This window comes from Micromonospora chaiyaphumensis, assembly GCF_900091435.1.
GTDB lineage: Bacteria > Actinomycetota > Actinomycetes > Mycobacteriales > Micromonosporaceae > Micromonospora > Micromonospora chaiyaphumensis.
The window spans coordinates 509841-565948 of sequence record NZ_FMCS01000004.1 but is presented as its reverse complement, the minus strand read 5'-3'; the positions used below and the strand labels follow the sequence as shown (position 1 = coordinate 565948).

The 56108-nt window shown below is 73.9% G+C and carries 53 protein-coding genes (2 of these 53 cut by a window edge); 29 read left to right on the top strand and 24 right to left on the bottom strand.

All coding sequences use genetic code 11. The features are described 5' to 3' along the window. On the bottom strand, positions 1-483 hold the 5' portion of the coding sequence (locus GA0070214_RS14680) for a DUF3109 family protein (protein ID WP_091263052.1). The gene continues 327 nt to the left of window position 1, outside the view; only the first 483 of its 810 coding nucleotides appear in the window; the start codon lies at positions 481-483; the stop codon falls past the left edge of the window. 74 nt (positions 484-557) lie between these two features. Between GA0070214_RS14680 and GA0070214_RS14675 the strand changes: the two genes are divergently transcribed. Next, positions 558-1502 (top strand): Ppx/GppA phosphatase family protein, encoded by a 945-nt coding sequence (locus GA0070214_RS14675; RefSeq protein WP_091263049.1) that lies wholly within the window; start codon positions 558-560, stop codon positions 1500-1502. A 75-nt stretch (positions 1503-1577) separates the two neighbouring features. Beyond that, positions 1578-2384: a sugar phosphate isomerase/epimerase family protein gene (locus GA0070214_RS14670; protein WP_208602759.1), complete on the top strand. Its 807-nt coding sequence runs from the start codon at positions 1578-1580 to the stop codon at positions 2382-2384. Between the two features lie 15 nt (positions 2385-2399). On the opposite strand, the gene GA0070214_RS14665 is transcribed toward GA0070214_RS14670, so the two are convergent. From GA0070214_RS14665 to GA0070214_RS14655, 3 genes are read right to left on the bottom strand one after another with little or no spacing between them, the layout of a single operon-like run. Then, a complete protein-coding gene (locus GA0070214_RS14665; protein WP_091263044.1) occupies positions 2400-2975 on the bottom strand; it encodes a CGNR zinc finger domain-containing protein in 576 nt (191 codons plus the stop codon). A gap of 19 nt (positions 2976-2994) precedes the next feature. Next, positions 2995-4161 carry a glutathionylspermidine synthase family protein gene (locus tag GA0070214_RS14660; protein WP_091263042.1) on the bottom strand — a complete coding sequence of 389 codons (1167 nt, stop codon included), beginning with the start codon at positions 4159-4161 and terminating at the stop codon, positions 2995-2997. Position 4162: 1 nt separating this feature from the next. After that, positions 4163-4438, bottom strand: coding sequence for a hypothetical protein (locus GA0070214_RS14655; RefSeq protein WP_189195312.1), 276 nt, complete (start codon positions 4436-4438; stop codon positions 4163-4165). Positions 4439-4556: 118 nt separating this feature from the next. On the opposite strand from GA0070214_RS14655, the gene GA0070214_RS14650 reads away from it, so the two are divergent. The 12 genes from GA0070214_RS14650 to GA0070214_RS14595 all read left to right on the top strand — a co-directional run bounded on the left by GA0070214_RS14650 (position 4557) and on the right by GA0070214_RS14595 (position 15751). Continuing rightward, positions 4557-5477 (top strand): proline dehydrogenase family protein, encoded by a 921-nt coding sequence (locus GA0070214_RS14650; RefSeq protein WP_091263147.1) that lies wholly within the window; start codon positions 4557-4559, stop codon positions 5475-5477. A gap of 47 nt (positions 5478-5524) precedes the next feature. Beyond that, positions 5525-6319 carry an alpha/beta fold hydrolase gene (locus GA0070214_RS14645; protein ID WP_091263040.1) on the top strand — a complete coding sequence of 265 codons (795 nt, stop codon included), beginning with the start codon at positions 5525-5527 and terminating at the stop codon, positions 6317-6319. Then, a complete protein-coding gene (locus tag GA0070214_RS14640) occupies positions 6312-6881 on the top strand; it encodes a TetR-like C-terminal domain-containing protein (RefSeq protein ID WP_091263037.1) in 570 nt (189 codons plus the stop codon). Before GA0070214_RS14645 ends, GA0070214_RS14640 begins: the two co-directional genes overlap by 8 nt. Next, entirely contained in the window at positions 6878-7213 is a 336-nt protein-coding gene (locus tag GA0070214_RS14635; RefSeq protein WP_091263035.1) for a YrdB family protein, read from the top strand. Before GA0070214_RS14640 ends, GA0070214_RS14635 begins: the two co-directional genes overlap by 4 nt. 370 nt (positions 7214-7583) lie before the next feature. Then, positions 7584-9164: a hypothetical protein gene (locus GA0070214_RS14630; RefSeq protein ID WP_091263033.1), complete on the top strand. Its 1581-nt coding sequence runs from the start codon at positions 7584-7586 to the stop codon at positions 9162-9164. A 29-nt stretch (positions 9165-9193) separates the two neighbouring features. Then, positions 9194-10588, top strand: coding sequence for an efflux RND transporter periplasmic adaptor subunit (locus tag GA0070214_RS14625; protein ID WP_091263022.1), 1395 nt, complete (start codon positions 9194-9196; stop codon positions 10586-10588). Next, a complete protein-coding gene (locus GA0070214_RS14620; RefSeq protein ID WP_091263021.1) occupies positions 10585-11454 on the top strand; it encodes an ABC transporter ATP-binding protein in 870 nt (289 codons plus the stop codon). The genes GA0070214_RS14625 and GA0070214_RS14620 overlap by 4 nt, the downstream gene beginning before the upstream one ends. Continuing rightward, on the top strand, positions 11451-12635 hold the full coding sequence (locus GA0070214_RS14615) for an ABC transporter permease (protein ID WP_091263018.1): 1185 nt from the start codon (positions 11451-11453) through the stop codon (positions 12633-12635). The genes GA0070214_RS14620 and GA0070214_RS14615 overlap by 4 nt, the downstream gene beginning before the upstream one ends. A 188-nt stretch (positions 12636-12823) precedes the next feature. Beyond that, on the top strand, positions 12824-13033 hold the full coding sequence (locus GA0070214_RS14610; protein WP_046564428.1) for a helix-turn-helix domain-containing protein: 210 nt from the start codon (positions 12824-12826) through the stop codon (positions 13031-13033). Between the two features lie 220 nt (positions 13034-13253). Further along, positions 13254-13355 (top strand): 30S ribosomal protein bS22, encoded by a 102-nt coding sequence (locus GA0070214_RS14605; RefSeq protein ID WP_007465623.1) that lies wholly within the window; start codon positions 13254-13256, stop codon positions 13353-13355. Positions 13356-13475: 120 nt separating this feature from the next. Then, positions 13476-14549: an NAD-dependent epimerase/dehydratase family protein gene (locus GA0070214_RS14600; protein ID WP_091263145.1), complete on the top strand. Its 1074-nt coding sequence runs from the start codon at positions 13476-13478 to the stop codon at positions 14547-14549. A 323-nt stretch (positions 14550-14872) separates the two neighbouring features. Next, positions 14873-15751 (top strand): lysophospholipid acyltransferase family protein, encoded by an 879-nt coding sequence (locus GA0070214_RS14595; protein WP_091263144.1) that lies wholly within the window; start codon positions 14873-14875, stop codon positions 15749-15751. 14 nt (positions 15752-15765) lie between these two features. On the opposite strand, the gene GA0070214_RS14590 is transcribed toward GA0070214_RS14595, so the two are convergent. The 3 genes from GA0070214_RS14590 to GA0070214_RS14580 all read right to left on the bottom strand — a co-directional run bounded on the left by GA0070214_RS14590 (position 15766) and on the right by GA0070214_RS14580 (position 18877). Next, positions 15766-16644 carry an HAD family hydrolase gene (locus GA0070214_RS14590; protein ID WP_091263017.1) on the bottom strand — a complete coding sequence of 293 codons (879 nt, stop codon included), beginning with the start codon at positions 16642-16644 and terminating at the stop codon, positions 15766-15768. 110 nt (positions 16645-16754) lie between these two features. Next, positions 16755-17603 carry a DUF5667 domain-containing protein gene (locus tag GA0070214_RS14585; RefSeq protein ID WP_091263015.1) on the bottom strand — a complete coding sequence of 283 codons (849 nt, stop codon included), beginning with the start codon at positions 17601-17603 and terminating at the stop codon, positions 16755-16757. 293 nt (positions 17604-17896) lie between these two features. Continuing rightward, a complete protein-coding gene (locus GA0070214_RS14580) occupies positions 17897-18877 on the bottom strand; it encodes an ECF subfamily RNA polymerase sigma factor, BldN family (RefSeq protein ID WP_091263143.1) in 981 nt (326 codons plus the stop codon). Between the two features lie 619 nt (positions 18878-19496). On the opposite strand from GA0070214_RS14580, the gene GA0070214_RS14575 reads away from it, so the two are divergent. Genes GA0070214_RS14575 through GA0070214_RS14565 form a run of 3 tightly spaced genes read left to right on the top strand, consistent with a single transcriptional unit; the run spans position 19497 to position 22041 of the window. Continuing rightward, complete coding sequence (locus GA0070214_RS14575; protein ID WP_208602758.1) at positions 19497-21128, top strand: AMP-binding protein; 1632 nt, start codon at positions 19497-19499, stop codon at positions 21126-21128. Further along, on the top strand, positions 21118-21372 hold the full coding sequence (locus GA0070214_RS14570) for a glutaredoxin family protein (protein ID WP_091263013.1): 255 nt from the start codon (positions 21118-21120) through the stop codon (positions 21370-21372). Before GA0070214_RS14575 ends, GA0070214_RS14570 begins: the two co-directional genes overlap by 11 nt. Before the next feature lie 21 nt (positions 21373-21393). Beyond that, on the top strand, positions 21394-22041 hold the full coding sequence (locus GA0070214_RS14565) for an HAD family hydrolase (RefSeq protein WP_091263011.1): 648 nt from the start codon (positions 21394-21396) through the stop codon (positions 22039-22041). Positions 22042-22056: 15 nt separating this feature from the next. On the opposite strand, the gene GA0070214_RS14560 is transcribed toward GA0070214_RS14565, so the two are convergent. Further along, positions 22057-22719: a response regulator gene (locus GA0070214_RS14560; protein ID WP_091263139.1), complete on the bottom strand. Its 663-nt coding sequence runs from the start codon at positions 22717-22719 to the stop codon at positions 22057-22059. Between the two features lie 98 nt (positions 22720-22817). After that, positions 22818-24122 carry a sensor histidine kinase gene (locus GA0070214_RS14555; RefSeq protein WP_091263009.1) on the bottom strand — a complete coding sequence of 435 codons (1305 nt, stop codon included), beginning with the start codon at positions 24120-24122 and terminating at the stop codon, positions 22818-22820. Positions 24123-24513: 391 nt separating this feature from the next. Between GA0070214_RS14555 and GA0070214_RS14550 the strand changes: the two genes are divergently transcribed. Genes GA0070214_RS14550 through hemB form a run of 5 tightly spaced genes read left to right on the top strand, consistent with a single transcriptional unit; the run spans position 24514 to position 30148 of the window. Next, positions 24514-25251, top strand: coding sequence for a redox-sensing transcriptional repressor Rex (locus tag GA0070214_RS14550; RefSeq protein ID WP_091263007.1), 738 nt, complete (start codon positions 24514-24516; stop codon positions 25249-25251). Continuing rightward, complete coding sequence (locus GA0070214_RS14545) at positions 25248-26609, top strand: glutamyl-tRNA reductase (RefSeq protein WP_091263005.1); 1362 nt, start codon at positions 25248-25250, stop codon at positions 26607-26609. Before GA0070214_RS14550 ends, GA0070214_RS14545 begins: the two co-directional genes overlap by 4 nt. Continuing rightward, positions 26606-27574: a hydroxymethylbilane synthase gene (gene hemC / locus GA0070214_RS14540; RefSeq protein ID WP_091263002.1), complete on the top strand. Its 969-nt coding sequence runs from the start codon at positions 26606-26608 to the stop codon at positions 27572-27574. The genes GA0070214_RS14545 and hemC overlap by 4 nt, the downstream gene beginning before the upstream one ends. After that, positions 27571-29151, top strand: coding sequence for a bifunctional uroporphyrinogen-III C-methyltransferase/uroporphyrinogen-III synthase (locus GA0070214_RS14535; RefSeq protein ID WP_091263000.1), 1581 nt, complete (start codon positions 27571-27573; stop codon positions 29149-29151). Before hemC ends, GA0070214_RS14535 begins: the two co-directional genes overlap by 4 nt. A gap of 13 nt (positions 29152-29164) precedes the next feature. Then, the gene (gene hemB / locus GA0070214_RS14530) at positions 29165-30148 is read left to right on the top strand and encodes a porphobilinogen synthase (RefSeq protein WP_091262998.1); all 984 of its coding nucleotides are present in this window, start codon (positions 29165-29167) and stop codon (positions 30146-30148) included. Here hemB and GA0070214_RS14525 read toward each other — a convergent pair. Both GA0070214_RS14525 and GA0070214_RS14520 read right to left on the bottom strand, forming a co-directional pair. Next, positions 30142-31302 (bottom strand): hypothetical protein, encoded by a 1161-nt coding sequence (locus tag GA0070214_RS14525; protein ID WP_091262995.1) that lies wholly within the window; start codon positions 31300-31302, stop codon positions 30142-30144. The genes hemB and GA0070214_RS14525 overlap by 7 nt on opposite strands. Before the next feature lie 2 nt (positions 31303-31304). Next, positions 31305-31838 (bottom strand): RNA polymerase sigma factor, encoded by a 534-nt coding sequence (locus GA0070214_RS14520; protein ID WP_091262993.1) that lies wholly within the window; start codon positions 31836-31838, stop codon positions 31305-31307. A 511-nt stretch (positions 31839-32349) separates the two neighbouring features. Here GA0070214_RS14520 and GA0070214_RS14515 point away from each other — a divergent pair. Beyond that, positions 32350-32922, top strand: coding sequence for a helix-turn-helix transcriptional regulator (locus GA0070214_RS14515; protein ID WP_091262991.1), 573 nt, complete (start codon positions 32350-32352; stop codon positions 32920-32922). 32 nt (positions 32923-32954) lie between these two features. Here the strand turns inward: GA0070214_RS14515 and GA0070214_RS14510 are convergent, their stop codons facing one another. The 3 genes from GA0070214_RS14510 to GA0070214_RS14500 all read right to left on the bottom strand — a co-directional run bounded on the left by GA0070214_RS14510 (position 32955) and on the right by GA0070214_RS14500 (position 38595). After that, entirely contained in the window at positions 32955-36227 is a 3273-nt protein-coding gene (locus tag GA0070214_RS14510; RefSeq protein ID WP_091262989.1) for a lamin tail domain-containing protein, read from the bottom strand. Positions 36228-36321: 94 nt separating this feature from the next. Next, positions 36322-37338 carry a GNAT family N-acetyltransferase gene (locus GA0070214_RS14505; protein ID WP_091262987.1) on the bottom strand — a complete coding sequence of 339 codons (1017 nt, stop codon included), beginning with the start codon at positions 37336-37338 and terminating at the stop codon, positions 36322-36324. A 72-nt stretch (positions 37339-37410) separates the two neighbouring features. Continuing rightward, entirely contained in the window at positions 37411-38595 is a 1185-nt protein-coding gene (locus tag GA0070214_RS14500) for a lytic transglycosylase domain-containing protein (RefSeq protein WP_091262985.1), read from the bottom strand. A 56-nt stretch (positions 38596-38651) separates the two neighbouring features. On the opposite strand from GA0070214_RS14500, the gene GA0070214_RS14495 reads away from it, so the two are divergent. Continuing rightward, positions 38652-38873 carry an FmdB family zinc ribbon protein gene (locus GA0070214_RS14495; RefSeq protein ID WP_091262983.1) on the top strand — a complete coding sequence of 74 codons (222 nt, stop codon included), beginning with the start codon at positions 38652-38654 and terminating at the stop codon, positions 38871-38873. A gap of 156 nt (positions 38874-39029) precedes the next feature. Then, the gene (locus GA0070214_RS14490) at positions 39030-41828 is read left to right on the top strand and encodes an ATP-binding protein (protein WP_091262981.1); all 2799 of its coding nucleotides are present in this window, start codon (positions 39030-39032) and stop codon (positions 41826-41828) included. Between the two features lie 68 nt (positions 41829-41896). Here GA0070214_RS14490 and GA0070214_RS14485 read toward each other — a convergent pair whose 3' ends face one another. Further along, positions 41897-42436 carry a phospholipase gene (locus tag GA0070214_RS14485; RefSeq protein WP_091262980.1) on the bottom strand — a complete coding sequence of 180 codons (540 nt, stop codon included), beginning with the start codon at positions 42434-42436 and terminating at the stop codon, positions 41897-41899. 175 nt (positions 42437-42611) lie between these two features. On the opposite strand from GA0070214_RS14485, the gene GA0070214_RS14480 reads away from it, so the two are divergent. Beyond that, a complete protein-coding gene (locus tag GA0070214_RS14480) occupies positions 42612-43343 on the top strand; it encodes a PadR family transcriptional regulator (RefSeq protein WP_091262977.1) in 732 nt (243 codons plus the stop codon). 164 nt (positions 43344-43507) lie between these two features. Continuing rightward, positions 43508-44194, top strand: coding sequence for a class I SAM-dependent methyltransferase (locus GA0070214_RS14475; protein WP_208602757.1), 687 nt, complete (start codon positions 43508-43510; stop codon positions 44192-44194). A 50-nt stretch (positions 44195-44244) separates the two neighbouring features. Here the strand turns inward: GA0070214_RS14475 and GA0070214_RS14470 are convergent, their stop codons facing one another. Then, positions 44245-45903 (bottom strand): glycoside hydrolase family 10-like protein, encoded by a 1659-nt coding sequence (locus GA0070214_RS14470; protein WP_091262974.1) that lies wholly within the window; start codon positions 45901-45903, stop codon positions 44245-44247. 305 nt (positions 45904-46208) lie between these two features. Between GA0070214_RS14470 and GA0070214_RS14465 the strand changes: the two genes are divergently transcribed. After that, a complete protein-coding gene (locus GA0070214_RS14465) occupies positions 46209-47702 on the top strand; it encodes an amino acid permease (RefSeq protein WP_091263136.1) in 1494 nt (497 codons plus the stop codon). Between the two features lie 44 nt (positions 47703-47746). Here the strand turns inward: GA0070214_RS14465 and GA0070214_RS14460 are convergent, their stop codons facing one another. From GA0070214_RS14460 to arfA, 5 genes are read right to left on the bottom strand one after another with little or no spacing between them, the layout of a single operon-like run. Next, entirely contained in the window at positions 47747-48760 is a 1014-nt protein-coding gene (locus GA0070214_RS14460) for a glycoside hydrolase family 43 protein (RefSeq protein WP_091262971.1), read from the bottom strand. Next, complete coding sequence (locus GA0070214_RS14455) at positions 48757-49581, bottom strand: carbohydrate ABC transporter permease (protein ID WP_091262970.1); 825 nt, start codon at positions 49579-49581, stop codon at positions 48757-48759. The genes GA0070214_RS14460 and GA0070214_RS14455 overlap by 4 nt, the downstream gene beginning before the upstream one ends. Positions 49582-49591: 10 nt before the next feature. Then, the gene (locus tag GA0070214_RS14450; protein WP_091262968.1) at positions 49592-50554 is read right to left on the bottom strand and encodes a carbohydrate ABC transporter permease; all 963 of its coding nucleotides are present in this window, start codon (positions 50552-50554) and stop codon (positions 49592-49594) included. 6 nt (positions 50555-50560) lie between these two features. Beyond that, a complete protein-coding gene (locus GA0070214_RS14445) occupies positions 50561-51892 on the bottom strand; it encodes an ABC transporter substrate-binding protein (RefSeq protein ID WP_091262966.1) in 1332 nt (443 codons plus the stop codon). A gap of 37 nt (positions 51893-51929) precedes the next feature. Beyond that, positions 51930-53441, bottom strand: a complete 1512-nt coding sequence (gene arfA / locus GA0070214_RS14440) for an arabinosylfuranosidase ArfA (RefSeq protein WP_091263134.1) — start codon at positions 53439-53441, stop codon at positions 51930-51932. Positions 53442-53591: 150 nt separating this feature from the next. On the opposite strand from arfA, the gene GA0070214_RS14435 reads away from it, so the two are divergent. Next, entirely contained in the window at positions 53592-54605 is a 1014-nt protein-coding gene (locus tag GA0070214_RS14435; RefSeq protein ID WP_091262964.1) for a LacI family DNA-binding transcriptional regulator, read from the top strand. Positions 54606-54672: 67 nt separating this feature from the next. On the opposite strand, the gene GA0070214_RS14430 is transcribed toward GA0070214_RS14435, so the two are convergent. The 3 genes from GA0070214_RS14430 to GA0070214_RS14420 all read right to left on the bottom strand — a co-directional run. Further along, complete coding sequence (locus GA0070214_RS14430; protein ID WP_091262962.1) at positions 54673-55398, bottom strand: methyltransferase domain-containing protein; 726 nt, start codon at positions 55396-55398, stop codon at positions 54673-54675. Between the two features lie 88 nt (positions 55399-55486). After that, positions 55487-55804, bottom strand: coding sequence for a hypothetical protein (locus GA0070214_RS14425; protein ID WP_091262960.1), 318 nt, complete (start codon positions 55802-55804; stop codon positions 55487-55489). Between the two features lie 38 nt (positions 55805-55842). Then, a protein-coding gene (locus GA0070214_RS14420; protein WP_091262958.1) for an ABC-F family ATP-binding cassette domain-containing protein crosses the window boundary here: on the bottom strand, positions 55843-56108 show its 3' portion. Its footprint extends 1372 nt past the window's final position; 266 of the gene's 1638 nt are visible here — the last part of the coding sequence; its start codon lies off the right edge, out of view; the stop codon is at positions 55843-55845.

The window sequence follows — 56108 nt, the reverse complement described above, 5'->3', positions numbered from 1 at the left end:
CACCCCGTCGCGCAGCGCCTGCGCGTGCAGCGCGCAGCCGCCCCCGCCCGGGAAATCGGCGTCGTTGAGGAAGACGCAGGGTGCGTCGGCGGCGCGGGTGGCCGTGCGCCGGGCCGGGTTCTTCCCGTCGATCGTGTCGTTCTCGGTCCAGTTCTTGAAGCCCCGGCGGAAGTGCTGCCAGGTCTCCGGGGTGAGCCGCTTGACCGCCGCCCGGACCCGCTTCTCGTCGTCGCCGTCGGTGAAGAACGCGCCGTGCGAGCAGCACCCGTCGGCGGCGCGGCCGGCGACGATGCCGTGGCAGCCCCGGCCGAAGATGCACGTCCAGCGGGAGAGCAGCCAGGTCAGGTCGGCCCGCACCACGTGCTTGGCGTCGGCCGGGTCGACGAACTCGATCCACTCCCGCGGGAAGTCCAGCCCGACCTCGCGGCTGCGCGGGTCGTCGGGGTCGTCCACCAGCACGTGAAGTTCGATCTGCCCTGTCACCCGGACCAGCGTACGCGGGGTGACCCCGCCCGGCCGGCGAGCCGGCGAAACGTGTTGGCCCTAGGGTCGTCAGCATGCGACTGGGTGTCCTCGACGTCGGTTCCAACACGGTGCACCTGCTGGTGGTCGACGCCCACCACGGCGCACACCCGTGGCCGGCGCACTCGGAGAAGGTGGTGCTCCGGCTGGCCGAGCAGATCGGCCCGGACGGCGCGCTCACCGACGTGGGCGCGGACGGGCTGGTCAAGGCCGTCAGCATGGCCCGCGCGGCGGCGGACGGGCTGGAGGCCGACGACCTCCTGGCCTTCGCCACCAGCGCGGTCCGCGACGCCACCAACGCCGGCGAGGTGCTGGCCCGGGTGCGCGACGAGACCGGCGTACGCCTGGAGGTGCTCTCCGGCGCGGACGAGGCGCGGATGACGTTCCTGGCGGTGCGGCGCTGGTTCGGGTGGTCCGCCGGCCGGCTGCTCGTGATGGACATCGGCGGCGGCTCGCTGGAGCTGGCCGCCGGCATCGACGAGGGCCCGGACGTGGCGGTCTCGCTGCCGCTGGGCGCGGGGCGGCTGAGCCGGGAGCGGCTGAAGGTCGACGCGTCCGGCACCGCGCCGCCCTCCACGGAGGCCGTCGAGGAGCTGCGGGAGTACGTCGACGCCCAGCTCGATCAGGTGGCCGAGCAGCTCACCGAGGTCGGCTGGGAGCGGCCGGTGGCCACCTCGAAGACGTTCCGGACGCTGGCCCGGCTGGCCGGCGCGGCTCCCTCCGGTGCGGGGCTGTGGGCCCGGCGCAGCCTGACCCGCACCGGGCTGCGGCAGGTGCTCGGCTTCATCCGGCACATCCCGCCGGCCCAGCTGCCCGAGCTGGAGGGGGTCAGCGCGCAGCGGGCCCACCAGCTCCTCGCCGGGGCCGTGGTGGCCGAGGCGGTGATGCGCCGGCTCGACGTGGACAGCCTGGACATCTGCCCCTGGGCGCTGCGGGAGGGGGTCATCCTGCGCCGGCTGGATCAGCTGGCACCGATGTGACCTGCGCGGCCGATCTACGTCTTTTGCGGCTGCTCGTCCCGATGCTCGGTGGCGGGTACGGCTACCCTGAGGGGTGTGACTTCCCGCGTTCCGGTGCTCCTGTCCACGTCCTCGGTCTTCCCTGAGCGGACCGCGGCGGCGTTCCAGCTGGCCTCGACGCTCGGATACGACGGCGTCGAGGTGATGGTCTGGACCGACCCGGTCAGCCAGGACGCGGGCGCCCTGCGGGGCCTCGCCGAGCACTACGGCGTCCCGGTCCTCTCGGTGCACGCGCCCTGCCTGCTGGTCACCCAGCGGGTGTGGAGCCCCGACCCGTGGGAGCGGCTGCGCCGGGCCGCCGAGCTGGCCGAGACGCTGGAGGCGCCCACCGTCGTGGTGCACCCGCCGTTCACCTGGCAGCGCGACTACGCCCGCAACTTCGCCGACGGCCTCGACAAGATCGCCGGCCGGTTCGGCGGGCTGCGCTTCGCCGTGGAGAACATGTACCCCGTGCGGATGGCCGGCCGGCAGTTCGTCCCGTACGTCCCGGGCTGGGACCCGACCGACACCGGCTACGCCGCGTACACGCTGGACCTGTCGCACTGCGCGGCCTCGCACACCGACGCCCTGGCCATGGCCGACCGGATGGGGTCCGAGCTGGCCCACGTGCACCTGGGCGACGGCACCGGCGAAGGGCGCGACGAGCACCTGGTGCCCGGGCGCGGCGGCCAGCCCTGCGCGGAACTGCTCCGCTCGCTGGCCGGCCGGGGCTTCACCGGCTCGGTCGCGGTCGAGGTGACCACCCGGGGCGCGAAGAGCCGCGCGGTCCGCGAGGCGGACCTGCGCGAGTCGCTCGAGTTCGCCCGGGCGAACCTGACCGCCCCCTCCCCGGTCGACGCCTGAGGCCGGGGGAACCGGTCAGCTGACCGGGGCGAGCGGTTCCGGCTGGGCCGGCACGGTCACCTGGTCGCCCACGGCGGCCCGCTTGCGGGCCCGGTGCGCGGCCACGTGCGAGCGGGTGGCGCAGCGCTCGGAGCAGAACCGCCGGCAGCAGTTCGACGAGGTGTCCAGGTAGACGTTGCCGCAGCGCTCGTCGGCGCAGACCCCGAACCGGGCGCTGCCGTACTCGCAGAGCCAGACCGACAGCCCCCAGACCGCGCCGGCCAGGTATTCGGAGCTGACCGAGGCGCCCCGGCTGGTCACGTGCATGTGCCAGTCGGAGGAGTCGTGCCCGGAGATGCGCGGCTGCACCGGGAACGCCTCCAGCAGCGTGTTCAGCTCCGTCACCGCCTCCGCGTCCCGGCCCGAGGTGCCGTACTCGAAGACGTCGCGCAGGCGCTTCTGCGCCCGCCGGAAGATCGCCAGGTCCCGATCGGCGACCTCGTCGCGCATCCACGCGTTGTCGTCCGGGAAGAGGGCCCGCAGGTCGTCGAGGTCGTCCAGGCGGGCGTTGACGAGATCAACACCGGTCCGGGCGTACGCGTCGAAGTTCACGACCCCAACGGTAGACGACTCACGGGGTACGCGGCGCGTCGATGTAGTGGGGCAGGAACCGCGCGTAACCGTCCGTGATGAGGCTCTCGCTCTCCCGGAGGCCCGCGCCGGCCGACTCGCCGTCCACGATCCAGCTCCCCAGCACCAGCCGGTTGCCCGCGAACTCGGGCAACGCCCGGAACTCCTGGTAGCAGAAGCCCTCGTCGCCGTAGCTCCCCGGATTGGTGATCTCGGTGCCGCCGGTGACGATGCGCACCGAGCCGCCCTCCCGGCCGAGCAGCGGCTTGGCCACGTACTCGGTCATCCCGCGCGGCGAGTCCAGGTACGCGGGGAGCAGGTACTCGTGGCCCGGGTAGAGCTCCCAGAGCACCGCCAGCAGCGCCTTGTTCGACAGCAGCAGCTTCCAGGCCGGTTCGATCCAGGTGGTCGGGGTGCCCGGCTCCAGCGCCGGCGGCCCGTACGGCTCGGCCAGCATCCACTCCCACGGGTAGAGCTTGAAGCAGGTGGTGACCGGCCGGTCGTCGGCGTCGACGAAGCGCCGCCCGTCCCAGCCGACCCGCTGGATCGGCAGCAGCGTGACGTCCAGCCCCGCCTGGCGGGCGGTCTCGGCCAGGTAGCCGGCGGTGATCTGGTCCTCGCCCGACTCCTCCTCCGCGGACCAGACCACGTGCACCCGCGGGTCGTGCAGGCCGGCGCCGATCTTGGCCCAGGCGCCGACCAGCCGCTCGTGCAGGCTGTTCCACTGGTCCGCGTCGGGCCGGGTGTGCTCGAGCCAGTACCACTGCACGATGCTCGCCTCGACCAGCGCCGTCGGGGTGTCGGCGTTGTACTCCAGCAGCTTCGGCGGCCAGGTGCCGTCGTACCAGAGGTCGAAGCGGCCGTAGAGGGTCGGCGGGGCCTCCCGCAGGGAGCGGGCGACCGCCTCGGCGGCCCACTGCGGGATGCCGAACTCGGCGTACCGGCGGCGGGCCACCACGTGCTCGGCGGCGGCCACCGACATCCGGTGCAGCTCCTCCGTCGCCTCCTCCAGCCGCAGCACCTCGTCCAGTTCGAAGGCGTACGCGGCGGTCTCGTCCCAGTACGACATGATCCCGCCGTCGGGCAGCTCGGTGTCGACGTACACCAGGCCCTGGGCCCGGATGGTCGCGTCCCAGTCGGGACGCGGGGTGCTGGCCTCGCGCCGCACCTCAGCCCCCGCAGGAGGCGAGGTGGGTGCCGAAGCCGCCACGCTCGGGCAGCGCCGCGGCGACCGGCGCCGGGGTGTCCCGGGCGGCGGCGGCCGGTGCGGGGACCCGCAGGGCAACGGCGACGGTGTCGCCGCCCCCGCCGGCCGGACCCAGCGCGCAGTCGTCATCGTCGTCGTCGTAGCCGTTGTTGCAGCCGGACAGGGCGAGGGCCAGGGCGGTCAGGGCGCCGAGTTGCACGGTGGCCGACCGGAGCCGGCGTCGGGGGCGTCGTTCCACGTGATCGTTGTAGCGGATCCCCGCCAGCCGGGCCGCCCCGCGGTACCCACCGGAACGCTGCGTGACGTTGCCCGCCGCCCCCCGGCGCGGGCCCACCGCCGGGCGTTACGCTCGGCTCATGCTCCGTTCCGTCATCCTCGCCGCCTCCCGGTCATCCCAGGTCGAGCGGCTCGTCGCGACGGCCCCCTTCACGCGGGACGTCGTCCGCCGGTTCGTCGCCGGCGCCGGCACCGACGACGCGCTGCGCGCGACCCGCGCACTCGTCGCCGACGGCCAAGCGGTCACCCTCGACAACCTCGGTGAGGACACCGTCACCCCGGAGCAGGCGAACGCCACCCGGGACGAGTACCTGAAGCTGCTGCGACTGCTGGGCGCAGCCGGGCTCACCCCGGCCGCCGAGGTCAGCGTCAAGCTCTCCGCGCTCGGGCAGATGTTCGACGAGCAGCTGGCGTACGACAACGCGCGGGCGATCTGCGCGGCGGCCGACGCGGCGGGCACCACGGTCACCCTGGACATGGAGGACCACACCACCACCGACTCGACCCTGGACATCCTGGCCAAGCTGCGCAAGGACTACCCGTCGACCGGTGCGGTGCTCCAGGCGTACCTGCGGCGGACCGAGTCGGACTGCCGCGAGCTGTCCGGCGCCGGCTCCCGGGTGCGGCTCTGCAAGGGCGCGTACAAGGAGCCCGAGTCGGTGGCCTACCAGTCCGCCCGCGAGGTCGACAAGTCGTACGTGCGCTGCCTGAACGTGCTGATGTCCGGTGACGGGTACCCGATGCTGGCCACCCACGACCCGCGCCTCATCGCCATCGGCGAGGACCGGGCCCGCTGGTTCGACCGCGGCCCGGAGCGGTTCGAGTTCCAGATGCTGTTCGGCATCCGCCCGGAGGAGCAGAAGCGCCTCGTCGGCGACGGCTACACGGTGCGCACCTACGTCCCCTACGGCGACCAGTGGTACGGCTACCTCATGCGCCGCCTGGCCGAGCGCCCGGCCAACATGATGTTCTTCGGCCGCGCCCTGATCTCGAAGAAGTGAGCGGACGGTCTTGACGCCATAAAGCTAATGGCATTAGCTTTATGGCTATGACGGTTAGCCAGGTGGCGCGGGACGGCGGAACGATCGCGTACGAGGTGCACGGTGAGGGGCCGCTCGTGGTCCTCGCGCACGGTATGGGGGAGAACCGGGCGACCTTCCGCCACCTGGTGCCCCGGCTGGTGGCGGCCGGCTACCGGGTCGCCTCGGTCGACGTGCGCGGCCACGGCGACTCCAGCCCGCGCTGGCCCGGCTACGCCCCCGCCGAGGTGGGCGGCGACCTGCTCGCCGTGGTCCGGGCGCTCGGCGGCGGACCGGCCACCCTGGTGGGCAGCTCGTCCAGCGCCGCCGCCGTGGTCTTCGCCGCCGCCGATGCCCCCGCGCTGGTCAGCGGCGTCGTGCAGGTCAGCCCGTTCGTCGCCCCGCCGAAGCCGAACCCCGCGCTGCGCGCGGTCCAGGCGCTCGTGCTGCGTAGCCCGCGGCTGTTCGGGATGTTCCACCGCACCCTCTTCCCGTGCGGGCGGCCGGCCGACGACGCCGCGTACCGGAAGGAGATGGTGGCGAAGCTGCGTGGCCGCATGGCCGCGGTGCGCGGCGTGGTGGCGCCCGTCGAGCCGCACTGGACCGCGCAGGCCCGCACGGTGCGGCAGCCGGTGCTGGTGCTGATGGGCACGAAGGACCCGGACTTCCCGGACCCGGGCGCCGAGGCGCGGGCCGCGCGCCGGCACTTCACCACCGCCGAGGCGCGCATGATCGCCGACTCCGGGCACTACCCGCACGCCGACCAGCCCGACGCCACCGCCGCCGACCTGATCGAGTTCCTGGCGGTGACCGCCCGTGCCTAGGGCCGGCCTGACCCCGCAGACCGTGGTCCGCGAGGCGGCCGTGCTCGCCGACGAGGTCGGCCACGACCGGCTCACCCTGGCCGCGCTGGCCGCCCGGCTCGGTGTCGCGCTGCCCAGCCTCTACAAGCACGTCCGGGGCGTGGACGCGCTGCACCAGAAGCTGTCCGTGCTGGCCACGACGGAGGTCGCCACCGAGCTGACCACCGCCGCCGCGGGCCGGGCCGGCGGCGACGCGCTGCGGGCCGCCGCCACCGCCTTGCGGGAGTACGCGCGCCGGCACCCCGGCCGCTACCCGGCCACCCAGCGGGCGCCGGACCCCGGCGACCCCGAGCACCTCGCCGCCGCCGAACGGGCCGTCGGCGCCGTCTACGCGATCCTGCGGGGGTACGACCTCGACGGCGACGCGGCGGTCGACGCCACCAGGATGTTCCGTGCCGCCGTGCACGGCTTCATCACGCTCGAGGCGGCCGGCGGATTCGGGCTGCCCCGGGACATCGACCGTTCCTTCGACGAGATGGTGGCCGCGCTGGACACCGCGTACCGCAACTGGAGGTCCCGGTGAAGGCTCTGCTGCTCACGCTCATCTTCCTGCTGGAGTTGGCCCTGCTCGCGGCGGCCGGGTGGTGGGGCTTCACCCTCGACGCCGGCTGGCCGGTGCGCCTGCTCGCCGGCCTCGGCGCACCACTGGTGATCGCCGTGGTCTGGGGGCTGTTCTGTTCGCCCCGGGCCAGCGTGACGCTGCCGGCGCCGGCCAAGCTGGGCGTGCAGGCCGCCTGCTTCGTCACCGGCGGGGTGCTGCTCGCCCTGGCCGGGCGGCCGGTGCCGGGCGCGGTGCTGGTGGCCCTGTGGGCGCTTGACAAGACCCTGCTCACCCTCTCCGGCGAGAAGATCTGACCCGAGTTGCCCCTGCCGCCCGGACACTCCTGCCGGCGGTAGCCCGGTGCCTGTGGTCGCCTGCCTGTCGAGCTGACGTCACGAACGACTCACGCCTCAACCCGCCGCACGTCGACATGCGCCCAAGTCGCGCGCCCAACGCGCCGGCCCTCCTGGATCTTGGACGATTCTGGCCCCTATCGGGGCCGTTTCCTACCAAGATCTCGGATGAGCGGTCAGCGCGGCGGGGAGGTCGCTGCAGGCCGCCGGGATCGTCGTTCGGCTGAGTCGTCTGTGACATCAGCTCGACAGGTGGCGTGGCAGGGGGAGTCCGCTTCGGCGACGCGCGGGGAGGCTTCCCGGAACGCCCGATTGGTCGTACCCTTCGCCGGTGACCGACGGTGACCAGCAGCCCGCCGGCGCGGCGTCGAGGGGCGACGAGCCGCCGGCCACCGCGCCACGGGACGGCGACGGTCCGCTCGGCCACCCGGCTCCCGCCGTCGACAGCGCCCAGGGCGGGACGGCCGCGCCGAACGGCACCTCGCCAGCCGACCTCACCGAGGGCAACAGACAAGCCGAGGGCAACAGACAAGCCGAGGGCAACAGACAAGCCGAGGGCAACAGACAAGCCGAGGGCGGCGACCGGGCCGAGGACGACGAGGGTGCTGGCGGCACTGTTCGAGCCGGTGACGCGCCGCCGTCCGGGGGCGTACCGCAGCTCCCCGCCCCGCGGCGGTGGCGGCTCTGGGGCGTGGTCGGGTTGGTGCTCGTGCTGGTGGCGTGCGGTGTTCCCGGCGTACTCCTGGTCGGGCTCGTGCGCGACGCGGCCGGACGGCCGGCGGTGGGCCGGGACGAGCGGGGCACCCCGGCCGAGCGGCAGCTGCGCGAGCGGATGGTGGCCCAGCTCGACCGGCAGGCCGCCGCGCTCCTCGACGGCGACCGGGCCGGCTTCCTCGCCGTCGCCGAACCCGCCGCGCGACCGGCGCTCACCCGGCGGTACGCCGCGCTGCGCGCGCTCCGGGTCACCGCGTGGCGGCCGGCGGCGGGCGGGCTGCCGGCAGCGGTCGGCGGGCAGCCGGGGGAGTGGCGGCTGACGGTGACGGTCGGCTACTGCTTCGTGGTGCCGGGCTGCACGCCGAGCAGCGTCGAGCTGGGCACCCGGTGGCGGGTGACGGGCGACGGGGATCCCCGGCTGGCCGCGGTCGAGGAGTCCCGGGCGACGCCGGCCGGCGCGCGGCCGTGGGAGGTCAGCGACCTGGCCGTGGCGGTCGGGACGCGGGCCGTGGTGGCCACCACGCCGGCGTTGCGGGGCAAGCTGCCCGGCCTGCTCGCCCAGGCCGAGGCCGCCGCCGGGGTCGCCGACCTGTACGCGGTGGGCGGCACGCCGCCGGACCGCTATCTCGTCTACTACGCGGGCCGGGCGGAGTGGCAGCGCTGGTACGGCGGCGGCCGGCCGAAGTGGACCGCCGGTTACGCGGTCGGCGTCGGCGGCGGGCACCACGACGTCGTGCTCAACGCGCAGAGCCTCACCCCGACGGGCGTCGACGACCTGCTCCGGCACGAGCTGACGCACGCGGCGTCGCTGCCCGACCGGGGCTACGCGGACCGGTCGAGCTGGTGGCTCGTGGAGGGCCTGGCCGAGTACGCGGGCGCGGACGGCCAGCCGGTGGACCGCTACGAGGGCCTCGCCGAGGTGCGCAAGCTCGTCCGCGGCGGATGGAACGGCCGGCTCGACGCCCTCGCCCCGGCCGACGACGCGGCCGACGACCGGGTGGGCGGGGCCTACGGCATCGGCTACCTGGCCGTGCGCCACCTGGTCGACCGGTTCGGGGAGCAGCGGGTGCTGGACTTCTTCCGGGCCGTGCTGCACGAGCGCCAGTCGATGACGGAGGCCGCCGACGACGTGTTCGGCGAGCCCTGGCCGGGGCTGCACGACGACTGCGTGGCCTACCTCCGGGCGGTCGCCGGCTGAGACGTCGACGCTGGTCGACGGGTCGTAGCATGGGCCGGGTGGCCCGCACCCCCTCGCCGCGGCTGCCCGCGGCCCGCCGCCGTCGCCTCCGCACCGCCCTGCTCGCCGTCGTCGCGCTGACCGGCGCCACCGCCGCCTCGTGCGGCGACGACTCGCCCGCCGTCACCGTGGCCGAGGTGGGCCGTTCGCCGGTGGCCGAGGTGATCGACGCGCCGGCCACGGTGACCGCCCGGGCCGCCGCCACCCTCACCGCCCCCGCCGACGGCACCCTGGCCAGCCTGCGCGTCCAGCCCGGCCAGCGGGTCGCCCGGGGGCAGGTGCTCGCGGTGATCGACTCCCCGTCCGCGAAGGCCCGGCTGACGCAGGCCCGCGAGGCGCTGCGGGCCGCGAAGCGGGCCGGCCGGGGCGTCGGCGCCGGTGACCTGGGCGGCAGCCGGCGGGACACCGACCGGGCCGCCGACGAGGCATTCGCGGCCGCCCGCAAGGCCGCCGGGAAGATCGGCGACCCGCAGCTGCGGTCCGCGCTGCTGCTCCAGGTCGAGTCGGCGCAGCGGCAGTACGCGTCGGCCGCCCGCGCCGCCGACCGGGCGGTCGGCGCCGTGCAGCGCGGCGTGGCCGGGCTGAACAGCGCCGTCGGCGCGCTGTCGACCGCGCAGCGCCTCCAGGCCCAGCAGGCGTACGACCTGGCGAAGGCGACGGTCGACGCGCTGACCCTGCGCGCCCCGGTCGCCGGGGTGGTGCAGCCGGGCGGTACCCGGGCGGCCACCCCGGCCGACCTCGGCGGACTGCTCGGCGCGGCCGGTGGCGCCGTGCCCGGCCTCGACCCGTCGGCCCTGGGCGCGGCCGGGTCGGGCGGCCCGCCCGCCGGGGTGGACGACGCGGTGCCGGCCGGTGGCCGGGTCACGGCCGGCACACCGGTGCTGACCGTGGTGGACACCGGGCAACTGGGCCTGCTCGCCGAGGTGGACGAGACCGACGTGCTGCTGGTCCGGGCCGGTCTGACCGCCGCCGTCGAGCTGGACGCGGTGACCGGCGCGACGTACGACGCCACGGTCCGCTCGGTGGACGTGCTGCCGACCAGCTCGGCGCGGGGCGGGGTCACCTACCGGGTGCGCCTCGGCCTCGGCGCCGGGCGGCTCGGCGAGGGGGAGGCCGCCCCGACGCCCCGCCCCGGCATGAACGCCGTGGTCCACCTCCGGGTCCGCGAGGCCGCCGACGCGGTGGCCGTACCCGCCTCGGCGGTCTTCTCCGCCGACGGGCGGGACGCCGTGTGGCTGCTGCGCGACGGGAGGGCCGACCGGGTGCCGGTGACCGTGGGCGTGCAGGGGCAGGACCTCGTGCAGATCGTCAACGGGGTACGCGCCGGCGACCGGATCGTGGTGCGCGGCGCCGACCAGGTCCACGACGGCCAGGAGCTGCGGTGACCGTCGCCGCGGTCGAGGCGGTCGACGTGTCCCGCACGTACGAGCTGGACGGGGTGTCGGTGCCCGCGCTGCGCGGGGTGTCGCTCACCATCGCGCAGGGCGAGTACGTGGCGGTGATCGGGCCCTCCGGCTCGGGCAAGTCCACGCTCATGCACCTGCTCGGCGGGTTGGACCGGCCGACGGGCGGCCGGCTGGTGATCGGTGGGCGGGACGTGGCGACCCTGACCGCGCCGGAGCTGGCCACGCTGCGCAACGAGACCATCGGCTTCGTCTTCCAGGCGTTCCACCTGCTGCCCCGTACGTCCGCCGTGGACAACGTGGCGCTGCCCCTGGTCTACCGGGGCGTCGGGGCACGGCAGCGGCGGGAACGCGCCGCCGCGATGCTCGGCCGGGTCGGGCTGGGCCACCGGCTGGGTCACCGTCCCAACCAGCTCTCCGGCGGCGAGCAGCAGCGGGTGGCGATCGCCCGGGCCCTGGTCACCGACCCGGCGGTGCTGCTCGCCGACGAGCCCACCGGCAACCTGGACAGCGCCACCGGCGAGGCGGTGCTGGAGCTGCTGGAACAGCTCAACGCCGAGTCCGGTGTGGCCCTCGTGATGGTGACGCACGACCCGGAGGTGGCGGCCCGGGCGCGCCGGCGGATCGCCGTCCGGGACGGGTTGATCCGGTCCGACACCGTTCATGATCGACCGCTGTCGGGCGGCGACGGTCGACCTGAGACACTGGACGCCGCTCCCAGCGCGGAGCCCCGGTCCGCGTCCGGAAGCGGCCCGGGGCACCCGTCCGGTGGCTCCGGTGGCGCCACCGGAGCCACCGGACGCCTTCCGCGGGGCGGGGGGCCGGGTGCGCCCGGAGGTGCCGGGTGAGGCTGGCCGAGGCCTGGCGGGTGGCGCTGGACGCGCTGCGGGCCAATCGGATGCGCAGCGCGCTGACCATGCTCGGCGTGATCATCGGGGTCGCCTCGGTGGTGCTCCTCGTGGCCATCGGCACCGGCACCAAGCAGAAGGTCGAACAGCAGGTCGAGGGGCTCGGCTCGAACCTGCTCCTCGTGGTGCCCGGCAAGCTCGACGTCGGCACCGCCCCGGTGGTGTCGCCGCTGGACCTCAAGGACGTGGACGCCGTGTCCCGGGTGGTCGGCGACCCGGGCCGGGTGGCCGTCACCATCGCCTCCGGCGCGACCGCCCGGGCCGGCACCCGGTCCGACTTCACCACCGTCCAGGGGGTGCTGGAGACCACCCCGGCGGTCTTCACCCGGTCGCTGGCCCGGGGCCGCTACCTCACCGGCGCCGACGTGGACACGAGCCGCCGGGTGGCGGTGCTCGGCGCGTCCGTGGCCCGGGCGCTCTTTCCCGACCGGGACCCGCTCGGCCAGCAGGTCACCCTGGCCGGGGTCCGGTTCCGGGTGATCGGCGTGTTCACCCCGCTGGGGCAGAGCCTCGGCGTGGACCGGGACGACGAGGTGCACATCCCGGTGACCGCCGCGCAGCGGCTCTGGGGCACCCAGCGGATCGACGGCATCGCCGTGAAGGCGCCCGACCGGGAGCGGATCGACCAGCTCGGCGAGCGCATCGTCGCCGAGCTGTCCCGCCGGCACCCGGACACCGAGTTCAGCGCGGTCACCCAGCAGCAGATCCTCGGCGTACTCGGCGACATCCTCGGCGTGCTCACCGGCGTGCTGGCCGCCATCGCGGGTATCTCGCTGCTGGTCGGCGGCGTCGGCGTCTCCAACATCATGCTGGTCTCGGTCCGCGAGCGGACCCGCGAGATCGGCCTGCGCAAGGCGGTCGGCGCGCGGCCCCGGGACATCGGCGTGCAGTTCCTGCTGGAGGCGGTGCTGCTCACCTCGATCGGCGGGCTGACCGGGATGGCGCTCGGCGTGGGCACCGCGTTGCTGGTCGACGCGGTCTCGCCGATCCCGGCGGCGATCACCTGGTGGTCGCTGGCGCTCGCCTTCGGTGTCTCGGCGGCCGTCGGCATCGTCTTCGGGGTGGTGCCCGCCCAGCGCGCCGGCCGGCTCGACCCCGTGGTGGCCCTGCGCGCCGAGTGAACGGGACGAGCCACCCGTCCGGGCGAAAAACACCAGCTCAACGGGGAGCCTTCCATGATCAAAGGAAGGAAGGGATCGCGCCGGTCACAGCCGCCCCGCTACCGTACTGGTAACACGCGCGTCGCTCGTCGTGGCGGGAACAACCTGCCCGGCGGCACGCGCCGGGCATGGGAATGGGTCGGTGAGCCATGGCCGGGTCGCAGTCCGACGCTCGCCTGTCGGATGTCAGGTTCCTGACCGTCGCCGAGGTGGCGACGGTCATGCGGGTGTCCAAGATGACGGTCTACCGTCTCGTGCACAGCGGTGAGCTGACCGCGGTGCGGGTCGGCCGGTCGTTCCGGGTGCCCGAGCACGCCGTGCACGAATACCTCCGGGGCGCGTTCCAGGAGACCGCCTGACACGTCGCCGGCCAGGTCGGCGAGTGCGACGTAACGGGCATTGACGGGGGCGCGTTGGTCCTGCTGACGCACTCCGGCTACCCTGGACCCCGACCGTGACCGCACCCTGGTGTGCCCTGCCCACCACGCTGGTCCGGTCCGTTGTCCGCAAGCGGTCACCGACACCACCCCCCGTGGTGTCTGCCGGTCCGCCCCGCACGTTGCATCGAAAGGCTGTCGTATGGGCTCGGTGGTCAAGAAGCGCCGCAAGCGCATGGCTAAGAAGAAGCACCGCAAGCTGCTGCGCAAGACCCGCGTCCAGCGTCGCCGTCTCGGCAAGTGACCGGGGCCGGGCTCCGGCCCGGCACCCGGCACCACTTGCCTTCTGTCGACCCCCGGAGGCTCAGGTGATCAGGCCGTGGACGTCCCGGCTCGATCCCGCCTGCCGGCCAAGGCGCACGGCATGACCCCCGGTGGCACCCCTGGTGCTCCGGGGGTCGTCGTCGTGACCGGGGTCGGCCGCTATCTCGGCGCGCACGTCGCCGCCCGGCTCGCCGCCGACCCGCGCATCGACCGCGTCATCGGGGTCGACCCGGCGAGCCCCAACCCCGAACTCGCCGACCTGCTGTCCGGCGTCGAGCGGGTCCGCCTCGACCTCGACTCGCTCGGCGGCCTTCTGGTCGACCTCGACGTCGACGCCGTGGTGCACCTGGCGCTGGTCACCGCCCCCGACCCCCAGCAGGGCGGCCGGGCGGCGATGAAGGAACAGAACGTCATCGGCACCATGCAGCTCCTCGCCGCCTGCCAGCGGGCGCCCCGGCTGCGCAAGCTCGTGGTCCGCTCGTCCACCGCCGCGTACGGCGTGTCGTTCCGGGACCCGGCCGTCTTCACCGAGGAGACCGAGCCGCGCGAGGTGCCGCGCGGCGGGTTCGGCCGCGACATCCTCGACATCGAGGGGTACGTCCGCGGGTTCCGCCGCCGCCGGCCCGACGTCACGGCGACCGTGCTGCGCTTCGCGCCGTTCATCGGCTCGACCGCCGACACCACGCTCACCCGATACTTCGCCCAGCCGGTGGTGCCCACCGTCTTCGGGCGCGACCCGCGGCTGCAGTTCGTCCACTTCGACGACGCCCTCGAGGTGCTGCACCGGTCGGTCGCCGAGGAGCACGCCGGCACCTACAACGTCGCCGGGCCGGGGGTGCTCTCGCTGTCCCAGGCCATCCGCCGGGCCGGCCGGGTCGCCATGCCGGTGCTGGAGCCGGGCCTCGCCGGGGTGGCCGCGATCGCCCGCAGCATGGGCTTCGGGCGCTACGGATTGGACCAGGTCGACCTCTTCGTGCACGGTCGGGTGGTGGACACCACGAGACTGGAGCGCGAGTACGGCTTCACGCCCCGCTCGACCGCGGCCGCCTTCGAGGACTTCATCCGCGCCCACCACGGCGGTGTGGTGGTGACCCGGGACCAGCTCGCCACGGCCGAGCAGTTGGTGCTGGAGGGCATCCGGCAGGTCCGGGCCGCCGTGCGGGAGCGCTCGTGAGCGGGGCCGAGGAGCGGGGCGAGGCGCGCTACGACGTACCGCTGACCGTGCCCGGGCCGGACGCGGAGCCGGCGCGGCGCAACGGGCACCGGCGGGCCGCGGCGGCCGCCGCCGAGCCGACGATGAAGGCGACACCGGCGGCCGGCGACGAGCCGGACACCTCCACCGACGAGCCGGCGCCCGCCCCGCGGACGGGCGAGCCGGGCGACGCTCCGAAGAAGCCCCTGGCGAAGAAGGCCGTCGCCAAGAAGGCGGTCGCGAAGAAGGCCGTCGCGAAGAAGGCGACGGCCGAGCCCGCCGGGAGCGGGGACCGCCCGGGCGACGTGACCCCGTCCGGGCCGGCGGTGGCGGACCGGCCGGGGGACCACTGGGACCGGAAGGTCGCCAAGGGCCTGGCCTTCCTGCGGCGGCGGCTGGCCGGCGACTACGAGGTGGACGAGTTCGGCTTCGACCCGGACCTCACCGACGCCGTCTTCCACCCGCTGGTCCGGCTGCTCTACCGGGACTGGTTCCGCACCGAGGTCAGCGGCATCGAACACGTGCCCGCCGACGGGGCCGGCCTGGTGGTCGGCAACCACTCCGGCACCGTGGCGCTGGACGCGCTGGTGCTCGCCACCGCGCTGCACGACCGGCACCCGGCGCGCCGCTACCTACGGCTGCTCGGCGCCGACCTGGTCTTCCGGATGCCCGTGGTCTCCGAGATCGCCCGCAAGACCGGCGGCACGGTGGCCTGCAACCCCGACGCGGAACGGCTGCTCGGCAACGGTGAGCTGGTCGGCGTCTTCCCGGAGGGCTTCAAGGGCGTCGGCAAGCTCTACGCCGACCGCTACAAGCTCCAGCGCTTCGGGCGGGGTGGCTTCGTCTCGGCGGCGCTGCGCACGGGCACGCCGATCGTGCCGGTGGCGATCGTCGGCGGCGAGGAGATCTATCCCATGCTCGCCGACATCAAGCCGCTGGCCCGGCTGCTCAAGCTGCCCTACTTCCCGGTCACGCCGACCTTCCCCTGGCTGGGGCCGCTGGGCATGGTGCCGCTGCCGAGCAAGTGGCTGATCGAGTTCTGCCCGCCGATCCCGACCGCGCACCTGCGCGACTCGGCCGACGATCCGCTGGTCGTGTTCAACCTCGCCGACCAGGTGCGGGAGACCATCCAGCAGACCCTGCACCGGCTGCTCGAACGCCGTCCGGACCCGTTCGGCCCCTGAGCCGTGGCCCGCCGTCAGCCGACGCGCTGGCGGCGGCGGTGCAGGGCCAGCCCGGCGGTCACCGCGCCGGCGAGCAGCCCCGCGGCGGCCGTGGACGGCACGGCGATCTTCACGGCCCGCCGCCCGGTGCGGAAGTCGCGGACGTCCCAGCTCCGCTCGCGGGCCCGCCGGAGCAGCGCCGGATCGGGGTTGACGGCCACCGGGCGCCCCACCGTGGAGAGCATCGGCAGGTCGTTGGCGGAGTCGCTGTAGGCCGCGCAGCGGCTCAGCTCCAGCCCCTCCACCGCGGCGAGCTGGGTGATCGCCTCGGCCTTGGCCGGCCCGTGCATGAGCTCGCCGACCAGCCGGCCGGTGTAGGCGCCATCGACCACCTCGGCCACCGTGCCGATCGCCCCGGTCAGGCCGAGCCGGGTCGCGATGACCCGGCCGATCTCCACGGGGGCAGCGCTGACCAGCCAGACCCGCTCGCCCGCGTCGAGGTGACGCTGGGCCAGCTTGCGGGTGCCCGCCCAGATGCGCGGCGCCATCAGCTCGTCGAAGATCTCCTCGGTCAGGCGCTCGACGTCGTCGACCCGCCAGCCCTGGATGAAGGCGAGCGCCGCCTCCTTGGCCTGCGACATGTCGCCGGCATGCTCGGTGGCGAGCAGCCGGAACTTCGCCTGCTGCCAGGCGAACCGGGCCAGGTCACCGGTGGTGAAGTAGTTCCGGGCGGCCAGCCCGCGGGCGAACCAGTAGATCGAGGCGCCCTGCATCATCGTGTTGTCGACGTCGAAGAAGGCCGCCGCCGCCGGATCGGTCGTGGCGGCGGCCGGGGGTGCCTCGGGGGTCTCCGACCAGCCGGCGGTGTGCCCGTGGAGGTCGATGCTGACCGTCACCTTCCGGCTCCGGGTCACGACGACCTCCCCTCGACAACCGCGTACGCCCGTCCGAGCCTATCCGGCGGGATGTGACGGACGGGTGTCCGACGGGAGAAGTGTGGCGTGGACTGCTCTTCCGCCCGAGTTCAGCGGTCGCTGGGGCAGGTGGCCGGTGTGGGCCCGAGCGCGTCACTGGCGGCCGGGGCCGGCAGTCCGCAGGCGATCGCCTCGCGGAGCGCGCCGGCGCGCCGGCCGGCCGCGTCGAGCAGGGCCAGCGAGCGGCGGGTGCGGTCCCGGTCGGCGTGGTCCGACCGGTCGAGCAGCCCGCTGACCGCCCGGCGCTGACCGCCGAGGAACGTGTCTACGGCGTCCAGCGCCGCCGGGTCGGAGCGCTGCGCGGCCACCGTGGTCAGCAGGCGTACGCCCTGGCGGGTGTCGGCGTCCATGTCGTCGAGCACGGCGCTGAAGCCCAGCCGGTCGTCGCGGACCGTGGCGGCCTCGTCGAGCCGGGTCCGGGCGAAGTCGAGGAAGAGCTGGCCCCGGCTGATGTCGGAGCTGGTCAGGGCGAGCTGGGCGCGCTCGGTCGAGCGCTTCATGCCGTAGAGGGCGTCGCCGGGCAGCGCGTTCTCGCTGGCGGCGGAGATGCCGGAGAGGGCGACCGCGCCGGCGGCCACACCGACCAGGATGGCGCCGCGCGCGCGGGCCCGTCGCCCGGTCACGGCCGGCAGCAGGGAGCCACGGACGCCGGTCTTCGCCGGGGCCGCGACGCCCTCGCGCTCGGCCGTGGCGACGAGCATCGCCCGCAGCCCGGTGCGGAACTCGCCGTCCACCTCGACGTCGGGCCGGTCGGCGGTGAGTCGCCGGCTCACCGCGACGAGCGCCGTGAGTTCGTCGTCGGACCGGGAACGGACGTGGTGCCGCCGGCCGCCGTTGGCCTCGTCGAGGAGCTGCGCGAAGCGCTCGGCACGCCGACGGGAGAAGAGGTCGCTGTCCACCGCAGGCACCCCCTCTCGCTGGTCACGGCCGCGTTGGCCGTCGTCGTCACCGGCGACCGGTGGCAGCGTGACGCCGACGGTCGACCGGGACGGCCGACCTGACCCCGCCGGACCGGGTGGCCCGGGGGACGCCGGGACAACCACTGGTCGCACCCGGAGAAACGGTTCGCGCCGGTCGCCGGTTACGGCCCGGTCGGTGTCGAAATCACCAAGAGTGATCGCGGTCCGGGGTGCGGAGGGTGCGTCCGCCCGCACCCGGGCGAAGGTCGCCGGGCGGGTGGGGCGGGTCGGGTCTAGGGCTGGAAGCCGTCGGGCAGCAGTCGGGCCAGGGCCCGGACGGCCCGGTACTGCAGCGCCTTGATGGCGCCCTCGTTCTTGCCCATGGCGCGGGCCGTCTCGGCCACCGAGAAGCCCTGGAGGAAGCGGAGCACGATGCACTCCTGCTGCTCCGGGTTGAGCTGCTTGACGGCCGTGAGCAGGGCGACGTTGGTGATGTGCTCGACCACCGCGGCCTCGGGGCTGCCCTCGGGCCCCCGGTCCTCCCGGTCGGCGTCCAGCACGTCGCCGGTGGTCACCTCCAGCCGGTAGCGGCCGGACTTGAAATGGTCGGCGACCAGGTTGCGGGCGATGGTGACCAGCCACGCGCCGAGGTCGCGGCCCTGCCAGGTGAAGCTGCCGATCCGCTTGAGCGCCCGGAGGAACGTGTCGGAGGTGAGGTCCTCGGCGAGCTGGCGGTTGCCGACCCGGAAGTAGACGAACCGGAAGACGGTGTCGACGTACCGGTCGTAGATCAGGCCGAACGCCTCGGCCTCGCCGGCCTGCGCCCGCTCGACCAGCGCCCAGACCTCGGTGGCCGGGTCGGACGGGTCGGGGCGGCTCGGGAAGCCGGTGGCCGGGGCGACGGTCGCCGGGACGGCCGGCAGCACCGCCGTGTCGCCGGCGGCCACCGCGGGCAGCACGGCGGTCTCGGCGGCCGAGGGCTCGCTGTTGGCGGCGGCCTCGCCGCGCCGGCCCTGGGCCGGCATGGTCGGCCGGGACGGGGTGCCGAGCCGGCCGGCGGCCGGCTTCGCGTTGCCGCCGGGCACGGCCGGGCGTGCGGGCGCCTCGTTGTGGTGCGTGCGGTTGCGGACGCGGCGCCCCTCACCGCGGACGGCGAGGCCGCGCATCCCGTCGGCGGCGGCCCGTGGAGCGGGCTCCAGGCGCTCGTTGACGGGTGTTCGCTGGGTCGGGCCGGTCACTCCCGCCGGCCGCTCGGCGTAGCCGAAGGTGGTCACCGCGCCTCCCCGATCCAGGCGGGGCAGGGCCGCACCGGTCTCCGCGGCGTCGCGGCGGGACCGGGTACGCCCCGGCCGGGCGCGGCGGTTCCGGGACGGGCCGACGGGCGGCACGTCCGCATGAGGTGCTGGTCCAATGCGCTCACAGGCACGGGGGCCTCCTCGGGCTGAGGGGTGTCGACTCACGGCAAATGGGGTGAGCCGACCCGAGTGATGATAGGGCCAACGTCACCCGCGCGTGGCAAGTCCGTTACACAGAGCGGAAGTATTTCCGGTCGCGTCGCACAGATGGCGGACCCCTTGTCCGTCGCCTGTGGTTGACTTTCGCGCCACCACCTGGTCCGGAGTGGAAAGTCCTGGTCGGAGCCAACTTTCTTGCGCCCTCGGCGTGTCGCGGCAGCGGCCGGGCCGGGCCGGTTCCGGCTGCCCGGAGGACCCCGTCCGCCGACCGGTGGAGGCCACCTTCCCACATTCGGGAATCCCGGATGGCGGGGTGGACAGTCCCGTCCGGGGGACCCTGCTCCGGCGTGTCCGGTGTGCTCGCCGGTGCCCCGCCGCGCGGCACGGCCCGCCGTTCGGGCGTGGCCCGGCGGACGCGGCTGTGCCAGACTCAGCCACCGTGCAGGACGCAGCCGACAGCTCCGCGCCGAACCTCGCCGACCGGCTCCGCCGGGCGGCCGCCGTCCACGGTGACCGTCCCGCGCTGCACTGGCGCGACCGGACGCTGACCTGGTCGGCCCTGGACACCTCGGTCACCGCGACCGCCCGCGCGCTCGCCGCCGCCGCGCCGCCGTCCGCCCCGGACGGCCGGCCCGCCCGGGTGGCGATCGCCTTCGGCAACACCCCGGACTTCGTGGTCACCTACCTGGCCGTGCTCCGGGCCGGCCTGGTGGCCGTGCCGGTCAACCCGGGCTTCACGGCCCGCGAGCTGGGGCACGTGCTCGCCGACTCCGGTGCCGCCGTGCTGGTCGCCGCCCCGGAGGTGGCCGCCCGGGTGGCCACCGGCGACCTGCCCGCGCTCGGCGCGGTGCACACGGCCCCGCCGGTCACCGACGGTGACGAGGCGTCCGGCTTCCCGGCCCGGGGCGGCGACGACCTCGCCGTCCTGCTCTACACCTCCGGCACCGAGGGGCGGCCCAAGGGCGCCATGCTGTCGCACCGGGCCCTGGCCGCCAACCACGCCCAGGTCGACCGGATCGACCCGCCGGTGGTCGGCCCCGACGACACCGTGCTGCTCGCCCTGCCGCTCTTCCACGCGTACGGGCTGAACTCCGGGCTCGGCGCCGTCGTGCACCACGGCGCGACCGGGGTGCTTGTCGACGAGCCGGGCCCGACCGGCGCGCTGGACGAGATCGCGCGGCACCGGGTCAGCGTGCTGGTGGGCGTACCGTCGATGTTCCTGGCCTGGGCCGACGCGGCGGGCGACCGGCCCGCGGCGCTGGATTCGGTGCGGATCGCCGTGTGCGGCGCGGCGCCGCTGCCGCCGGCCGCCGGGGCGCGCTTCACCGAGGTGACCGGGCATCCGGTGCAGGTCGGGTACGGGCTCACCGAGACCGCCCCGGTGCTCACCTCGACCCTGGTCGGGGGCGAGCCCAAGCCCGGCTCGATCGGCCGGCCGCTGCCCGGCGTCGAGCTGCGCCTGGTCGGGGCGGACGGCGCGGAGCTGTGGCGCGACGGGGTGCCCGCCGCCGAGGAGGACGACGACGAGCTGGACCTCTCCGACGACCCGGCCGGCACCGACCCGGGGCAGATCGTGGTGCGTGGCGACAACCTGTTCGACGGCTACTGGCCGGACGGGCGGGGCGGCCCGGACCCGGACGGCTGGTGGGCCACCGGCGACGTCGCGTACGCCGACTCCGACGGCGACCTCTTCCTGGTCGACCGGCTCGGCGAGCTGATCCTGGTCAACGGCTTCAACGTCTACCCCCACGAGGTGGAGCAGGTGCTCCAGGCGCATCCCGGCGTGGCCGAGTCGGCCGTCCTGGGGGTGCCGCACCCGCGGACCGGCGAGACTGTCGGGGCGTACGTGGTGCGGGCGGCCGGCTCGACGGTGACGGCGGAGGAGCTGCTCGCCCACTGCGCGCGTAACCTGGCCCGGTTCAAGTGCCCGACCGCCGTCGAGTTCGTCGACGACCTGCCCCACTCGGCGATCGGCAAGGTACGCAAGACCGAGCTCCGTCCGGCGGCGCGCCCGGTGCCCGCGCCCGCGCCGCCGACCGAGATCCGCACGGAGGTATCCGATGTCCAGTGACGCCCGGCTCACCCTGATCACCCGGCCCGACTGCCACCTCTGCGAGGACGCGAAGGCGGCGCTCGACCGGGTGGTGGCGGTCACCGGGGACCGCTGGGTCGAGAAGGACGTGACGGGCGACCTCGAACTGGAGCGCGACTACGGCGACCGGCTGCCCGTGGTGCTGCTCGACGGCAAGGAGCACGGCTACTGGCGGGTCGAGGAGGACCGGCTGCTGCGGGACCTGACCACTCCCCAGCTCTGAGCCGCCCCTTACAGTGCACCGATGACCGCTGCGCGCCACCACCTCGTGTGGGACTGGAACGGAACCCTCCTCGACGACCTCGACCTGGTGGTGCGGGCCACCAACGTCGCCTTCGCCAGCGCCGGCGGTCCGGCGGTCACCGCCGACGAGCACCGGGTCCGGTTCCGCCGCCCGATCGCCGACTACTACGCCGAGATGCTCGGCCAGGCGATCGACGACGAGGCGTTCGGCCGGCTCGACCGGATCTTCCACGAGGCGTACCGGGCCGGGTTGACCAGTTGCGCGCTGGCCGCCGACGCCACCGCCGCGATCGCCGCCTGGCCGGGCAGCCAGTCGCTGCTGTCCATGTGGTTCCACGACGAGCTGGTCCCCACCGTGCAGACGTACGGGCTGACGCCGCACTTCACCCGGGTGGACGGGCTGCGCGCCGCGGTGGGCGGCGGCCCGAAGGCGGAGTGGCTGGAGAAGCACCTCGCCGAGCTGGGCCTCGACGGCCGGCAGGTGGTGCTCGTCGGCGATTCCCTGGACGACGCCGACGCCGCGCTCTCCGTGGGCGCCCGCTGCGTCCTCTACACCGGCGGCCTCTCCGACCCGGCCCGGCTGCGCACCTCGGGCCACCCCGTGGCCGACACCCTCACCGAGGCGGTCACCCTCGCGCAGACGCTCTGAGCCCGCTCGGGCGCTTCAGGCGCGCAGGTGGGTGAGGACCGCGAGGACCCGGCGGTGGTGGTTCGTGGCGTCCGGGGGCAGGTCCAGCTTCGTGAAGATGTTGCGGACGTGCTTCTCGACGGCGCCGTCGCTGACCACCAGGGCACGGGCGATGGCGGTGTTGGAGCGGCCCTCGGCCATGAGGGCGAGCACCTCGCGCTCGCGGGGGGTCAGCTCCGCCAGCGGGTCGTTGCGGCGGCGCCGGACCAGGAGCTGGCTGATCACCTCCGGGTCCAGCACCGTGCCGCCGGCCGCCACCCGGGCCAGCGCGTCCAGGAACTCGTCGATCGCGGCCACCCGGTCCTTCAGCAGGTAGCCGATCCCGCCACCGCCCGCCCCGCCGCCGGTGGTGGCGAGCAGGTCGTCGGCGTACGACACCTCGACGTACTGGGAGAGCACCAGGACCGGCGTACGCGGGACCCGCCGGCGGGCCTCCACGGCCGCCCGCAGCCCCTCGTCGGTGTGCGACGGCGGCATCCGCACGTCCACCACCGAGACGTCCGGCCGGTGCGTCACCACCGCCTCGACCAGGGCCTCCCCGTCACCGACGGCGGCCACCACCTCGTGTCCCGACTCGGTCAGCAGCCGGACCAGCCCCTCCCGGAGCAGCACGGCGTCGTCCGCGATCACCACCCGCATGGGTCCGGTGTCTATCACGTCCTGGACCCAGAGGGCGGCCTTCATTCGGTCCGGAGTGCCGCCTGGCGGCGCGGAGGCCGAATTATGGCCGTTGGCCTTCACCGGGGGAGTTCCGCGTGGATCCGGGTCGGCCCGCCGGTCGGGCTGGCCACCTCAAGGGTCCCGCCGGCGGCCCGGACCCGGTCGGCGATGCCGCTGAGCCCGTGCCCCTTGGCCAGGTGGGCGCCGCCGATCCCGTCGTCCACCACGGTGATCTCCAGCCGGCCGACCTTCCGGGTCACCTCGACCCGGCAGGCGGCGGCCCGGCTGTGCTTGGCGACGTTCGTCAGCGCCTCGGCCACCACGAAGTACGCGGTGCTCTCCAGCGCCGGGTCGAGCCGCCCGGCCGCGGTGCCCAGCTCGTCGTCGACCACCAGCTCGGTGGGGACCAGGGCGCGGGCGGCCAGCGCGGCCAGGGCGCTGGGCAGCCCCCGGTCGACCAGGATCGGCGGGGCGATGCCCCGGGACAGGGCGCGCAGCTCGTCGAGGGTCTCCCGGGTCTGGCTGACCGCCTCGTCCAGGGTCCGCCGGGCCGCCTCCGGGTCGGCGGCGAGCTGCTGGCGGGCCCGGCTGAGGTCCATGGCGAGGCGGACGAGGCGCTGCTGCGGGCCGTCGTGGATGTCCCGCTCCAGCCGGCGCAGGGCGGAGGCCTCGGCGGACGCGGCGGCCCGCTTCTGCTCCTCCAGCGTGGTGATCCGCTGCCGCATCTCGGCCACCCCGGTGAGCAGCGAGTACGCCAGCGCGGCCTGGATCTTGGCGCAGGCGCGGGCCACCAGGGGCAGGGTGAGCAGGGCGAACAGCCCGATCGCGGTGTTCAGGGCGATCCGTGCCCCGGCGCCGTCCCCCATCCCGAGGAGCTGGCTGAGGTCCTGGTCGTCAGGGCCGCGCGGGATGGCCCAGTCGTACGCGCCGTAGAGGGTGCCGGTCAGGGCCAGCGCCCACCAGACCACCACGACCACGAAGGTGGGCAGGGTCGCCAGCAGCCGGACGAAGGCGTGCAGCAGGTCGAGCCACGACTGCGGGTCGCGCATCGGGGTGAGGACCCGCCGCCAGAAGCCCGCGCCCCGCTCGGGCGCCAGGTAGACCGGGCGGACCCGGGGCTGGCGCAGCACGGCGGGCAGCCGCAGCCGCTCCAGGTCGGCCAGCCCCCGCGCCGCGTACAGGGTGCCGGCGAGGACCGGCAGCCCGAGCGTGGTGACCAGCAGACCGGCGGTGAGTGAGATCCCCGCCACGGCCAGCACGAAGCCGACCAGCGCCAGCGGGAGGCTGAAGAGCACGTAGCCGGAGTCGCGCAGGAGTTGGCGGACGAGACCCCGGACGGGTGTGGTGGGGGCGGGCGCGGTGGCCAGCGGTACGGCGGTCATGCTCCGAGGCTATGGGCCGGGACGGGCCCGACCCATCCCGTGCGCGGGCCTCTCCGGGGTGGGGTTCTCCCTACCGCCGGACGTGACTCGCGCCTCTCCCCGACGGTGACACACCGCTACCGAGCGCGCGCGATTGGTCAGAGAAGTCGGGATTGAGCAATAATCGCCCCGCGGCGCCGAGGGAGCTCCGTCTATCGATCTTGTGGGAATGGAGGAGCAGGTGGAGGCGCGTCGCGACCGAGCAAGATCGCGATTTGTGCACCTCTTCACAAGCGCCTACTCTGTAGTTCCGACGCGCCCTGCTAGCACAGCCGGCAACATCGGTCGCCAGCGGGAGTCCCGGAACGACCGGCCACCGTCGCTGGTCGAGGATCGCACCGCACGGAGTCTCATGAGTCAGCACCGTCACCCAGGCGCGCCCGGCCGCGCCGGTGCCGTACCGGCGCTCCCGGACCTGCCCGAGGCGACCGTCGCGCGGCTCCCGGAATACCTCCGCGCCCTGCACGCGCTCGCCGACACCGGCCACGAGACGGTCTCCAGCGAGGGGCTGGCCAACGCCGCGGGCGTCAACTCGGCGAAGCTCCGCAAGGACCTCTCCCACCTCGGCTCGTACGGCACCCGGGGCGTCGGCTACGACGTCACGCTGCTGATCGAGCAGATCGAGTCGGTGCTCGGCCTCACCCAGTGCCGCTCCGTCGCGCTGGTCGGCGTGGGTAACCTCGGTCACGCCCTGGCCGGCTACGACGGCTTCGCCAGCCGCGGCTTCCGGATCGCCGCGCTCTTCGACGCCGACCCGTCCCGCGTCGGCGAGGAGATCAACGGGCTGGTCGTCCGGCACGTCGACGACCTGGCCCGGGTCGCCGTCGAGGAGTCGATCTCGATCGGCGTGATAGCCACCCCGGCGCCGGCCGCCCAGGCGGTCGCGGATCAGCTCGTGGCCGTCGGCGTGACGAGCATCCTCAACTTCGCGCCGTGCGTACTCTCGGTTCCGGAGGGGGTCGACGTGCGCAAGGTCGATCTCGCGATCGAGCTGCAGATCCTCTCCTTCCACGAGCACCGCAAGGCGTCGCTGACCGCGCTTCCCGGCGGGCTCGCCGCCACCGACACCCAGGAGGCGATCGGCACGTGAAACTGCTCGTCGTCGGCGCGTCCTACCGCACCGCCCCGGTCGCCACGCTGGAGCAGCTGGCGGTCCCGCCCGCGGATCTCACCCGCACCCTGGACCGCCTGGTCGCCCAGCCGTACGTCGCCGAGGCCGTCCTCGTCTCCACCTGCAACCGCGTCGAGGTGTACGCGGCCGTCACCGGCTTCCACGGCGGCCTCGGCGACATCTGCGCGGTCCTGGCCGAGCAGGCCGGCGCCCCGCCGGCGGCGCTCGCCACCCACCTCTACGTGCACTACGACGCCGCCGCCGTGGACCACGTCTTCCGGGTCGCCACCGGGCTGGACTCGATGGTCGTCGGCGAGGCGCAGATCCTCGGGCAGCTCCGCGACGCCTACCACTCGGCCAGCGGCGCCGACTCGGCCGGCCGGCTGCTGCACGAGCTGATGCAGCAGGCCCTGCGCGTGGGCAAGCGCGCGCACGCCGAGACCAACATCGACCGGGCCGGGCAGAGCGTGGTCACCGCCGCCCTCGACCTGGCCGCCGACCTGCTCGACGGCGACCTCGCCGGCCGGCCCGCCATGGTGGTCGGCGCGGGGGCGATGGGCTCGCTGGGCGTGGCCACCCTCTCCCGGCTGGGCGCCGGCCCGCTCACCGTCACCAACCGGGGCGCCGAGCGCGCCGTCCGGCTGGCCGAGTCCTACGGCGCCACCGCCGTACCGATGACCGGGCTGGTCGACGCCCTCACCACAGTGGACATCGTGGTGGCCGCCACCGCGGCCACCGAGGCGGTGCTCACCCGCGACGTGGTGACCCGGGCACTGGCCCGCCGGGACGCCGATCGCGGCCCGCTGGTCCTCCTCGACCTCGCCGTCCCGCGCGACGTCGAGGAGGGCGTCGCCGAGCTGCCCGGCGTCGAGGTGATCGACATCGACCGGATGGCGGCGATCCTCGCCGACGGCCCGGCCGCGGCCGACGCCGCCGAGGTGGCCCGGATCGTGGCCGGCGAGGTCGAGGCGTTCCTGAGCTGGCTGCGCGGCGCCGACGTGGCCCCCACCGTGGCGGCCCTGCGCGGGCGCGCCGACGACGTGGTCACCGCCGAGCTGCGCCGGCTGGCCCAGCGCCGTCCGGACCTCACCGACGACCAGCGCGCCGAGGTCGCCCGCACCGTGCACCGGGTCGTGCAGCGGCTGCTGCACCAGCCCACCGTCCGGGTCCGCCAGCTCGCGGCCGAGCCCGGCGGCGACCAGTACGCCGCCCTGCTGCGAGAGCTGTTCGACCTCGAGGTGCCGCAGACCTCCCCGGTCGACACCGTCCCCGACGTGGTGGAAGCCGAGATCGCCCTGCCGGCCGACACCACCCCGCACACCGGAGGTGCGCGATGACCGCCCCCCTGCGCCTCGGCACCCGGGGCAGCGCCCTGGCGATGGCCCAGTCCGGCCACGTCGCCGAGGCGCTCACCGCGGCCACCGGCCGCCCGGTCGAGCTGGTCGAGGTGGTGACCGCCGGCGACCGCTCCACGGCCCCGGTGCACCGGCTCGGCGTCGGCGTCTTCGTCTCCGCGCTGCGCGACGCGCTGACCGCGCGGGAGATCGACTTCGCCGTCCACTCGTACAAGGACCTGCCCACCGCGGGGGCGCCCGGCCTGCACATCGCGGCCGTGCCGACCCGGCAGGACCCGCGGGACGCGCTGGTCGCCAAGGACGGCCGCACCCTCGCCGAGCTGCCGCCCGGCGCGCGGGTCGGCACCGGCGCGCTGCGCCGCATCGCCCAGCTGCACGCCCTCGGCATGCAGCTGGAGGTCACCCCGATCCGGGGCAACGTCGACACCCGCCTCGGCCGGGTGCTCGGCCCGGAGGCCGACCTCGACGCGGTCGTGCTGGCCCGGGCCGGGCTCGCCCGCCTCGGCCGCACCGACGCGATCACCGAGACGCTCGATCCGATGCTGATGCTGCCCGCGCCCGCCCAGGGTGCGCTGGCCGTGGAGTGCCGGATCGACGATCAGGACCTGGTCGAGCTGCTCGGCGTGCTCGACCACGCACCGTCCCGCGCCGCGGTCGTCGCGGAGCGGGCACTGCTGGCCACCCTGGAGGCCGGGTGCAGCGCGCCTGTCGCCGCCTACGGCGAACTCGCCGAGGGTGACGCCGGCGAAGAGATCTACCTGCGCGGGGCGGTGATCAGCCCGGACGGCACCCGTGACCTCCGGCTGTCCCGCACCGGAACGCCCGCCGACGCGGCGGAGATCGGCAAGGCACTCGCCGCCGAACTCCTCGAACTCGGCGCCGACTCGATCCTCGGCCAAGAAGGACACGCCGGCCCGGGGACCCAGCAATTTGGGAGCACAGAATGACCCGCACCCGTAAGCCCGTAGGCCGGATCGCGTTCGTCGGGGCCGGTCCCGGCGACCCGGGCCTGCTGACCCGCCGGGCGCTGGACGCCCTGGTCGACGCCGACCAGGTGGTGTACGACCGGGGAGTCCCCGAGTCGCTGCTCGAGCACGTCCGCGCCCAGGCCAGGCCCGACGCCGAGTTCAGCCCCGCCGAGGGTGTGCCGGGGGACGTGGCGAAGGTGCTGATCTCCGCGGCCCGGTCCGGCCAGAACGCCGTGCACCTGGTCGCCGGTGACCCGTTCGGCCACGACTCGGTGGTCAAGGAGGTGCAGGCGGTCGCGCGTACCGCCGCGCACTTCGAGGTGGTGCCGGGCGTCGGCCAGGCCGAGGGCGTGGCCACCTACGCCGGCGTGCCGCTGCCCGGGGTACGCACCGCCGCCGACGTCGAGGACGTCACCACGCTGGACTTCGACGCGCTGGCCGCGGCCGTGGCCCGGGGCTCCCTGGCCGTCGCGGTGGACGCCGGTGACCTGGCCGCCGTCCGGGACGGCCTGCTGGCCGCCGGTGTGGACGGCGCCACCCCCGTCGCGGTGACCGGCGACGGCACCGGCGAGACGCAGTACACCACCACGTCGACCGTGGACTCCTTCGTCGCGGCGGCGCTCGGCTTCACCGGCCGGGTCGTGCTCACCGTGGGCGCGGGCGTCTCCGACCGCGACAAGCTGAGCTGGTGGGAGAACCGCCCGCTGTACGGCTGGAAGGTGCTCGTACCCCGGACCAAGGAGCAGGCCGGCGCCATGAGCGCGCGGCTGCGGGCGTACGGGGCGATCCCCTGCGAGGTGCCGACCATCGCGGTCGAGCCGCCGCGCACCCCCGCCCAGATGGAGCGGGCGGTCAAGGGCCTGGTCGACGGCCGGTACGCCTGGGTGATCTTCACCTCGGTGAACGCGGTCCGGGCGGTCTGGGAGAAGTTCGCCGAGCACGGCCTGGACGCCCGCCACTTCGGCGGCGTCAAGATCGCCTGCATCGGCGAGGCCACCGCCGAGGCGGTCCGTGCCTTCGGCATCCAGCCGGAGCTGATCCCCTCCGGGGAGCAGTCCTCCGAGGGCCTGCTGGCCGAGTTCTCGCCGCACGACGAGATCCTCGACCCGGTCGGCCGGGTGCTGCTGCCGCGCGCCGACATCGCCACCGAGACCCTGGCCGCCGGCCTCACCGAGCGGGGCTGGGAGGTCGACGACGTGACCGCGTACCGGACCGTCCGGGCCGCGCCGCCGCCCGCCGAGATCCGCGACGCGATCAAGTCGGGCGGGTTCGACGCGGTGCTCTTCACCTCGTCCTCGACCGTCCGGAACCTGGTCGGCATCGCCGGGAAGCCGCACGCGCGTACCGTTGTTGCCGTTATCGGGCCCAAGACGGCGGAGACCGCCACGGAGTTCGGCCTGCGGGTCGACGTGCAGCCGCCGCACGCCTCGGTGCCCGACCTGGTGGAGGCGCTCGCCGCCTACGCCGTCGAGCTGCGCGAGAAGCTCGCCGCCATGCCGGCCAAGCAGCGCCGGGGCTCGAAGGTGCAGGGCCCGACCGCCCTGAGGTTCCGCTGACAGGAGGCCCCTCATGTCGTACCCCGAGATCCGGCCCCGCCGGCTGCGCCGCAACGCGGCCGTGCGGCGGCTGGTCTCCGAGACCCGCGTCGACCCGGCCGAGCTGGTCGTGCCGATGTTCGTCAAGGAGGGGCTGACCGAGCCGCGGGCCGTGGCGTCGCTCCCGGGGGTGCTCCAGCACTCCCGGGACTCGCTGCGCAAGGCCGCCGTCGAGGCGGTCCAGGCCGGGGTCGGTGGGATCATGCTCTTCGGGGTGCCGGCGACGCGGGACGAGACCGGGTCGGGCGGCATCGACCCGGACGGCATCCTCAACGTGGCCATCCGGGACGTGATCGCCGAGGTCGGCGACGCCACCGTGGTGATGAGTGACCTCTGCCTGGACGAGTTCACCTCGCACGGGCACTGCGGGGTGCTCACCCCCGACGGCGCCGTGGACAACGACGCCACCCTCACCGAGTACGCCCGGATGGCGGTCGCCCAGGCCGACGCCGGGGTCCACATGGTCGGGCCCTCCGGGATGATGGACGGCCAGGTCGGCGTGGTCCGCCGGGCCCTGGACGCCGCCGGGCACCAGGACGTCTCGGTGCTCGCGTACGCCGTCAAGTACGCCTCGGCCTTCTTCGGCCCGTTCCGCGACGCCGTCGAGTCGGCCCTGGAGGGCGACCGGCGCACCTACCAGCAGGACCCGGCGAACCTGCGGGAGTCCCTGCGCGAGGTCGAGCTGGACGTGGCCGAGGGCGCCGACATGGTGATGGTCAAGCCGGCCCTGCCCTACCTCGACGTGGTGGCGGCCGTCCGAGCCGCGGTCGACGTCCCGGTCGCCGCCTACCAGGTCTCCGGCGAGTACGCGATGGTCGAGGCGGCCGCCGCGAACGGCTGGATCGACCGCGAGCGGACCATCCTGGAGACGCTGACCTCGATCCGCCGGGCCGGCGCGCAGATCATCCTCACCTACTGGGCGGTCGAGGCGGCCCAGCTTCTCCGCCAGCGCTACTGAACGTCGACGGTCACCACCCGGGCCAGCTCCGCCACGCGGTAGACCTTCCGGGGTGGGTCCGGTAGCTGCGCCCACACCACGCGGACGGTGGTGTCGTCGACCCAGGCGGCACCCCACGTCCCGCCGCCCGCCAGGCCGTAGGCCGGGCTGGCCGTCCCGAGCGGCTGGTCGGCCCGGAGCTGGCCGGTAGCCGTGTCCAGGATCGCCAGCCGGTAGTCGAGGTTCCGACCGCTCGGGCGGCGGTAGGGGACCGCGACGAGGTTGCCGTCCGGGGAGAGCCGGACCGACGGGGCGCACTCGCCGGCCACCGTCAGCCGCGACAGCCGGCTCCCACCGGCCAGCCGGCGCACGTCGAGCTGGCAGCGGGTCAGGTCGGCCGGGCCGGTCACCGACACCACGCGGGCGGCCGTCACGTCGGCGTCGCGGAACGGCAGCTCGCCGTCGACCTTCGTCGGCACCCGGATCAGGGTCTTCTCCCGGCCGGTGGTCAGCTCGTGAGACACCAGGCCCACTCCGTCCCGGACCAGGTAGGCGTACCGTGCGTCGGCGCCGGCCAGTCCGAGGGCCTGGCCCCGGACCCGGATCTCCCGGCCGACCTCGACGCGTCCGTCGGCGCTGAGCACCATGAGCTTGACGGAGAGGCCCGCCACGTCCGGGCCGTCCGTCCGCCGCACGCCGGGCATGAGGTCGGTGAGCTTGAGGCCGACCAGCCGTCCGTCGGGCAGCGCCACGGTCTCCTGCCAGCCGGCAGGCACCCGGTGCGTGACGACCGAGCCGTCGCTGCGCAGCTCGTCCGCGACGCCGCTGACCAGACCGATCTCCGGGCCGGTCGGGTGCGGTCGAACGGTGCCGCCATCGCCGCTGAGCAGCAGCCGCTGCGCCGGCGCAGGGGTCGGCGGTGAGCTGGGAGCGGACGGCGACGGCAAGGGCGACGGCGTGGCCAGCGGTGCGGCCGGCCGATGCTCGCCGACGAGCAGCGGCACGGCGCCACCGGTGAGCGCGACCAGGACCACCAGGCCCACCACGGCCGTCCGGGCCCGCCGGTGCCGGCGGGCCCGGGCCCGCCGGCGTAGATCCGCCAGATCCGCCGGGTACGGCGCGGTCGCGCGAGCAGCGCGGTGGACCAGCTCGGCCAGGTCCTCGGGTACGTCCACGGTCACTCCTCCTCGGCCAGCGTGGCCCGCAGCTCGGCCAGCCCCCGGGAGAGGCGGCTGCGGACGGTGCCCTCGGTCAGGTCCAGCACGGCGGCGGTCTCGGCGGTGGAGAGGTCCAGCAGCACCCGGCAGACGATGACGGTGCGCTGGCCGGCAGGCAACCGCTCCAGGGCGGACCGGGCGGCCAGCCCGGCGGGATCAGGGGCGGCTGTCGCCGGGTGCCGGTCCTCGGCCGGTGGCCGTTCCCGGCGCACCTTCCGCCACCACGAGGTGGCCCAGTTCAGCCCGACCCGGAAGACCCAGCCGCCCGGGTTGTCCAGCCGGCGCACCCGGTCCCACCGGGCGTACGCCCGGGTCATCGCCTCGTCGGTCGCCTCTCGGGCCACCGCGCTGTCCCCGACGGCCAGCGCGAGCGCGCGGTGGATCCGGTCCACCTGGTCCCGGTAGAACTGCTCGAACGGCAGGTGCGGGGACGTGTCGCGGTCGCGTGGCAGCACGTCCGGCGGACCGGGCGGGGCCGAGAGGTGGCTTCCCATGTCCGGTACACGCTCCGGGGGCGGGTTTCGTTCCCGGCTCCTCGCAAGGACGGAGCGGCCGGTACCCGCATCCGAGCCGGTTGCCTCGGCGCCCTGCCTCAGTACACGTGGCCGCCCATCGTCACTCTGCGTACCGAACATGCGCGACCCCGACCCCCGCCCTCGCTCGCTTTGCTCTGCAGCCATCGGCGCAGCGGCAACCGTCCGTGCCCGGTGCGTATCTGGCTGCAGAGCAAAGCGGGGTGGGGAGGGCGGGCTTGTCGCCGCGAACGCGCCTTCTCTTGTCCATATTGGTGGCTTCCTTCAGCCGCAGTTGCTCTGACGGGCGGCCAGGGCGGGTCACGTTGGGTGACGCACCACCTTCCTCACGCTCGGTCACGGTCTCCTGTCCTGCGGGCAGGTGATGGCACAGGCCGCCGGCGAGGCGCGACCTGTCCACAGGCGGCGCGGTTGTCCACAGCCGGACCGGTCGGGGTTGCCGCCTTCGGGCGCGCGGAAAGACCCTGGGTCCATGAGCGCCCTGGACACTCCTGGCGAGCCGCCGGTCGCGGCCGATGAACCTGTCGAGCCGCCCACGATGCTCACCGAGCCCTTCGACATCCCGTGGCCCGCTTCGGGCATCGTCCGCGCGGTCCGCCGCCGGGCCGACGTGAGCCAGCGGGAACTCGCCCGGGTCGCCCGGGTGCACCCCACGACCATCGGGCGGATCGAGGCCGGCACCCTGACCCCGAGCATCACCATGCTGCGTCGGATCATCGGCGTGGCCGGGTTCCGGCTCGCCGTGGTCGACGAGTTCGGCCGTGTGCTGGCGCCGATGCGGGACCGCGACGACCTGCGCGACGGCGCCGAGCGACGATATCCGTCCCACCTGGACGTGATCGCCGACCCGGAGCCGGGGGAGTGGTGGGCCGATCTCTACGGGCTGGCCCGCCCGCCGGAGACCTTCTACCGGGACCGGGCATACCGCGACGCCCTCCGCCGGCGCAGTCAGTGGGAGGTGCGCGTGGCCAAGTACCGCGGCGTGGCGCCGCCGCCCGACCCGCAGCGGTGCGGCTACCGCAACGGCCCGCCGTCCGGCTGGTGAGCCGGACGACGGGCCGCTTCGCGGTGCCGCTGTCAGTCGTCGTTGCGAATGGTGCCGATGCCGCTCACGTCGGCGAGCCGGAGGCCCGGCACGCCCGCCACGTACAGCTTGAGCTGCTCGTCCGCCTCGCGCTTCCGGTCACCGCGCACGGTCACCGGGAAGGTCAGCGAGGTCTGGCCGGCGGCCAGGGTCTTGCAGCCCACGTACGGGTCGTAGTCCGACCCGGCCTGCGCCGTGGTGCCGTAGGTGGTGGCGCAGATGAGGGCCGGCTCCGAGAGCGGGCGGGAGACGGTCACCGTGAAGGTCATGGTGGTGTCGCCCTTGTCGCCCTCGGCGACGGCGGCGTCGGAGACGCTCAGCGACGCGCGGGAGCGGAACCTCGCCACCTGCGGGTCGTGGTCGCTGGCGCCCCGGTCGCCCAGGCCCTCGGCGTCGGTGGGGTAGTCGGCGTTGATGTGCGCCGTGCGTACCTGCACGAGGTCCGCGTGCAGCGCGTCGTTGACGAAGAGGTTGTCCAACGTCTGCGCCTGCCCGTCGTACGTGTACGAGTACGCCGCAGCCGGCACGTCCGCCACCAGGTCGTCCCACAGGTTGTGCAGGCCGGCCTGGTACAGCGGGGCGAGCTGGTCCGACGGGGTCGGGTTCGCGGCCGTGGCGATCGGGTCGTCCGGACGCGGGAAGACGTTCAGGTCACCGCCGTAGATCACCCGCGCGTTCGGGTCGGCCGCCTCGACGGCCTGCACGAGCGCCGCCCCGTACGCGGCCTGCTCCCGCCGCTGCCCGACCCGGGTGTCCGGACCGGACGAGAAGTGGTTGGTGGCCGCCCACAGCGTGAAGTGCTCCGCCGAGCCGGGCGCCGCCGCCACGGTGAACTTGGCCAGCTGGACGGCCCGGGTGTAGACGTTGCTGCCGTCCACGCCGGTCGAGCGGTCCACGTCGGCCGGCAGCACGGCGTTGAACCCCTTCGGGTTCTGCACGTCCGCGTTCGACGGCAGCGCCGCCGAGCGGTACTGCACGGTCGGCGCCGAGCCCAGCAGCGGGTCGGCGGCGTTCGCCTCGGCCAGCGTCAGCCGGTCGGTGCGGTAGAGGAACGCCGAGGCGATGCCCCGGGCGTCCGCGCCGGTCCGGTCGTACGCCGCCGCGTAGGCGGGACCGCCGGCCGCCGCGATGGCCAGCGCCAGCTCCTGGACGGTGTCCGGCGCGCCGTCGGCGTTGTTCGTGTCACCGCAGACCAGCTTGCCGTCGGCCACCGTGCAGATGTCCTGGTCCTCGGCCTCCTGCACGAGCACCAGGTCCGGGCTGTGCAGGGCACCGGTGATCTGCCGCGCCTGCACACCCAGCTTCTCGGTGTACGCCGCCTCGCTGGCCGGCACGTAGTCGAACGGCGGGCTCACGCCCGGGCAGCCCGAGTTGCCGGTGAAGTCACAGCCGTCGAACGGGTCGTCGCGGTAGTCGTACAGGTTCTCCACGTTGTAGGTGGCGACCGCGACCTCGCTGCCCCGGTCGGCCGGCCGCGGCGGGCTGTTCTCCGCCGGGTCCGCGCCGCCGGTCAGCGTGAGCTGCTCGGGCTGCACGCTGTACTTGCTGAACGCGTACGAGATGGCGCCGTAGGCGTCCTCGGTCAGCGTGTCGAAGGTGCGGGCCTCGGGCAGCAGCGCGGTCGAGTCCGCGGCGGTCGCCTTGACGCCGCCGGCACCCAGCAGGATCCGCTGGTAGTTGCCGTTGTCGAAGAGCGTGCCGGGGATGTCGTCCAGCGGGTGCGCGTCCCGGAACACCCGGCGGGCGTACGGGTCGGACCGCTTCATGATCGGGTCCTCGCGGTCCAGCACGTAGACCTCGGAGTCCAGGGTGGACGCGAAGATGTGCCGCGGGGCGGAAACCCCGCTGCCGGATCGGACGCGCATCCGCTCGCCCTCGTGTCGCTCCCAGAACCGGCCGGCGGCGGCAGCGTCGGCCGGCGGCCGGGCGTCGTCCACGCGGACGGCGGTGTCCACGTCCAGCCCGGAGTCGAGCTTGCGCACCAGGGAGGCGCTGGAGAGCTGGGTCTGGTTGAAGTACTCGGAGACCCGGCCGCGCAGCACCACCTCGTCGCCGACGGTCGGGGCGTAGCCGCCGATCAGCGTGGTGAAGGAGCCCATGAAGACGAAGATGCCGTCCGAGGTGAGCGCGTCGCCGTCCTCGGAGCCGGTGCGGCTCTGCAGGTAGAAGCCCCACTGGTCGGCGCCGGCCGAGGTGCGGGTCAGCGACTTCTGGGTGATCACACCGCGCACGTCGTAGAGCATGGAGCTGGTGCCGTTGCCGCTGGCCGGGGCGAACGGCGACCGGTCGGTGCGGCCGTCCTCGTCGTCACCGGTGCGGCCCTGCACCTCGCCCACCGACAGCACGGCGGTGGCCTGCACGGTCAGGGTGCAGGTCGCGGTGCCGCCCTCGGCGTCGGTCGAGGTGACGGTGACCGAGTAGGCGCCGGCCGGGAGGCCGGTGGCGGTCAGCGTGGCGGTGGCCGTGCCACCGGCCGCGGCGGCCGGCGTGAACGCGGTACGGCTGATCGAGCCGCTCGCCGGCGCCGGGGTGACCGCGGTGACCGCGAGGTCGGTGACGGTGTCGTCGGCGTCGGTGGCGGTGACCTCGCGGGTGGCGGTGGCGCCCGCCTCCAGGGTCAGCGTGCCGCCGCAGGTCAGCGTCGGGGCCTGGTCGACCGGGCCGCCGTCGTCGATGCGGTGGCTGCCCAGCCCGTCGAAGGTGTCGGTGGCGAAGCCCTCCCACTGCACGGCCGGGTCGAAGGCGTTCGCCGGGTCGGTGTCACCGGCGCTCACCGAGGGCAGCCGGCGCAGCGTGTTGTCGGCCGTGCTCGTGAGCCCGGTGCCCCACTCGCTGCCCGGGTCGACGCCGACCTGGCCGATCGAGTCGACCACCGTGGTGCCCTTGCGCAGCACGATCGCGTCGTCGCCGTTGTAGAGCGAGCCGCCGTAGGTCTGGTCGGCCTGGGCGAGGATCGCCGGCGCGGCCGTCGAGGCGGCGAAGACGAAGGCGTCACCGGATGCGACGGTGCCGGTCAGCGGCACGTTCGTCGAGGTGGTGGCGCCGTTGAAGAAGAGCTGGAGCTGGTAGCCGGCGGCGGCCAGGTCGATCGGCGCGCCGGTGCCGTTGTAGAGCTCGACGGCCTTGTTGTTGGACGAGCCTTCGACGTACTCGGAGATGAACAGGTCGGTGGGCGCGGCGCTGGCCGCGGGGGGTGCGATCCCGATGGCCGTGACGGAGACGGCGGCGGTGGTCGCGAGCGCGGCGAAGGTGCGGCGCGTGCGCATGGAGCCTCCACGATGGGTGGACAGGAACTAACGCACGTTAAGTGGCGTTCCGGTCCGCCGTCCATCCCCCGGGCAGCCGTTTGATGAATATCTGTCAGCGCTGGCTGTCGAGCCGGTGCACCAGCTCGGCCACGTCGACGCTGTATTCGCACCAGTCTCGGTCGGGACGGTAGCCCAGCTCCGCGTTGACCTTCAGCATCGCCTCGTTGGCCTGCGCGTTCCAGGTCTGCACCTCGGCCAGCTCGGGCTCGGCGGAGCGCAGCTCCAGCAGCATCCGGGCCTTGATGGCCCGGTCGATGCCGTAGCCCCGGTGGTCGCGGACCACGATGGTGTCGTACTGGTCGGCCCGGGTCGGGTGCTGTGCCGGCACGACCACCTCGGTCAGCCCGGCCACCTCGCCGGTCTGCTCGTGCAGGGCCAGCACGATGTACGGCTTCATGCCGCGCCGGTGCAGCGTGTCGAGGCTGTCCCGCAGCCGCTGCGGGTCGTAGGAGCTGGGCCGCAGCTCGCCGTCGTCGACGTCGCGCACCTCGGCCTTGGCCCGCGCGTACGCCTCGATGAGGTCGTCCGGCGGCCCGCCCGGGCAGAACTCGACGTGGTAGCCGGCGCCCACCTCGGTGGCCATCTCGGCCAGCACCGGCCACTCCATGGCACCCAGGTCGAGCACGCTGCGGGTCTCGACGTATTCCCTGGTGAAGCCGAGCGCCTCGTAGAACGCCACGGCCGGGGTGTCGCCGACGACCTCCACGCCGATCGACTGGAAGCCCTCGTCCCAGACCCGGCGGGCGGCCACCCGGACCAGCTCGCGGCCGAGCCGGCCGCGCCGGGCCGTCGGGTGCACCAGCACCTCCAGCACGCCGATGCCGCCGAGCAGCAGCACGTTCACGTGGCCGAGGATCGGGCCCGGTGTGCCGTCCGGGGCGGGATCGGCCTGGGCGACCCAGGAGATCCGGCGCTCACCCGGCATGACCTCGGAGAGGTATTCCCGCAGGGAGCTTTCCCGCCAGGGCGGATCCTGCGGGAGGTCGGCCGCCAGCACCGCGTTGAGCGTGTCCAGCAGCGACGCGATCTCGGCGGACGACGCGGTCCGAGGGTCCCACTCGCGCACCATCACCCGTCTAGCTTGCCGTCAACGGCAGCCCGGGGGAAGGGTCAAGTCCGCGAATGTATGCAACCGGTCACGTCACGTACCGCTCAGGCGTCCGTATTCGTCGGCCTTGTCGAAGACGTCCTGTGCGTAACGGCGTACATCGTTGTAGGAGAGGATGGCGCCCCACCAGTCGCCCGCGATGGTCATGTTCCGGCCGCCCTGGCACAGGTAGCGGCCGGCGGCCAGCGCCGCGTCGTCGATGTCGTGGGGGTTCTTGACGCCGTCGTTGTCGGCGTCCGCGCCGATCTGCTGCCAGGTGCTCGGGATGAACTGCATCGGGCCGAGCGCCTTGTCGTAGACCGGGTCGTGGTCGAGCTGCCCCTGGTCGGTGTCGAGGATCCGGGAGCGGCCGCCCTGCCCGTCCAGCGGGGCGCCGAGGATCTCCGGCGCGGCGACACCGTCGGGCCGCAGGATCGAGTTGTTGTACGACCCGTGGCGGGACTCGACGTAGCCGATCGCGGCCAGCGTGGTCCAGCTCAGCTGGCAGCTGCGGTTGGTCTGGGCCAGGACCAGCTCGGCGTAGCCGTACGCCTGCAGGGCGACGGCCGGGATGCGGGTGGTCGCGCTGACCTTCTGCGCCCAGCCGGCCAGCGCGTCGGCCGGACGCCCGACGACCACCGGGCCGGCGACCGGCCCGGTCGGCGTGCCGACGGGCGTGGCCGTGGCGGTCGGGCCGACGGTGCCGGGCAGCCCGGTCGCGCCGGGATCCAGCGGCCCGCCGGTCGCTCCGGGCACCACACCGGCCTGGGGTACGCCCTGGACCGGGGCGCTCGTGGCGGCGTCGACGGCCACGGGCTGCGGCTTGCGGACCGCCGCGGGCACCAGCAGCGCGCCGGCCGCGGCCGTGGCCGCGACCAGGGCGAGCAGGAAGAGGCCGGGCAGGGTGGTGCGCCCACTGGGACGGCGCGACCAGGCGCGGGTGGCCCGGGCCGCGCCGGCGGCGAGCTGCCGCGGTGGAATCCGCACCGCGTGCGCGAACGGCGCCCGCCGCCGCCGACCGGCCGGCTCTAGCCTTGTGTCGGCCGGCTCCGTCTTCGCGTCGCCCGGCGCCGGGTCGGCCGGCTCCACCTTCGAGGCAGCCGGCTTTGCCGTCGAGTCGGTCGGTTCAACCTTCGGGCCGGTCGTGTCGCGGCGCGGGCGGGGGACGGGGCCGGTGCCGTCGGGCGGCGCGGCCGGTCGCAGGGGTCGAACCGTCGATCGCTGCTCGCCGTCCACCACCCGTCGAGTATCACCCATGACTGCCGGGACGTCAGGTCCGGCCGTACGCTGTCGGCATGCCCCGCTACGACTTCCGCTGCCGCGCCTGCGGCGACACCTTCGAGGTCAACCGCCCGATGGCCGAGGCCGGTCAGCCGGCCTCCTGCCCGCAGGGACACGCCGACACCGTGAAGCTGCTCTCCACCGTCGCGGTCACCGGCCGGGGCGGGTCCGGCCCGGTCGGCGGGGCGTCCGCCCCGGCCGGCGGCGGCTGCTGCGGCGGCGCCTGCGGCTGCTGACCGCCCATCCGCCCTCGGCCCGCCGGTCGATCCGGCTTGCCGCCCGTGTGATCCTTTGGCACCTTGAGTCGGAATCTGCCCGGCCGTTCTCACGATGCGTGACCGCGTGACCATAGGGCAGCATGAAGCCGACGTCACGGGGCGGAGGTTCCACGCATGTCGCCACGGATCCACCTCCCGAGCGGATGGGTGACCTTCGTCTTCACCGACATCGAGGGCTCCACGCGACTGGCCCAGCTGCTCGGTCCGGGCTACCGCCCGGTGCTGCGGGAACACCGCCGGTTGCTGCGCCACACGCTGGCCGGCACCGACGGGGCGGAGCTGTTGACCGAGGGCGACTCGTTCTTCCTCGCCTTCCCGGACGCGGCCGCGGCCATGCACGCCTGCCTCACCGCGCAACGCGCGCTGGCCGGCCACGACTGGCCCACTCCGGAGGCCGCGCCGCGGGTGCGGATGGGGCTGCACACCGGCTACGCCGAACCCCGCGACGGCGAGTACGCCAGCCCCGAGGTGCACCGGGCCGCCCGGGTGGCCGCCGCCGCCCACGGTGGACAGGTGCTCTGCTCGGCCGCGACCGCTCGGCACGCCGATCCGCTGCCCGACGGAGCGTCCCTGTTGGACCTCGGGCTGCACCGGCTGCGCGGCTTCGACGACCGGGAACGGCTGTTCCAGCTCGTCGCGCCCGGTCTGGAGCGGAGCTTCCCGCGGCCGCGTACCGCCGACGCGGTGGCGCACAACCTGCCCACCCAGGTCACCTCGTTCGTCGGCCGCGAGGCCGAACGGGCCGAGCTGCGGCGGCTGGTCGAGGCGTACCGGCTGGTGACCGTGCTGGGCGCGGGCGGGGCCGGCAAGACCCGGCTGGCCGTGGAGCTGGCCTCCGGGGTGGTCGAGGCGTACCCGGACGGGGTGTGGTTCGTCGACGTCGCGGCCGTCACCGACCCGGGGCTGGTCGCGTTCGAGATCGCCGCCGTGCTCGGGCTGCGCCCGGAGCCGGGCCGCCCCATGGTGGACACCCTTGTCGAGTACGCGGCGGCCCGGCGGATGCTGATCGTGCTGGACACCTGCGACGCCCAGCCGGCCGCCTCGGCCGAGGTGATCTCCCGGCTGCTGACCGGTGGCCGAGGCGTGCGGGTGCTCGCCACCAGCCGCGAGTCGTTCGGCGTGCCCGGTGAGGTGGTGTGGCGGATCCCGCCGCTGTCGGTGGACCCGGGCCCGGACGGCGGGGCGAGCGACGCGGTGGCGCTGCTGCTGGACCGCACCACGGCGGCCCGGGGCGGCCGGGCGCCGGAGCCCGCCGAGCAGGCCGACCTGCGCCGGGTGGTCCGCCGGCTGGACGGGCTGCCGCTGGCCATCGAGCTGGCGGCCGCGCGGCTGCGGGTGCTCTCGGCCGGGCAGCTCGCCGAGCGCCTCGACGACATGCTGGGCACGCTGGACGCCGGGCGGGAGGAGCTGGAGCCGCCCGCCGTGGAGGCCGGCTGGACCGGCAACCAGCAGGACACGGTCGACCTGGTGGCCGCCGCGACCGGGGCCGCTCCGGCCACCCCGGCCAGCCGGGCGGTGCAGCGCTCGGCGAACGAGCGGCACCTGACCATGCAGGCCACGGTGACCTGGTCGTACCGGACGCTGGGCGCCCGCTCGGCCCGGCTGTTGCGCTGGCTGGCCGTCTTCGCGGGCCCGGTGGACCTGCCGACCGTGCAGTGGCTGCTCGACGACGACCCGCTCGACCCGCTGTCGGTGCTCGTGGACAAGTCGATGGTGCTGGCCGAGCCGCACGCCTCGGGCAGCACCTACCGGATGCTGGACCCGATCCGGGCGTACGCGGCCCGGCGGCTCATCGAGGCGGGCGAGGAGCAGACCGCCCGGGACCGGCACGTCGCCTGGTCCCGGCACGCCCTGGAGCGCGCCCACCTGGGCCCGGACGGCCGCCCGGTGACCCTCTCCCTGTACGCGCTCGACCCGCTCGCCGGGGAGCTGCGGGCCGCGCTGCGCTGGTGCGCCACCGGCGGCAGCGCCCGGTCCGGGCTGCGGCTGGCCGGCGGGCTCGACCAGTGGTGGCGGGAGCGCGGCCTGGCCCGGGAGGGGCGGCTCTGGCTGTTCCGGCTGTACGGGCGGATCGCCGAGACCGGGGAGGCGATCCCGGAGGCGGAACTGGCGGCGGCGTACCACATGCACTCGTTGCACGCCGGTGCGGACGGCGAGTTCGCCGAGGAGCTGCGCTACTCGCAGCGGGCCGAGGCGGCCGCCCGGCAGGCCGGCGACCTGGGACTGCTCGCCCGGGTGCTGGCGGGCCGGGCCGCGCCGCTGGTCGACATGGGACAGTTCGTCGAGGCGGAACGGGTCTGCCGCGAGGTCATCGACTGGGCGTACGCCCAGGACGTGGTCTCCGACGCCCTGCTCGCCGTCTACAACCTCGCCGAGCTGCTGTGGCGCCGGGGCGCGCTGGACGAGGCGGCCGAGGTGCTCGGCGCGGCCCGCCCGGTGGAGGCGGCCCGCCCGGTCGAGCGGGGCCGGCGCTCGGTGGACATGCTGCTCGGCCTGGTGGCGCTGGCCCGGGGCGACCTGGTGGCCGCGCACGAGCACCTGCTGGTGGCGCTCCGCTCCCGGATGAGCCACGGCTACCTGGGCCGGGCGTGCGACACGGTGAACGCCATCGCGGTGCGCTGCGCCCTGGACGGCGAGCCGGTGACGGCGGCCCGGCTCTTCGGCGCGGCCCAGGCGACCCGGGCGAGCCTGCGCGCCACCCCGGGCATCTACGGCCCCTACTGGCTGGCCCGCCAGGCGGACCTGCGCCGGGCCCTCGGCGACGCCGCGTTCGACACCGCCTACACCACCGGCGCGGCCCTCCGCCTGGAGGAGGCCGCCACCCTGGCTCTGAACCTGAGCCATCCCGACCTGAAGACCCCCGATTCCCCCCGCTTCACGGCCCCCGCCCCGCGCCGCTCCACGGCGAGCTGACCAAGAGGTTCGCGTCGTGATCCGCTCCTCCGGTGACGCGAACCTCTTGATCGACGCGGGGTCAGGGGTCAGTGGCGGGCGGCGGTGCGTTCGGCCTGGGCCTTCATCCGGGCGGCGCGGTCCAGGTCGGCCTGTTGCACGGCGGCAACCGAGCCGAAGACGCTGACCGCCTGGTAGTAGGTCCAGGCGAGGCTGTAGCAGGCGGGTCGCACGACCGTGTTGTAGGTGGCGCAGACCCGCTTCAGGTCCGCGTAGAACGCGCTGTCCAGGCGGGACTTGTTGGCCGGGAAGATGCCCATCGCCTTGTGGTTGCGGTAGCCGAAGTCGTGCCGGTAGCAGGAGAGGCTGAAGTTGAAGCCGAGCGGGTTGTCCGGGCTGGACGAGCAGTAGTCGGTCGACCAGTCGAAGTTGTACTCGGTCCAGGGAGCCCGGTTCAGGCGGGCGGAGTTCCAGGCGGTGTAGCTGCTGGCACTGGTCTGGGTCCAGCTGGAGAGCACGGCGAGCTTCTGTTCGGTGCTCACCGCGGCGGCGGCGGGGGTGGCCACGCCGACGGCGGTGAGCAGGGCGATCGTGCCGGCGGCGAGCAGGGTGGTGAGACGTCGGGACACGGTTACCTCCCCGGGGGTGTGGGGCTAGATGTCGATGATTTTCGATCGGCAGGGGAGCCGGAGGCGATGTCCCGGGCGGCGTGTTGATGACAGGCGTCGAAACAGACGAATGCCTTGCCAGCGCGACCCTCGGCCGTATACTCGTCTACGAGTAATCGGGGACGAGGAGGCGGCGGTGGCGAAGCGACGCCGGGTCGGGAACCTGCTGGCCCTCGCCGTGCTCGCGGCCCTGGTCGAGCGGCCCCGCCACCCCTACGAGATCGCCGCCGTGCTGCGCGCCCGCGGCAAGGACCAGGACATGCCGATCAAGTGGGGTTCGCTCTACACGGTGGTGGCGAACCTGGAGCGGCACGGCCTCGTCGCGGCGGTGGAGAGCGCCCGTCAGGGACGGCGCCCGGAACGCACCGTCTACCGGCTCACCGAGGCGGGGCACGCGGAGCTGGTCGACTGGACGCGGGAGCTCGTCGCCGTCCCGGAGCGGGAGCAACCCCGGTTCGAGGCGGGCCTCTCGGTGCTCGGCGTCCTCGCGCCCGACGAGGCGCTCGACCTGCTGCGGCAGCGCCTCGACCGGCTGAAGGGCCAGCTCGCCGCGCAGCGGGCGGCGCTGGCCGGGCACGCCCGCGAGGTGCCCCGGATCTTCCTCATCGAGGCCGAATACGACCTGGCCGTCCGGGAGGCCGAGGCGACCTGGGTGCGCGGCCTGCTCGACGAGCTGACCACCGGTGCGCTGCCGGGGCTGGCCGAGTGGCGGGCCTGGCACGAGACCGGCGCGGTGCCACCCGAATGGGCGGCCCTGGCCGAGAGGGGGGCCGAGCCACACAGAGACCCGGCGGCCCTGGCCGAGAGGGGGGCCGAGCCACACAGAGACCCGGCGGCCCTGGCGGAAAGGGGGACCGAGCCGCACTGACAGCGGACCCCGGCGGGGGTGCGGGAACACCGCCGCCGGGGTCCTGACCTGCGAACCGAGACCGCGGGAACGGCAACCCGGCCGCAAGGTGGCAACCGCAACGATAACCGGGCTCCCGTCGCCGGGCCGGTTCGTGCCCACACGATCCGAGACCGGAGGAAGAGATGAGCACGAAGGACCTGCACGCGCCCAAGCGCAAGCTGCTGCCCGAGATGGAGGGGCGGACCGCCCGCTGGTACGCCCGGAACCGCGGCTCCGCCGCGCAACTGGCCGAGTACCGGCGGCAGGCCGCCCGGCTGGCCGAGGGGCTGCCCGCCGGGGCGGCCGTGCTGGAGGTGGCGCCCGGCCCCGGCTTCCTGGCGATCGAGCTGGCCCGGCTGGGGGCCTACCGGATCACCGGGCTGGACGTCAGTCACACGTTCGTCGAACTGGCGGGGGAGGCGGCCCGGCGCGCCGGGGTCGAGGTGGCCTTCCGTCAGGGCGATGTGCACGAGCTGCCGTTCCCGGCGGATTCGTTCGACCTGGTGGTCTGCCAGGCCGCGTTCAAGAACTTCGTCCGTCCCGTGCGGGCGCTGGACGAACTGCACCGGGTGCTCCGGCCGGGCGGCCGGGCGGTGATCCACGACCTGCGCGCCGACGTCGCGCCGGCGGACATCGAGCGGGAGGTGGCCCGGATGGGGCTGGGTGGGCTGGACGCGTTCTGGACCCGCTCGGCGCTGCGGATGCTGCGGCGGCGGGCGGTCACCGGCGACGCCTTCGCCCGGCTCGCCGCGGAGAGCGCCTTCGGTGGCGCCGAGGTGGACCGGGACGGGCTGATCGGGCTGGAGGTGCGGCTGCACAAGGCCGCCTGAACGGCGGGACGCCCGGGGCGCGAGGCCCCGGGCGTCCCCTGTCGTGCGGGTCAGCGCACGAAGCGCGGCGGGCTCGCCGGGCTCTCGTTCCAGAGCCGGTCCAGCGCGGTCACGTAGTAGGTGTACCGCGCGCCGGACTCCGCCGTGGTGTCCACCCAGGACTGCACGTCGCCGTCCGCGCGGACGGTGGCGACCAGGTGGGACGCGTCGGCGAAGTCGCAGCGGCCGGCCAGGCCGGCGCCGTCGAACCGGTAGATCGCGTACGAGGTGGCCGTGCCGAACGGGCCCTTGCCGTCGGCCGGCTGCCGCCAGCTCAGCCGCACCCCGTCGGCCTGCCGCTCGGCGCCGGTGACCACCGGGAAGAGCAACGGCTTGGCCGGGAGCTGCGACATGGTCGGCACCAGCGCCGGCCGGGAGTAGTGCTCGGCCGCGTAGATGTCGGTGGCGCCGAGCCGGTTGGCCCGCACCTGCACTGCGGAGAAGTGCACGTTGCCGAGCACCTCCGGGTACGACCGGTTGAGCGTCAGGTGGTTCGACAGCTCCTGCGGGTTCATCCAGAACGAGCCGTACGCCGGGTCACCGCTCTTGTAGTCGGCCTGCCCGATGTAGAGCTGGACGTCGGTGCCCCGCACGGTCTCCGCCCACCACGGCACGAGCCGGGCGTAGTCGGCGGCCGGGTACTGGCCGATGTACCAGTAGAGCTGCGGCACGATGTAGTCGATCCACTCCTCCTTGACCCACTTGCGGGTGTCGGCGGAGATGATGTCGTACGACTGCGAGCCGGTGGTGTCCGAGCCGTTCGGGTCGGCCGACTTGTTGCGCCAGATGCCGAACGGGCTGACCCCGAACTTCACCCACGGCTTCTCCGCCTTGATCTTGGCGTTCATCTCCTGGATCAGCAGGTTGATGTTGTCCCGCCGCCAGTCGGCCTTGTTCGTGAAGCCCCGGTTGTACTGGGCGAAGGTGGCGTCGTCCGGGTACTGGTAGGTGCCGCTCGGGTACGGGTAGAAGTAGTCGTCGAAGTGCACGCCGTCGATGTCGTACTTCTTGACCGCGTCCATCATCGCGGTCTGCACGAACTCGCGGACCTCGGGAATGCCGGGGTTGTAGTAGAGCCGGCTGCCGGCGACCCCCGCCGGCGGGTAGGCGAACACCCAGTCCGGGTGCTGGCGCACCGGGTGGTTCGGGGCGAGCTTCGAGATGTCGGCGCCCGCGCCGCCGGGTGCCGGCATGGAGACCCGGTACGGGTTCATCCAGGCGTGGAACTCCAGGTTGCGCTTGTGCGACTCCTCGACGAGGAAGGCCAGCGGGTCCCAGCCCGGGTTCTGGCCGCGGACCCCGGTCAGGTACTCCGACCAGGGCTCGACCTCCGAGGGCCAGAACGCGTCGGCGGTCGGGCGGACCTGGACCACGACGGCGTTGTGGTTGAGCTTCTGGGCCAGGTCGAGCCAGGCCAGGTATTCGGCCTTCTGCTTGGCGACCTGGTCCGGTGCGGTCCAGGAGTCCTTGCTGGGCCAGTCGATGTTCGTCACCGAGGCGATCCACATGGCCCGGAACTGCCGCTTCGGGACGGCCGGGTCGGTGACGCAGGTGGTCGCGGTGGAGTCGGTCGCCGTGTTGCTCTCCGCGGCGCTCGCGGGGGTGCCGGCGACGAGCGCGCCGAGCAGCGCCACGGCCAGCCCGGCGGCTCCGAGCCGAGTTGCCTTCATGCGGTGCGGTCCCTTCGTTGGGGCTCACGGGTGCGATGTCGGGTGGCGGCGGACGGGCGGCGCATCCGGCAAGATTCGCCGCACAGTAACTGTCCCCGGTAGAAAACTTTCATCAATCCGGACAGGGCGCAAGACCTGCGGACGGATCGATGGGCAGGTGGGGCCGAACGTCCGAGGGTGAGTCGGGCCACACCCCGATCCGTGACCTGTCCGACACCGCCCGTACCGGATTAGCGGGTCAGGGGCCTGGGTAGCTTGCCCGGTCACGGACCGCCACCGTGGTGGTCGCACGGTGGGAGGTGATCATGTCCGTCCTACGGACGAAACCGATCCGGGACGTGCTCGCCCAGGGTGCGGCCGACGGCGAGGACGGCCGGCCCGGACTGCGTCGCCGCCTCGGCGCGATCGACCTCATGGGCTTCGGCATCGGCATCGTGATCGGCACCGGCATCTTCACGCTGACCGGGATCGAGGCGAAGAATCACGCCGGCCCGGGCGTGGTGATCTCGTTCGCGATCGCCGGCGTGGTCGCGCTGCTCGCCGCGCTCTGCTACGCGGAGCTGGCGTCCAGCGTGCCGACCGCCGGCAGCGCCTACACCTACGCGTACGCGACCATGGGCGAGATCGTCGCCTGGATCATCGGCTGGGACCTGCTGCTGGAGTTCGCGCTCGGCTCGGCGGTGGTGGCCCGCGGCTGGTCCGGCTACCTCGCCGAACTCTTCGACCTGCCCAGCGCCTGGTTCGCCGAGGAGGGCAGCGTCGTCAACCTCGGCGCGATCGCCATCGTGCTGATCCTCGGCGCCATCGGCATCGTCGGCATCCGCGAGTCCGCCCGGGTGACCAACCTGCTGGTCCTCGTGAAGGTCGCCATCTGCGTCTTCATCGTGGTCGCCGGGCTGTTCTTCGTGAAGGCCGCCAACCTCAGCCCGTTCATCCCGACCACCGAGCCGGCCGGGGGCGGCGAGGACGGCATCCGGCAACCGGTCACCCAGGCCCTCTTCGGGCTCGAGCCGTCCGTCTTCGGCTTCGCCGGGGTGCTGACCGCCGCCGCGGTGGTGTTCTTCGCGTACACCGGGTTCGAGGCCGTGGCGAACCTCGGCGAGGAGACCCGCAAGCCCCGGCGCGACCTGCCGCTGGGCCTGCTCGGCACGCTGGGCGTCTCCACGGTGCTGTACATCGGCGTCTCGCTGGTCCTGGTCGGCATGGTGCGCTACACCGACATCGACGAGGGCGCCCCGATCGCCTCCGCCTTCGAGGCGGTCGGCGCCAACTGGGCCGCCGTCCTGGTCTCCATCGCCGCCGTCGCCGGCCTGACCAGCGTGATCCTGGTCGATCTGGTGGCCATGGGCCGGATCGGCTTCGCCATCGGCCGGGACGGGCTCATCCCGCCCTCGATCGCCAAGGTCCACCCGCGCTGGGGCACGCCGTACCGGATCTCGGCGATCATGACGATCGGCGTCGCCCTGCTGGCCGGCTTCCTGCCGCTCTCCGCGCTGGCCGACCTGGTCAGCATCGGCGCGCTCTGCGCGTTCGTGCTGGTCTCGGTCGCGGTGCCGATCCTGCGCCGGCGGCGCCCCGAGCTGGAGCGGCCGTTCAAGGTGCCGTTCTCGCCGGTGCTGCCGATCGTGTCCGCGCTGGCCTGCCTCTACCTGATGTTGAACCTGTCGGTGGAGACCTGGATCCGGTTCCTCGCCTGGATGTTGCTCGGCGCGCTCATCTACTTCGGCTACGGCCACCGGAAGAACCGCCTGGCCCGCGGCGAGGCGGCCACGGAGGAACCGGCACCCGCCGCCCGCTGACCCCGCGCGCGGAAGGGCCCCGGAGAAGGGGCCCTTCCGCGCGTTCAGGGGCGGGGCCGGGGCTCCGCCGTCGGGCCCTTCACGACCGGCCGGCCGTCGGTCCAGACCACCTCGTCGAGCCAGACCTGGCGGCCCGGGTCGGTGCTGCCCTCCTGGCCGGGCGGCCAGGCGTGGTACAGCAGCCAGGTGCGGCCGTCCTTCTCGACCATCGACGCGTGGCCCGGGCCGGAGGCCACCGCGTTCGACTTCAGGATCGGGTTCTCCCCGGCCTTCACGCACGGCCCCGTGGGGCTCTCGCAGACCGCGTAGCCCTCGGCGTAGGTGTCCCGGTCGTAGGCGTTGGCGGCGAAGAAGAGCAGCAGCTTCCCGTCGTGCCGGTGGAAGAACGGCCCCTCGATCAGCGTGCCCTCCCAGGGCTCGGTCTGCTTGAGCAGCTTCGCCGGCGAGCCGACCAGCCGGAGCCCGTCGGGCGAGAGGCGCTGCGACCAGAGCCAGGTGTCCACCCCGATGGCGTTCCCGTCGTTCTTCCAGAGCAGCCAGAGGCTCCCGTCGGCGTCCCGGTACGGGCTGGCGTCGATCGAGCCGCCCAGCTCCGCCTGGCAGACCAGCGGCCCCTCCGTGTCGTCCCGGTACGGCCCGAGCGGGGTGCTCGCCACCGCCCGGCCGAGGCACTGCCGGCCGGAGTCACGGTCGGCCACCGTGTAGTAGAGGGCGAACCGGTCCGGGGCGAGCTGGATGACCTCCGGCGCCCAGGTCTTCCCGGCGTCGGCCCAGGCCGGCAGCTCCGGCAGGGCGTCGCCGGCCTCGGTCCACTCGACCAGGTCGGGCGAGGTGAGCACGGGGACGTTCCGGCCACCGGAGTTGGTGTGGAACAGGTACCAGGTGTCGCCGACCCGGATCGCCTGCGGGTCGGGGGCATCGGTCCGGATGACCGGGTTGGTGTACACGGGTGCGCCCTCCGGCGTACTCGACGGGGTTTCTCCGCTGCCGCAACCGGCGACGAGCAGCGCGGCGGCCAGGGCCGCCGCGCCGCGTCGCCACGTCCGCCGGTCGGTCATCCCTTCAGACCGCTGCGCGACACGCCCTGGATGATGTGCCGCTGGGCGAGCACGAAGAGGATCAGCACGGGCACGCTGGCCAGCACCGCCCCCGCCATGATCACCGGGTAGTCGGTCACGTAGGCGCCCTGGAGCAGGCCCAGGCCCGCCGGCAGGGTCAGCCGCTCGGGGCTGAACAGCACGTAGACCGGCCACAGGAAGTCGTTCCAGTTGGTGAGGAACGACAGGACCGCCAGGGTGGCCAGCGCCGGCTTCGACAGCGGCAGCAGCACCCGGGAGAAGACCTGCCAGTGGTTCGCCCCGTCCAGCACCGCCGCCTCCTCCAGCTCGGCCGGGATGGAGAGGAAGAACTGGCGCAGGAAGAAGACCCCGAACGCGCTCGCCGCGCCCGGCACGACGATCACCGTGAGGGTGTCGATCCAGCCCAGCCGGTCGGCGATCACGAAGTTCGGGATGATCAGCGAGGTGGGCGGCAGGAACAGCGTCCCGACGATCAGCGCGAAGCTCAGCTTCCGGCCCCGGAACCGCAGCCGGGCCAGGGCGTACGCGGCCATCGACGCGGTCACCAGCACCAGCAGCGTGTGCAGGCTGGCGGCCAGCATGCTGTTGAGGAACCAGCGCAGCACCGGGTTGGCGGTGTTGCCGAGGATCTGGTCGTAGCCGTAGGTGGAGAACGGGTTCGGCAGCCAGCTCGGCGGGTCCTGCTGCGCGTCGTCGTAGGTCTTCAGGGAGGTCAGGGCCATCCAGACCAGCGGGGTCACGAAGACCGCGGTGATCAGGACCAGCGCGGTGTAGCGCGCCACCCGACGCACGTTCGTCATGGTCGCCCCCTCAGTCTTCCCGGTAGCGGAACAGCCGGAAGTTGACGATGCTGACGACCGCCAGCAGCAGCGCGAAGAGCACGCTCATCGCGGACGCCTGGCCGACGTCGTAGTTGCGCAGGCCCTCGTCGACGATCCGCCAGACCACGGTCCGGGTCTGCTCGCCCGGTGCCCCCTGCGTGATGAGGAAGGACTGCCCGAAGACGTTCGCCGAGGCGAGGATCGTCGTGGTGAGCACGAAGAGCAGCACCGGGCGCAGCCCGGGCAGGGTGACGTGGCGGAACCGGTCCCAGGCGCTCGCGCCGTCGACCTTCGCCGCCTCGTACAGCTCGGCCGGGATGTCCTGAAGGCCGGCCAGGTAGATCACCGCGTTGAAGCCGCAGGTCCACCAGACCGTCACGCCGACCAGGGAGACCCAGGCCCATGGCACGTCGGTCACCCAGGGGGTGTCCGCGGGCAGCCCGACCGCGCCGAGCAGCCGGTTGATCAGGCCGAGGTTCGCGTCGAGCAGGAAGCGCCAGAGCAGGCCGATCACCGCGACACCGAGCACGTACGGGGCGAAGAAGGCGGCCCGGAAGAACGTCCGGCCGGGGAACTTCTCGTTCAGCAGCAGGGCCAGGCCCAGCGGGACGACCACCAGCAGCGGCACCGACAGCACGGTGAAGATCGCGGTCGCCCGGACACTGGACCACCAGTCCGCGTAGTCCGCCGAGTCGCTGGAGAACAGGTCGCGGTAGTTCTCCAGCCCGATGAACGGCCGGTTCGGCAGCTGGAGGTCCCACTGGTGCAGGCTGATCCAGACGCCGAACACGATCGGTGCCAGCCCGAAGACCAGGAAGAGAACCAGGTACGGCGCGAGGAAGAGGTAGGGCGTCGCCCGGTGCCCCCGTTCCGTCGCGCCCCGGCGGCGGGCGCGGCCCGCCGGGGGCGGCGCGTCGTCACGCGCCGCCCCGACCTCGATCACGTCCGCCACGGCGGATCAGCTCCCGTACTTCTTGCGGTTGTCCTCGAGCTGCTTGTTCGCCTTGGTCACCCCGTCGTCCAGCGCCTGCTTCGGCGACTTCTTGCCGAGCGCCGCCTCGTTGAACGAGTTGTAGAACGTGGTCATGACCTCACCGAGGCCCGGCGCGGCCGGCGGGAAGGCGGCGTACTCCAGCTCCGGGGCGAGCGCGCTGATCTCCGGCAGGGCCTTGAACTCGGCGCCCTCCCGGACCTCCTTGCGGGCCGGGATCTGGCCACCCTTGGCCCAGTCGAGCGAGTGCTGGCTGAGCCAGTTGATGAAGACCTTCGCCCCGGAGACCTTGTTGTTGTCGGCGCTGCGCTGCTTGACGATCGTGAAGTTGTGCGAGTTCGCCCAGGTGGCCTTCTGGCTGCCGAGCTGCGGCAACGGGGCGACGCCCCACTGCACCGACGGGCTCTTCTTCAGGTCGTTGATCTGCCAGATGCCGTTGAAGTTGAAGGCGTTCTTGCCGCTCTTGAGCGCCAGGTAGTCGGCGTCCTGGCCCACGTTGGCGGGGGAGAAGCCCTGCTTGATCATGTCAACCAGCCAGGTGCACGCCTCGACGGCCGGGTCCGAGTTGAAGGTCGCCTTCGCCACCTCGGCGTCGAAGAGCGTCCCGCCCCACTGGTGCAGCAGGCTGTAGAAGGTCATGCCGCCGGTGAACTGGAACGGGCTGACCCAGAAGCCCTGCACGCCGGCCTTCTTCAGCTCGGTCAGCGCCGCCGTGTACTCGTCCCTGGTCGTCGGCGGCTTGTTCGGGTCCAGGCCGCCCTTCTGCATGACGGCCTTGTTGTAGTAGAAGCCCATCGGGTGCATGTCCAGCGGGATGCCGTACCGCTTGTCGTGGTAGATGCCGCCCTTCCACACCGTCGGGGCGAAGTCACCCTCGCTCAGGCCCAGGGCCTTGGCCACGTCGTCCAGCTCGGTGATGACGCCGCGGGCCGCGAAGGTGGCGAGCTGGTCCATGTGCATGACCGCGATGTCCGGGCCGTTGCCGCTGGTGACCGCGCCGGGCAGCTTGCTGTAGTAGTCCTGCCACTCGTACGTGATGACGCTCACGGCGATGTTCTGGTGCTCGCTGTTGAACTGCTCGACCAGCTTCTTGAAGATGTCGCCGTCGCCGCCGGTGAAACCGTTCCAGAGCTTCAGGTCGACCTTCGGGCCGGTGTAGTCCTTGCCGCCGTTGCCGGCCGCGGTGGACCCGTTGGTGCTGCTGCCACCGCCGCAGCCGGCCAGCGTCAGCGTGGCCGCCGCGCCGAGCCCGACGCCGAGGCCGAGCAGGCGGCGCCGGCTCATCTCGTTCTGGATCATGCTTACTCCTTGGGGGACGGGATGCAGTATTGCCTGGTCACGGCTGAGGCGCGAAGCGCAGCAGGTTCCAGGAGCAGGCGGGCAGCGCCACGGAGCACCGGCCGCCGTCGAGGGTGGGGGTGGTGACCTCCCGAGGCGTCACCCGGTCGGGCTCCGCCTCGGTGTTCGTGGCGGCCGGGTCGGCGCCGGCCGCGAGGGTGGTGTGGGTTTCAAAGGAGAGTCGTGGCAGGCCGCGCAGGTCGAGCTGAAGCGCGAGGTCCGCGTCGCCCCGGTTGACGGCGAAGACGGCCAGCCCGCCGGTCTCCTCGTCGTGCACGGCCACGGTGTCCAGCACGGGAACCTCGCCGTACCGCTTCGTCTCGTACGTCGGGCCGACCGGCTCGGTGCGCAGCACCGTGCCCCGCGCGTGGCGGGCGGTGAGGGCGAACGGGTGGAAGATGCTCTGCCGCCAGGCCGGCCCGCCGTTCCGGGTGCGGATCGGCGCGATCACGTTGGCGAGCTGCGCCTGGCAGGCCACCCCGACCCGGTCGGCGTGCCGGAGCAGGGTGATCAGCAGGTCGCCGACGACCACCGCGTCGACGGCGTTGTAGTCGTCCTCGATGAGGGCCGGCGCCTCGACCCAGCCGCGCCGGTCCAGGTCGGCCTGGAGGCGGGACTGGTACCAGACGTTCCACTCGTCGAAGGAGATCTTCAGCTTGCGCCTGTGCCGCTGCTTGGCGGCCACGTGGTCGGCGGTGGCGACCACCTCGCGGATGAAGTTGTCCATGTCCACGGCCGAGGCCAGGATGCTGGCCCGGTCGCCGTCGGACGGGTCGTAGTAGGTGTGGGCCGAGATGTAGTCCACGTGCTCGTAGGTGTGCTCCAGCACGGTCGCCTCCCAGGAGGCGAAGGTCGGCATCCCCCGGTTGGAGCTGCCGCAGGCGACCAGGCTGATCGAGGGGTCGATCATCTTCATGGCGCGGGCGGTCTCGGCGGCGAGCCGGCCGTACTCGTCGGCCGTCTTGTGGCCCACCTGCCACGGCCCGTCCAGCTCGTTGCCGAGGCACCAGAGCCGGACCCCGTACGGATCCTCGGCGCCGTGCTTGCGGCGCAGGTCGGACAGCTGGGTGCCGCCCGGGTGGTTGGCGTACTCCAGCAGGTCGCAGGCCTCCTGGACACCACGGGTGCCGAGGTTGACCGCCATCATGGGCTCGACACCGGCCTCGGCCGCCCAGGTCATGAACTCGTCCAGGCCGAACGCGTTGGTCTCGATGGTCTTCCAGGCCAGGTCGAGCCGCCGGGGACGGTCGCCGACCGGGCCCACGCCGTCCTCCCAGCGGTAGCCGGAGACGAAGTTGCCGCCCGGGTAGCGGACCACGGAGACGCCCAGCTCGCGGGTCAGCTCCAGCACGTCACGCCGGAAGCCGCGCGCGTCGGCGTTCGGGTGGCCGGGCTCGTAGACGCCGCCGTAGACGCAGCGACCCATGTGCTCGACGAACGAACCGAAGAGGCGACGGTCGGCCGCGCCGATGGTGAAGGTCGGGTCGATCGTCAGCTGCGCGTTCCGCACGGGTGCCACCCTTTCCTCGGTGCTGTTCCGGGTGACCTCGGTCACCGGTGTCCCTGGTTTGTACAACGTTGTAAGCAACGATGTAAAGGGGTCGTTACGTCGTCGTGACGCGGTAGAGTGCGGCCCAGCAGTCACCCGGGAGGAAGTTCAGTGCGGCACAGGCTCAAGGACGTCGCGGAACGGGCCGGCGTGTCGGTGAAGACCGTCTCCAACGTGGTGAACGGCTACCAGCACGTCCGCGCGGACACGCGCGCCCGGGTCGAGGCGGCCATCGCCGAGCTCAACTACCGCCCCAACCTCTCGGCCCGCAACCTGCGCAAGGGGCGCACGGGCGTGATCGCCCTGGCCGTGCCGGAGCTGGACATCCCCTACTTCGCCGAGCTGGCCCGGCACGTGGTCACCGCCGCCGCCGAGCACGGCTGGACGGTGCTCATCGACCAGACCGGCGGCGGCCCGGAGCAGGAACGCAAGGCGGCCAGCGGCATCGCCGACCACATGATCGACGGCCTGATCTTCAGCCCGCTCGCGCTCACCGCCGACGACCTCGCGGGCCTCGACGGCATGCCCATGGTGCTGCTCGGCGAGCGGGTCGACCACGGCCCCGCCGACCACGTCGTGGTCGACAACGTGGCCGCCGCCCGGGAGATCACCGCCCACCTGGTCGGGCTCGGCCGCCGCCGGATCGCCGCGATCGGCTCGCAGCGCACGCCCGAGGGCGCCAGCGCCCGGCTCCGCCTGGCCGGCTACACCGCCGCGCTGGCCGACGCCGGCATCGCCTACGACGAGCACCTGGTGGCGCCCGCGCCGGCCTGGCACCGCGCGGACGGCGCGGCCGCCATGCGGCACCTGCTGACCACCGGCGTACGCCCCGACGCCGTCTTCTGCTTCAACGACACCCTGGCCCTCGGCGCGCTGCGCGCCCTGCACGAGGCCGGCCTGCGGGTGCCCGACGACGTCGCGGTGGCCGGCTTCGACGACATCGAGGACGGCCGCTTCTCCATCCCCACCCTGAGCACGGTCGCCCCCGACAAGGAGCGCATCGCCCGCCTGGCGGTAGAACTCCTGGCCAACCGCCTGACCGCCGACCCGGAAACCCCACCCCGGGAACTGGTCGCCCCCCACCGCCTGGCCCTCCGCGAGTCCGCCCCATCACGTCGATCATGAGGTTAACGGCGAAGTTGATCTCCTGGGGTGCCGCCAACCTCATGATCGACGGCGCGACCCGTGAGGGTCAGTCGAAGAAGCGGGCCAGGTGGGATCTCGACGGTTGTGCGGCGTCGGGTGGGAGGGGGGTCAGGTCGGCGAAGATCGAGGCGCCGTCGCAGCCCACGTGCAGCGGATACCAGCGCGGGGTGCCGGGCGGGCGCTGACCGCAGATGCCCTTGAAGGTCTGCACGTCCAGCAGGCGCACGTGGGTGGGGTCGGCCACCGCGTTCACGTGCCGCCACCAGGGGCTCATCACGTGCAGCACGCCGCCCGGGCGCAGCACCCGGTGGCACTCGTCGAGCAGAGGCAGGAAGTCGATGAGGTGCTCCAGGATGTGCACGGCGAAGAGCACGTCCACCGAGTCGTCCGCCAGCGGCAGCGAGGCGGACAGGTCGGCCACCGCGTTCACCCCGGGCGCCGGGTAGATGTCCAGGCCCAGGTTTCCCGGCCACTGCTTGGTCGCTCCGCAACCCAGGTCGACCACCACGGGCGCCCGGCCGCCGACGCTCACCCGGCACCACACGCCCAGCACCCCGTCGAGCCGGCCCACCAGGTCCCGGACCAGCCGCAACTGGGCCGGGTCGGCGACCGCGCCGTCGAGGTGGGCGACGCCCCGGTCGAAGCGCACGTCCACGGTCAGCCCGCGCAGCCGCTCGTCGTGGCGGGCCTGATCGGCCCACGCCTCGGCGAGGAAGCCGTCGACCTCCCGCAGCCGCTCGCCCGAGAGTGCGGATTGCCCCACCGCCACCATGCGCCCACCTCCCGGGCGGCGCGATACCCGCATCCCCGCCCGATATGCCTGCCCCGCCCGGATCGGGGCGCCGCCGACCGTGTGGCGGTCAGCCGGCGATGGTGCGGCGGGCGCTGCGGGAGCCGCGCATCCGCTGGCGGGGCTGCGGCGCGGCCGCCTTCGGCCGTTTCAGGTGGTAGCGGTGCAACTCGTTGTTGCCGGGCAGGGACGGGTCCTCGCTCATCGCGACCAGTTCCCACCCCTGGTCGCCGGCCCGGTTCAGGTGGGCCAGCGCGGTGTCGCCGTACGGCGTGACGTCGATCATGGAGCCGTCCGGGCCGTACCAGATGAAGACGACCTCCCACCCGATGTCGGTGGTGGCGGCCTGGCGGCGGCGGACCAGCAGCGCGTACTCCCACTTGAGCATGGGGTCATTCTCACCCCGCGCGACCGGGTCGGCACGGATCAATCCTCGGCGATCCGTCCGTCCGCCACGCGCAGCCGCCGGTTGACGCTCACCGCGTCCAGCATCCGCCGGTCGTGGGTCACCAGGAGCAGGGTTCCCGGGTAGCCGGCCAGGGCCGATTCGAGCTGCTCGATCGCCGGCAGGTCCAGGTGGTTGGTCGGCTCGTCGAGCACCAGCAGGTTCACCCCGCGCCCCTGGAGCAGGGCCAGCGCGGCCCGGGTGCGCTCGCCGGGGGAGAGGGTGGCCGCCGGCCGCAGCACGTGGT

Excerpts from the sequence above, each read along its gene's own strand:
- GA0070214_RS14675 (WP_091263049.1), top strand. The coding sequence starts at position 558 with ATGCGACTGGGTGTCCTCGACGTCGGTTCCAACACGGTGCACCTGCTG.
- GA0070214_RS14650 (WP_091263147.1), top strand. The coding sequence starts at position 4,557 with ATGCTCCGTTCCGTCATCCTCGCCGCCTCCCGGTCATCCCAGGTCGAG.
- GA0070214_RS14645 (WP_091263040.1), top strand. The coding sequence starts at position 5,525 with ATGACGGTTAGCCAGGTGGCGCGGGACGGCGGAACGATCGCGTACGAG.
- GA0070214_RS14625 (WP_091263022.1), top strand. The coding sequence starts at position 9,194 with ATGGGCCGGGTGGCCCGCACCCCCTCGCCGCGGCTGCCCGCGGCCCGC.
- GA0070214_RS14610 (WP_046564428.1), top strand. The coding sequence starts at position 12,824 with ATGGCCGGGTCGCAGTCCGACGCTCGCCTGTCGGATGTCAGGTTCCTG.
- GA0070214_RS14605 (WP_007465623.1), top strand. The coding sequence starts at position 13,254 with ATGGGCTCGGTGGTCAAGAAGCGCCGCAAGCGCATGGCTAAGAAGAAG.
- GA0070214_RS14600 (WP_091263145.1), top strand. The coding sequence starts at position 13,476 with ATGACCCCCGGTGGCACCCCTGGTGCTCCGGGGGTCGTCGTCGTGACC.
- GA0070214_RS14570 (WP_091263013.1), top strand. The coding sequence starts at position 21,118 with ATGTCCAGTGACGCCCGGCTCACCCTGATCACCCGGCCCGACTGCCAC.
- GA0070214_RS14565 (WP_091263011.1), top strand. The coding sequence starts at position 21,394 with ATGACCGCTGCGCGCCACCACCTCGTGTGGGACTGGAACGGAACCCTC.
- GA0070214_RS14560 (WP_091263139.1), bottom strand. The coding sequence starts at position 22,719 with ATGCGGGTGGTGATCGCGGACGACGCCGTGCTGCTCCGGGAGGGGCTG.
- GA0070214_RS14555 (WP_091263009.1), bottom strand. The coding sequence starts at position 24,122 with ATGACCGCCGTACCGCTGGCCACCGCGCCCGCCCCCACCACACCCGTC.
- GA0070214_RS14550 (WP_091263007.1), top strand. The coding sequence starts at position 24,514 with ATGAGTCAGCACCGTCACCCAGGCGCGCCCGGCCGCGCCGGTGCCGTA.
- hemC (WP_091263002.1), top strand. The coding sequence starts at position 26,606 with ATGACCGCCCCCCTGCGCCTCGGCACCCGGGGCAGCGCCCTGGCGATG.
- GA0070214_RS14535 (WP_091263000.1), top strand. The coding sequence starts at position 27,571 with ATGACCCGCACCCGTAAGCCCGTAGGCCGGATCGCGTTCGTCGGGGCC.
- hemB (WP_091262998.1), top strand. The coding sequence starts at position 29,165 with ATGTCGTACCCCGAGATCCGGCCCCGCCGGCTGCGCCGCAACGCGGCC.
- GA0070214_RS14520 (WP_091262993.1), bottom strand. The coding sequence starts at position 31,838 with ATGGGAAGCCACCTCTCGGCCCCGCCCGGTCCGCCGGACGTGCTGCCA.
- GA0070214_RS14515 (WP_091262991.1), top strand. The coding sequence starts at position 32,350 with ATGAGCGCCCTGGACACTCCTGGCGAGCCGCCGGTCGCGGCCGATGAA.
- GA0070214_RS14510 (WP_091262989.1), bottom strand. The coding sequence starts at position 36,227 with ATGCGCACGCGCCGCACCTTCGCCGCGCTCGCGACCACCGCCGCCGTC.
- GA0070214_RS14505 (WP_091262987.1), bottom strand. The coding sequence starts at position 37,338 with ATGGTGCGCGAGTGGGACCCTCGGACCGCGTCGTCCGCCGAGATCGCG.
- GA0070214_RS14495 (WP_091262983.1), top strand. The coding sequence starts at position 38,652 with ATGCCCCGCTACGACTTCCGCTGCCGCGCCTGCGGCGACACCTTCGAG.
- GA0070214_RS14490 (WP_091262981.1), top strand. The coding sequence starts at position 39,030 with ATGTCGCCACGGATCCACCTCCCGAGCGGATGGGTGACCTTCGTCTTC.
- GA0070214_RS14475 (WP_208602757.1), top strand. The coding sequence starts at position 43,508 with ATGAGCACGAAGGACCTGCACGCGCCCAAGCGCAAGCTGCTGCCCGAG.
- GA0070214_RS14470 (WP_091262974.1), bottom strand. The coding sequence starts at position 45,903 with ATGAAGGCAACTCGGCTCGGAGCCGCCGGGCTGGCCGTGGCGCTGCTC.
- GA0070214_RS14465 (WP_091263136.1), top strand. The coding sequence starts at position 46,209 with ATGTCCGTCCTACGGACGAAACCGATCCGGGACGTGCTCGCCCAGGGT.
- GA0070214_RS14460 (WP_091262971.1), bottom strand. The coding sequence starts at position 48,760 with ATGACCGACCGGCGGACGTGGCGACGCGGCGCGGCGGCCCTGGCCGCC.
- GA0070214_RS14455 (WP_091262970.1), bottom strand. The coding sequence starts at position 49,581 with ATGACGAACGTGCGTCGGGTGGCGCGCTACACCGCGCTGGTCCTGATC.
- GA0070214_RS14445 (WP_091262966.1), bottom strand. The coding sequence starts at position 51,892 with ATGATCCAGAACGAGATGAGCCGGCGCCGCCTGCTCGGCCTCGGCGTC.
- GA0070214_RS14430 (WP_091262962.1), bottom strand. The coding sequence starts at position 55,398 with ATGGTGGCGGTGGGGCAATCCGCACTCTCGGGCGAGCGGCTGCGGGAG.
- GA0070214_RS14425 (WP_091262960.1), bottom strand. The coding sequence starts at position 55,804 with ATGCTCAAGTGGGAGTACGCGCTGCTGGTCCGCCGCCGCCAGGCCGCC.